Here is a 54,812-nt window from a genome sequence, read left to right as displayed (position 1 = left end):
GTGTGCGGCGGCAGCTGGCCGAGCCGTATCGCACGATGCTCGGGCACTTCCGCCACGAAGTCGGCCACTACTACGAGTGGCAGCTCGTGGAGCGCTCGGAAGATCCGGACCTGATCCGGCGGTGCCGCGAGCTTTTCGGCGACGAGACCGCGGACTACCAGACGTCCGTCGACCGGTACTACGCCCAAGGGCCGCCCCCCGACTGGAACCTCGCCTACATCTCGTCGTACGCCACGATGCACCCCTACGAGGACTTCGCCGAGACGTGGGCGCACTACCTCCACATCTGCGACACGATCGAGACCGCGGTGTCGTATGGACTGGTGACCCCCGCCGATCTCGTGGGCCGTGCGCGATTCCGCGACCTCGTCACCGCCGTCTGGGTGCCGCTGTCCACCGCGCTGAACCTCGTCAACCGCGCGATGGGCAAGGACGACCTGTACCCGTTCGTGCTCGCCGACATCGTGCTCGACAAGCTCGACTTCGTCGCCGGGCTCCGGCCGGCGACCGCCTGAAACGGGCAGGGAACGACGAAGAGCGGATGCCGGGGCATCCGCTCTTCGTTCGGTCGGGTCTCGGTGACCCGGGGACTCAGTCCGAGGTGATCGCGAGGTCGGGCGTCACCGTGATCTCGCCGTTGTGCACGACGCCCACCGCGACCTTCTCGCCGCGCGGACCGTGCTCGAAGACGAGCTCGCCGTTCTCCGCGTCGACCTTCACGTGGTCGCCGGCACTCAGCTCGCCGTGCAGGATCTTCTCGCTGAGCTGGTCCTCGATCTCGCGCTGCATCGCACGACGCAGCGGCCGGGCGCCGAGCGCCGGGTCGAAGCCGATCTCGATGAGGCGGTCCTTCGCGGCATCCGACAGCTCGATCGTCATGTCGCGGTCGAGCAGGCGCTCGCCCAGACGCTTGGTGAACAGGCCCACGATCTGTCGCAGCTCGTCCTTGCTCAGCTGCGGGAAGACGATGATGTCGTCGACGCGGTTGAGGAACTCGGGCTTGAAGTGACGCTTGAGCTCTTCGTTGACCTTGCCCTTCATCCGCTCGTAGGTCGTGGTCGTGTCGCCTTCGACCTGGAACCCCACCGGACCGCCGGCGATCGCCGACGAACCGAGGTTGGTCGTCATGATGATGACCGTGTTCTTGAAGTCGATGACGCGTCCCTGACCGTCGGTCAGACGACCCTCTTCGAGGATCTGCAGGAGCGAGTTGAAGATGTCGGGGTGGGCCTTCTCGATCTCGTCGAACAGCACGACCGAGAACGGCTTGCGGCGCACCTTCTCGGTGAGCTGGCCGCCCTCTTCGAATCCGACGAATCCCGGAGGGGCACCGAACAGACGCGAGACGGTGTGCTTCTCACCGAACTCCGACATGTCGAGCGAGATCAGCGCGGACTCGTCGTCGAAGAGGAACTCGGCGAGCGCCTTGGCGAGCTCGGTCTTTCCGACACCGGTGGGGCCGGCGAAGATGAACGAACCCGACGGACGCTTCGGGTCCTTCAGACCCGCACGCTGACGGCGGATCGTCTTGGACAGCGCGGCGATCGCCTCTTCCTGGCCGATGACGCGCTGGTGCAGCGCCCTCTCCATGAAGACCAGACGGCTCGACTCCTCTTCGGTCAGCTTGAAGACCGGGATGCCGGTGGCCTGTGCGAGCACCTCGGCGATCAGGCCCTCGTCGACCACGGCGTGCGTCGCGACGTCGCCCGAGCGCCACTGCTTCTCGAGGCGCAGGCGCTCTGCGAGCAGGGACTTCTCCTCGTCGCGCAGCGATGCGGCCTTCTCGAAGTCCTGCTCCTCGGAGGCGACTTCCTTCTGCTCGCGGACCTTCGCGATCTTCTCGTCGAACTCCCGCAGCTCGGGCGGGCTCGACAGGATGCTGAGGCGCAGGCGTGCGCCGGCCTCGTCGATCAGGTCGATCGCCTTGTCGGGGAGGAACCGGTCCGAGATGTACCGGTCGGCGAGGTTCGCCGCGGCGACGATCGCGCCGTCGGTGATCTGCACCTTGTGGTGCGCCTCGTAGCGGTCGCGCAGCCCCTTCAGGATGTTGATCGCGTGGGGCAGGCTCGGCTCGGCGACCTGGATCGGCTGGAAGCGACGCTCGAGCGCGGCATCCTTCTCGAAGTGCTTGCGGTACTCGTCGAGCGTGGTCGCACCGATCGTCTGCAGCTCACCGCGTGCGAGGAGCGGCTTCAGGATCGAAGCGGCGTCGATCGCACCCTCGGCGGCACCGGCACCCACGAGGGTGTGGATCTCGTCGATGAACACGATGATGTCGCCGCGCGTGCGGATCTCTTTCGTGACCTTCTTCAGGCGCTCCTCGAAGTCACCGCGGTAGCGGGACCCGGCGATGAGCGAGCCGAGGTCGAGCGAGTAGAGCTGCTTGTCCTTGAGGGTCTCGGGCACATCGCCCTTGACGATGGCCTGCGCGAGGCCCTCGACGACGGCGGTCTTTCCGACACCGGGCTCGCCGATGAGGACGGGGTTGTTCTTGGAGCGGCGCGAGAGGATCTGCATCACGCGCTCGATCTCCTTCTCGCGCCCGATCACGGGATCGAGCTTGTTGTCGCGCGCGGCCTGCGTGAGGTTGCGACCGAACTGGTCGAGAACCTGCGATCCGCCCTGCGTGGTGCCCTGGGCCTGCTCACCCGCGCCGGTCGCGACGCCCGCGGGCTCTTTGCCCTGGTACCCGCTCAACAGCTGGATGACCTGCTGGCGCACCTTGTTCAGGTCGGCGCCGAGCTTGACCAGCACCTGGGCGGCGACTCCCTCGCCCTCGCGGATGAGGCCGAGCAGGATGTGCTCGGTGCCGATGTAGTTGTGGCCGAGCTGCAGCGCTTCGCGCAGCGACAGCTCGAGCACCTTCTTGGCGCGCGGCGTGAACGGGATGTGCCCGGTCGGCTGCTGCTGGCCCTGGCCGATGATGTCCTGGACCTGCTCGCGCACGGCGTCGAGCGAGATGCCGAGGGACTCGAGCGCCTTCGCGGCGACTCCCTCGCCCTCGTGGATCAGCCCGAGCAGGATGTGCTCGGTGCCGATGTAGTTGTGGTTGAGCATCTTCGCCTCTTCCTGGGCGAGGACGACCACACGACGGGCACGGTCGGTGAATCTCTCGAACATCGTTCACTCCTCCAGGGTGCTGCGGGTCTGCTGAGCCCACGGCGCCTTACAACGAGGGTAACGAGCGGCCGGGGGCGGCATGCCCGTGTTCGCCGTGGGCATACCGCGGGTGCCGCCGTAGTCGCGGCATCCGTCGGCTCGAGTGCTGCAGTTTCCTGCGAGGGCTGCGTCGCGCGACGGCGCACTCGCAGGAAACTGCAGCACCGGGCATCAGGGCAGACGAACCATCCGGATGCCGCGGGCCGCGGCATCCGGATGGCATATCGTTTGTCGATAACGACGTTTATCGATATGGAGGCTCCGTGGATCCTTTGACCGCGAATCTCGTCCTCGTGGCGGCTCCGGCGGCACTCCTGCTGCTGGCGGTGACGATCATCCTCTTCCGGCGCGGTCGTCGGGCCTCGACCGGGGAGCTGACCACCGCCGAGTCGATCGTGATCTCGATCGTCGGCGGGGGCGCGATGCTGAATGCGCTGGGCTGCCTGCTCCGCCTGTGGAGCGAAGCCACCTGGGTCTTCAGCATCGAACCGTTCCACGTGACCGACCTCCACTACCAGGGAGCGACGCCCCCGGAGCTGCTGGACGGGGTCGACCACATCGCCGCGAGCGGCTACGAATCCGTGTGGATGGATGTGATGGGCCTTCCAGCGGAATCCCGCTGGCTGTTCTACGCCGAGCTCGTCCTGCCGGTCCTGGGCGCCCTCGCTATCAGCGTGGCTGTGGCGTGGCTGTCCTTCACGCTCGTGCGAGAACGTCCATTCGTCCGTGCCTTCCCGATCAGCATCGGGATCGCGGCGATCGCGGTCATGGTCGGGGGGATCGGGTCGCAATTCGCCGGGGCCCTCGCGAGGTCGACCGTGATCGAGTACCTCGGCGAATCGCACCTCGTGGGCGACAACACCACGGCCCCCGCATACGACGTCCTGACGTTCTTCTGGCTACCGCTCGACCTCGCCCCGGTCGGCTGGGCGTTCGGTCTCGCCTTGGTCGCCGCGGCGTTCCAGATCGGCACGCGGCTGCAGCGCGAGTCGGACCTCCTCGTATGACCCCCGCCGAAGACGACGGTCCGTCCGGAGTCCACTGCCGGCTCGACGAACTGCTCGAAGAGCGCGGGATGACGCTCACCCGCTTGTCGGAGCTGGTCGGCGTCTCGGTCGTCAACCTGTCGATCCTCAAGAACGATCGCGCCCGCGCGATCCGCTATTCGACCCTGTCGGCGATCTGCCGGGCTCTGGACTGCCAGATCGGCGACCTGCTGGTCCGCGCCGACGCGTAGCCGCGGCATCCGTCGGCGCGAGTGCTGCAGTTTCCTGCGAGCGCTGCGTCGCGCGATGGCGCACTCGCAGGAAACTGCAGCACCGGGCACCGGGCACCGGCCACCGGGCACCGGGCACGGGCACCGCGCACCGGGCACGGGCACCGGGCACCGGGCACCGGGCACCGGGCAGGGGCAGGGGCACCGCGGCAGACGAGCCATCCGGATGCCGCGGGCCGCGGCATCCGGAACCGCACAGCGGTCAGTCGGTGCCGATGATGGGGATGCGGACGTTGTCGAACTCGGCGCCGGTGAGCACGGCGAAGACGTCGGAGTCGTCATCGAGGCCATCGACCCACGCGACGGTGCCGCGTGACGCCATGTCCATCGTGCAGACCTGGTCGGCGGGCGGAGTGACGAAGGTCACGGTGACCTCGGTTCCGGCGCCGGCGACGTTCTCGACCACGGGCACACAGGACGACGAGCCCCACGTGAGGATCACGAACTGGCCGTCCTCGTCGGTCCAGCCGGCGCTCGGCAGGTAGTCGACCTCGCCGCTCGGGTCCAGACCCGCCACACCATCGAGATCGGTGTCACCGTGGTAGCCGTCGCCCGTCACCCGGATCTCGAGCTCCTGCGTGGGATCCACGCCCTCCGGCAGTCCGACGAGCGTCACGCGCGGCGCCATGTCGCGGGTGCACGCGGTGTCGGCCGCGGGCTCGACGAACTCCACGTCGAGAACCCCGTTCGCGTATGCCACATCGCCCGCGGTGGGCACGCACGTCGACGAGCCCTGGGTCACGAGGCCCACCACGCGCCCGTTGTCGAGCCACGCGGCGTCCACCTCGACCTCGGTGCTCGCGCCGCCCGACCCGTCGGTCGTCGCAGAGGGCGTCGAGCCTCCTGATCCCGCGGGCGTCGCACAGGCGGTGAGGGCTCCGGCGAGGAGCAGCGCCAGACCGAGTCCGGCGGCGAGGGAGTGGGAACGAACCGGCATGGCGGACCTCCTGGAGAATCGCGGATGCCGCACCCCGGGGCATCCGTCACCCCTATGGTGTCGCAACCCGCGCCGGAATCTCAGCACCTCGATAACGCGCCGGTCACGATCACCCGGGAGAACGCCGGACGCGAGTGCTACTGCAGAGCCGAGGTGAGGCGCGCGAGGTTGTCGAGAACGGTCGAGCGAAGGGGCTGCTGCTCCCATTCCTCGAGCGTCAGCTCGCGGCTGAGCGAGCGGTACATGTCTTCGACGGCGCGCATCTCGACGACGAACTCCTCGCCACGCACCAGCATCGAGATCTCCATGTTGAGACCGAACGAGCGCATATCCATGTTGCTCGACCCGATGATCGCGACCTCGTCGTCGATCGTCAGGCTCTTGGTGTGGAGAATGAGGGGCTTCCGGTACATCCAGATCTTCACCCCGGCGCGCAGCAGTGCCTCGTAGTAGCTGCGCTGGGCGTGGTAGACCATCGCCTGGTCGCCCTCCTCCGACACGAACAGCTCGACGTGGATGCCGCGCTGGCACGCCGTCGTGATGGCGAGCAGCAGCGCCTCGTCGGGAACGAAATAGGGGCTGACCACGATGATCTTCCGCTGAGCTGCGTACAGCAGTCCCGCGAACAGCTTGAGGTTGTTCTGGAACTCGAACCCCGGGCCCGAGGGGATGATCTGGCAGTCGAGGTCGCCGGGGCCCGACTTGACGTCGAACAGGTCGATCTCGTCGGTGAGCACCTCGTCGGTCTCGCTGTACCAGTCCGAGAGGAACACCGCATTGACGGACGCCACGACCGGGCCCTCGATGCGTGCCATGAGATCGACCCAGTGCAGGCCGCGCTTGATGTTCTTCTTCAGGTTGTAGGTCGAGGCGGTGACGTTCTGCGATCCGGTGAAGGCCACGCGGCCGTCGACGACCAGCAGCTTGCGGTGATTGCGCAGGTCGGGGCGCTGGTACTTCCCCTTGAGCGGCTGCACGGGGAGCATCAGCTGCCACTGCGCGCCCATGGTGTCGAGACGCTTGAGGGTGCGCTTGTAGAACGGCTTTCCGCGGTTCGCCCAGTGATCGAGCAGCACCCGCACCACCACGCCGCGCGCGGAGACCTCTTCGAGGGCGCGGAAGAAGTTGTCGGTCGCGGCATCCGCCTGGAGTATGTAGAACTCGACGTGCACGTAGCGCTCGGCGGCGCGGATCGCGTCGGCCATCGCGTCGAGGCTCTGCTGGTACTCCGGGATGATGTGCGCGGAGTTGTCTCCGGCGAGCGGCATCGCTCCGAGGTTGCGGTTGAGCGTCACCAGCGACGTGAACCACGGCGGTGCGTGCGGGCGCAGCGTGCCGAAGTCCAGCGCCTCGCTCGTGTCGTGGATGTAGTCGTTGATCAGCTCCTGCTTGCGGCGGCGTTTGCGCGGCAGGCGCGGATTGCCGATCAGAAGGAAGAGGAAGACGCCGATGATCGGGATGAAGTAGATCGCGAGCAGCCAGGCCATCGCCGCCGTCGGGCGCCGGTTGCGGGGAACGACGATGATCGCGGTGACGCGGATGACGAGATCCACGACGAGGATGAGCACCGCCCACCACGTTGCGTCGAACGTGATGGTGAGCACCGTGCCTCCTCTGCGCCCCGAGGACGACGTGTGCCCAGCGTACTGGGCGGCGCGGTCAGAGCTCGGCGGCGGTGGTGGAGTCGGATGCCGCAGCCCCTGCGGACGGCGCGCCTGCGGTCGTCGAGACCGGGGGCAGACCGCGCCGTGCGCGCTCCTTCGCCTCGAGGCGCGCGTACTCGCTGCGCTCGTTGCGGTCGGCGCGGATCACGCTGCGCATCACGAAGTAGAAGATCGCACTGACGACGACCGTCGGAAGCAGCGTCCAGAGCACCGCGACCCAGTAATCGTCCATGCCTCCAGGATACGCGGCGCGGCGGGAGGTTGCCTCCGAGTGAGATCCTCCCCATCCGCGGCGTCTCGCTGCTTCCTCCACAGCCCGGGGTCGACGAGGCCTGTTCCACCGGTCCCGTCGGTACGCTCCTGCGCCCACCGCGGGCCCGCCAGAGTCGGTCGACATGACCCCCACCACTGTGAAGGCCGCCGGCCCCGCGGAGTTCCTGTCGCTCATCCCTCGCATGCTCGGCTATCGGCCCGCGCAGAGCCTCGTCCTGATCCCGTTCCACGGTTCGAGCAGCCTCGGCGCGATGCGCTTCGACCTGCCCGACAGCGGCAGCGACGAGATCGACAGCGTCGCCTCGACCGTCATCGGCATGACCTGCCGACTCCCCGAGGCCGATGGCGTTGCCGTTATCGTCTACTCCGGCATCGGCTTCGCAGAGACGGGCGGGATGCCGCATCGCGCCCTGTGCGACGCACTCGAGCGCCGCGCGGACGCCTGCGGCCTGCGTCTGACCGACGCGCTGTGCGTCGCGGCGGATGGCTGGGGCTCGTACCTCGACCCGACCTGCCCCGCTGCGGGTCGGGCACTCGCAGAGCTGGGTGCGGCGGGTTCCGCACTCGCGGATCTGGCGGGTCTTCCCGAACCCGACGGCGATCAGGTGTCGGGCGCCGCGCTGCCCGACACCGACCTCGCCGCGCGTGAGCGCGTGGCGAGGTCGCTGGCCGCCATCGGCCGCGCCGTGACGGTGCTGTGCGGGGAGGACTTCGGCGGGCGAGGCTCCGGCGCAGGTGGCATCGGCGGGGCGAGTCGCGACGTCATCGGTGAGGACGGTGTCAGTGAGGACGGTGATCGTGGCGATGCGGCAGCGGCAGCCGCGAAGGAGTCTGCGCGCCGCGACCTCGCGCCTGTTCCCGGCCCGGTGACAGGCGAGGGCGAGGAGGCGGCATCCGTCCCCGAAGAGAAGGAGCGGGTCGACCCTCAGGCGCTCGCCACCGTCTGCCGGCTCGATGACCTGCCGGGACTCTTCGAGGACGCCCTCGAGTGGGATCCCGACGCGCTCGAGCCTTTCGAAGCCGCCGCGCTGGTGTGGTGCCTCTCGCGACCCTCGCTGCGCGATGTCGCGCTCGTGCAGTGGAGCGGCAATCTCTCACAGGGCGACGAGGCGCTGGACGCGCAGCTCCGCTGGGAGTCGGGCGAGGAGTATCCCGCCCATCTGGCGATGCGGATGTGGGGCGAGGGGGAGCGTCCGTCCCCCGATCGCCTCGAAGCCGCGCTGAGGCTCGCGCGCCAGGTGGCCGCCGTCGCACCGCGCGCCTCGCGGCCTGGCCCACTCGCGATGTGCGCGTGGCTGTCGTGGAGCCTCGGCCGCTCCACGCATGCCGAGGCGTACGCGTCGAAGGCGTGCGTCATCGAGCCCGAGCACGGCCTGTCGGAGATCGTGCGGTCGTTCGTGCGCGCCGGTCACCTTCCCGACTGGGCGTTTCACCGCGCCGGCGGCCGGTGACCCCGCGGCGGCATCCACGCACAGACGACAACGGCGAGGATGATGACAGACGCGAGGACGAGCACCCACGGGACCCACTCGTGCACGATGAGGACGACTCCGACCACCGCTCCGACGAACATGGAGGTGATGGAGAGGACACGAGGCCCGATGCGGCGCTCGCGCCCTTGGTCGGCCGCGAGCCCGACGACCGTGAGCGTGAGCACCGTCGTCGTGAGATCGGGCACGCGCAGAGCACGAGCCGCCGCATTCTGAATCCCCATCCCCGCACCGAGAAGGACGATGAGCACCGCCATGGCCGGCTCGTCGTACCCCGCGCGGAGATCGCCGGCGGAGACGAATGCCACGACTGCGGCCGCGACGAACAACGCCAGCTGGATCACGGAGGCGATGAGCAGGTCGCGGTGAGGCGGGCGACTCCCGCGACGGAAGACGGCTCCACCGGCGGACGCGCCCAGCATGAAGACCGCAATCGCAAGCACCGATGCCCACCAGACGAATCCGGGAGCGCCGCCGACCGCGAAGGCCAGGAAGACGATGTTTCCGGTCATATTCGCCACGAACACATGACCGAGCATCAGGTAGCTGAAGGCGTCGACGAGTCCTGTCACGACGGTGAGAAGAATCAGCATCGCGCGAAGCGAACGCTGGCCGTCGCCGCCGACTCCGGCGGTCGCGGGTGCGGTGCGCATCCCGCTCATGCGGCAGGGTTCTCAGGATTCTCGAGGGACCAGGCGCTCCATCGACGGCGGCGCTCCTCCTGGTACACGAGCCTGCCGTTCGAGATGACAGCCCTCCGGGCGGGCTGGTCGAGGATCACCTGGTCCGGGTCGTGGGCGTCGAAGACGATGAGATCTGCACGCGCGCCCGGAGTGACGCCGGCGGCGCCCCGCTCGATCACCTCTCGGGCACCGATGGTCACCATTCTCATGATCTCCTCGAAATCGGCTCGAGTCGCCGCGTACGAGACGCGAGCGGCGAGGAGCGCGATGTCCAGCGGGTCGGCACGCCCTGACGGAGTGAAGGCATTGCGGACGTTGTTGGACGACAGCGCAACGCGCACGCCGGCCCGACGCAGAGCGCCGATCGGCGCGAGACCCCGACGGATGTCGCGATCGTCGTTTCGCCCCATCAGGAAGAGGTCGGTCGCCGGAAGCACCACGACGGCGACATCGGCAGCGGCGAGCCGGTCGGCGACGAGGGCGAGCGCGGCCGGCGTGAGAGAGCCGAGCGACGTCGCGTGTCCGATGGTGACTCTCCCCTGCAGTCCTCGAGACATGACAGCAGAGGCGAGATAGCTCGCCAGCGCGAACCTCGCATCGGCCGCATCGTCGGCGAAATCGAGATGGAGATCCGCGGGCCTTCCGAACTCGACAGCCAGATCGAGGACGGTATCGATGTGCCGTCGGGCATCGTCGACATCGGCCTCGACGTACGGGCAGCCTCCGACGACCGTGCCTTCGTTGCGCAACGCGGTGCGCAGCAGGTCGAGGGTGCCGGGCCGAACGAAGATGCCCTCTTGAGGAAGGATCGCGAGCTCCACGCGCATGTAGGGAGCCACGATCTCGCTCAGCTGGAGCAGCGCCTCCACACCCACGAGTCCGACGCCGGGATCGACTTCGGTGTGTGCTCGCACGAGAGTCGTCCCTGCCGCCAGGGCCATACGCAGGACCCTTCCCGCCCGATCCATCACGTCCGCGTGCGTGAAGGTCGCCTTCCGCAGCGCGGTCTGGGCAATCGCCCCCTGAAGGCTCGACGCCGTTCCCCCCAGCAGCGCCTTGTCGAGGTGGAGGTGAGGTTCTGCGAATGCGGGGGCGAGCACACACCCTGCGGCGTCGATGACTTCGGCATCCGCGCGTCGGACCGTCCCCGCCGGACCCACGGATTCGATGAGACCGTCCCGTACGGTGACGGCCACGCGGCCCGGCACAGCGGCGACGATCGCATCGTCGATGACGAGCACCGACATCAGCGGGGAGCGGCGTCCGAGAGTCGCGCCGCGATATCGAGCAGTCGTTCATCGTCGCCCGGGCGCGCGAGGAGACAGACACCGACCGGAAGGCCGTCCACCTCGGCCAGAGGCAGTGACACCGCAGGAAGCCCACCGAGTCCCGCCAGACACGTCAGAGCCAGTGTGCCCATGCGCAGTGCGCCCTTCTGTTCGGCCGTCTGCTCGATCGGCGGCGCCACGGTGGATGCCGACGGGAGAGCCAGCACAGCGCCGACCGGAAGCACGCGGTCGAGGGCGGCCAGCACCTCGGCACGTCCGAGTTCAGCGAGCGTGCCGCGTGCACTGGCCGCTCCACGCGCGAGCCCCATCCGCTCTGCGATGCCCGGACCGAAGCTCGGCTGCTCACGGTCGACCCAGTCGCCGTGCGTCTGCCATACGTCCGCGAGCTGGCGTGCCATGAAGAAGCCCCGCCAGCTCTGCGCGCGCCCCTGGCTGACGTCCCCGTGCGACAGCGGCAGGTCGAGGCGAAGAGCCAGCTGCTCGACGGCGGAGATCACTGCGTCGCTCACGTCGGGATCAGCGAGGCGCATGAGATCGTCTGCGATGACGATGCGACCCGGTGCCTGGTCCCGGGTGACGGACAACTCGCCCGACGCGGCCTGGAGAAGCGCGATGCCCGCATCCCGCAGCACGGCACCGTCCGAGGCCAGCAGGCCGACGGTGTCGAATCGGGGTACGAGCGGAACGAGCCCGGTGACGGGGATCCGGCCGTGCGAGGGCCGGAAGCCGAAGACTCCGCAGTAGGACGCCGGGACCCGGATCGAGCCTCCGGTGTCGGTGCCCAGCGCAAGCGGAACCAGACCAGCGGAGACGGCGACCGCAGATCCACTCGAGGATCCACCCGGGATACGTCCCGGTGCGCGCGGATTCGTCGGCGTGCCGTAGTGCACGTTCGTCCCCGACAAGCTGAATGCGAGCTCGTCGGTGTGCGACTTTCCGATGATGCTCGCCCCGGCGTCGACCAGTCCCTGCACCGCCCACGCGCTCGACGCCGCGACCTCAGCCCCGGCGAGGTAGTCGGGGTTGCCGGCACCGGTGCGATGCCCGGCCACGTCGAACAGATCCTTGACCACGGCTGTCAAGCCGGTCAGCGGACCATCGTGAGACCCCTGGACGAGCAGCTCCGGCCCGACTCGGAGGGCACCGAAGTCATCGGTGGCCGACGCGACGGGAGGCAGCGCGCCGATACTCAAGATTCGACCACGTTCAGCACGAGCGGCAGGGAATTGAGCTCCTCGGCAGCGGAATCGGTCGTGATGACCGCTCCGCCGATGCTGACTCGCCGTCCACCCAGGAGCGCGTTCGGCTGCACCGCGAAGACGATGCCCTTCTCGAGTACGAAGTCCCCGTCTTGAGGAACGGTCGGCGGCATCGAGGGGAGGTCGCGCAGACGCGGGTCGACATCTGTGTTCTGGTGGGTCGCGCTGTTGTACATCACCGGTGACACCGTCTGAATCTGGGGTCCGGTGTTCCAGAACCCCGCGTCGATGATCGGTCGCTCCATCGCGGCGGCGATCTCGCCGAACATCACTCCGGGCCGGATCATCGAGACTCCGATGTCGTACGACTCGATGCATACCGCCTCGAGGTCTTTCAGCAGTGCGTTCGGGGCGCCGATGGCCACGTCGATCTGCTGCTGAGTCTGGTAGCCGGCGTAGTACGCGAAGATCTCAGCCGAGATCGTGTCACCGTGTTGCAGAACCCGCGACCCGCCTCCCATCGTGAGCCATTCCGGTGGAGCCCAGCCGAACCGGTCGGAGCCGGAGCGTTGGATGATCCCTGGCCCGAAGACCTCGCCGCCGCCGGCGACCATCGCAGCGAACGCAGCCGCCACGGCCTCCGACTCCCTTCCACCGTCGCGACTGGCGCCGATGAAGGCCGCGCAGGCTGCTTCGCCCAACGCCGCGGATGCACGCATGAGGGTCAGCTCCTCATCGCTCTTGACCAGCACGATGTGCTCCACAGCGACCGACACGTCGACGAAGGCCACCTCGGGAGCAGCCGCCTGCACGCCCGCCCACAGCGAGAAGGGTATGTAGCCGGCGCCCGCGCCGACCGATCGACTGGAGAGCCCGACGACTCCGACACGCGCCCGGTCGCCACCGATCTCTGCGAGCACATCAGCGATTCCTGCGGGGCCCGGGTTCAGCCGGATGTCGTCGATCCATCGTTCGAAGTCCGCGCCGACGACGTCATAACGAGGGAGCGGATGACGACCGATCAGGTAGATGGGGTCCGCATCCGCCGGCAGGACCACGACTCCGTTGAGCACCTCGTTGCTGACGTATCGCTCGAGTCGCTCGGGCCCGCCTGGGAAGAAGACGATCGCGCGCAGATCCGACGACTCCATCAGAGCCCTCAGCGCGGCGTAGCGGCGGTCTCGTTCGGCCGTGGTCAGGACGGGATGGTTGGTCGGAATCGAGATCAGCGACATCAGGCCACCTCCGCCGAGGTCGTCTTGGGCAGCAGATCGATCAGACCGCTGTTGAACATGTTGTCCAGGTCGTATTCACGCTTGATGGCGACCAGACGATCGAACTTGTCACCGTAGAGCCAGCGTCCGGCCTCGGGTTTGCCGGCGTCGCTCATGAAGTTCACGTACGCGCCGTCCTTGTACGGCGACATCGCATCGTCGAACCGGCGCGTCCACTCGATGATCGGCTCGCGTTCGTCGGCGAACTCCCACTCTCCGCCCAGGGTCGACACCCACTTCGACGAGTTGCGCTCGCCGACCGAGGTGGCTTCCGGGGCCACTCGACCCGTCGCGCCCCCGCGTGGGAAGAACTGGAAGGGGCACGTGAAATGCGGCGCGATCGTCGAGGATGCCTGCAGCGGCCGTCCGGGGTACTCGTCGGAGAAGGAGAGGACCGTGTCGATCGCCTCGTCGGGGAACCGCACGAGGTTGCCGGCACGCCAGTAGTGCTTGAGCCCCTGACGGAAGTCGTCGTCGCACGCATGCTGCAGTTCGAGGTGCGGCGTGCGGTAGCGGCGCTCCCAGATCGGATCCGCCTGCGCGAACATCGGCGACACCGCGGAGTCCTCGTGATCCGGTTCGCCCCAGTGGATCGTTGCGACGCTGATCACATTCGTGCCGCGGAACTCCGGGGCGAACGACGTCCAGTACGGCGGCACCTCGACGAGGCGTGCGTAGGTGGTCACGTCGTCGGGCGCCCCGTCGTAGGACCAGTCCCGGAAGAATCGGAGCACGTCGGCACGAGAATCCGCCGCATAGAAGGCGTGACGGACGTTCGCCGTGAACGTGCGCGGCAGATAGCGGAATGTGAATGAGGTGGCGACGCCGTAGTTGTGCCCCGCCCCCCGGAGAGCCCAGAACAGGTCGGGATTCTCGTCCTGCGATGCCTCGACGATCCGGCCGTCCGCGGTGACCAGCTCGATCGAGACCAGGTGGTCCACCGTCATGCCGTGAAGGCGGCTGAGGTAGCCGTTGCCACCGCCCAGCGTCAGACCGCCGACGCCGGTATGCGACACCGTGCCTGCGGGAACCGTCACGCCCTGCGCGGCGTTCGCGCGGTCGAGCTGGCCGAGCGCCGCGCCACCACCGATCGTCACGGTTCCGGCTTCGTGATCGTACGAGGCGGCGGAGAGTGCACGGAGGTCGATCATCATGGCGCCGTCGCGCACACACGAGCCGGCGAGGTTGTGCCCGCCACCGCGCACCGTCACCTCGACGCCGTTGTCCGCCGCCCACCGCACGGCGCCGGCGACCTGAGCCGCGCTGGCCGGCTGAACGATCACGAGCGGGCGGCGGTCGATGTCGACGTTCCAGATGGTGCGCGCGCGGTCGTACCCCGGCTGCCCCGATTCGATGACAGGGCAGTCCAGTGCGAGCCGGAGGGACGCTATCCGAGCCTGAATGCTCATGGGACCTCGATTCTGGTGATTTGGTATACATTCTGCCAAGATCGTCTTTTCGTTCGTGTTACGTCGAGGTAAATTCAAGAAGGACCTGCCACCACGAACGATTGTGGTATACCAGACCAGTGATCACTCTCCAGCGTCGTGCCGTGCAGGTGCGCACCTTCCCCCTTTTCCGCGCCGACGACGTGTCGGGGCTGCGCGATGCCCTCCGACGTGGAGACCTGATCGGGGCGGACATCGTCGCCGTCACCGGAAAGACCGAAGGCGAGGGTGGGCCCGATGACCGATCACGGGCCGCGATCGACAACGCCATCCGTGCTCTGGTCTCCGAACTCACCTCGCTCTCCACCCAAGCCATCGCGGAGATCCCCATGAACTTCTCCGGCGGCAGCGGCGGTGTCATCTCGCCGCACTTCACGGTGTTCACCGCGTCGGCGGTCGAGCCGACCCTGCCTTCCGGGTCCGGCGGTGTCGGGCGGCTCGTCATCGGTCGCGGCGTCAGCGCACCGATCCCCGCGGAACAGCTCGGACGGCTCGGCCTGGTCGACGCGGTCGCCGCGGCGGTCGATACCGGCCTCGGCGACGCCGGCATCACGCCTGACCGTGCGGCATACGCGATGGTCAAGAATCCCATGCTCACACCTGCCCTCATCGCGGATGCCGAACGCCGTGGAGCGAGCGTGATCGATCCTCCCCACGGGCTGTCCGCGCTGTTCCGGCAGAGCGGAGGCACCGCGCTCGGCGCCGCGCTCGCGCTCGGAGATGTACAGCGTCCTGCCGAGGAGCAGATCGGGGTCGACACGTCGCTGTACTCATCTCGAGTGAGTGCCTCCTCGGGCACGGAGAGCGACCGGGCGCAGGCGCTCGTCTTCGGCAATGCCGTGGACGCGCCCGGCTCGCTGTCGGTCGGCCATGCGGAGATGACCGACGCTCTGGATGTCGCTGCGCTGCATCGCGCGTGCCGAGCAGCGGGATTGGATGTGCCCGACTTCGCCGACCCCGCCACGTTCGCCCATCGCGTCGCGGCCATCTTCGTCAAATGCAATCCCACGGACGACGGCACGCTTCGGGGCTACCCGCAGTCCCAGGAGGGGGGAGCGTGGGACCGCAAGTACACGACGCAGCTGAAAGCATCCGTCGGCGGGATGTTCGCGGCAGCCCTCGGGAACCCGGCGTTCTACATCTCGGGAGCCGGGATCCACCAGGGCCCTCCCGGCGGCGGCTCCGTGGTGGTGATCGCGGACCATTCCGCCTGAGGTCCGGCTCAGCCGCGCCACGGCGCGGCTGGATCCGGGATCGGGCTCGCATCGATGAGGGCGCGCGTGTAGTCGGCGCGTGGTGCATCGAACACGTCGCGGGTCCGACCCTGTTCGACCATCTTTCCGTGCTCGAGAACGCTGACCGTCTCACAGAGATGACGGACCACAGCCAGGTCGTGAGCGACGAAGAGCATCGTCAGCTCGAGTGTGTCGCGCATGCTCTGGAGCAGGTTGATGACCTGAGCCTGCACGGAGACGTCCAGCGCCGAGACCGGCTCGTCGCAGATCAGCAGGTCGGGCTTCATCACGATCGCACGGGCGATCGCGATCCGCTGGCGCTGCCCTCCCGAGAACGACGAGGGGTAGCGAAGCATGTCTGCGGCCGCCAGCCCCACGCGCTCCAGCGCTTCTGCGACCAGGGTCCGCCGATGCATGCGCCGGGGCGCCTTGCTGTGGATGACAAGCCCCTCGCCGACGATCCTCTCCACGGTCATCCGCGGGTCGAGACTCGAGTACGGGTCCTGGAACACGGTCTGCACGCTCTGGCGGAATTCGCGCCAGGTACCGCGATCAGCGGTCGTCATGTCGACCCCACGGAACCGGACTGCGCCGTGATCCGGCCTCTCCAAGCCGATGATCGTTCGGATGAGGGTCGATTTGCCGGAGCCGGATTCGCCGACGAGACCTGCGATCTCCCCCTGCTCGACCGAGAGACTCACGTCGTCCAGTGCGACGACGGGTGCGCGCCCGCTCTTCACGAAGGTCTTGGTGATGCCGGTGAGTTCGAGCAACGCGGTCATGAGGCCATCTCCAGTGTGACGACGTCGCACGCGACCGTGTGGCCGGGCGTGAGGTGGGGCCGCGATGCGGGGCGCACCTCGGCGCAGCGCTCCGTTGCCAGCGGGCAGCGCGCTCGGAAGGCGCAGCCCTCGGGACGCGCCCCGGGGCGCACCGGCGCACCGGGCATCGCGCGGAGCTCGATGACATCACGATCGATCCTCGGCACTGCCGCGAGCAGACCCTGGGAGTACGGATGCCCCGGGTTCTCGTAGAACTCCCGGACCGGCGCCTCCTCGACGTTTCGCCCGGAGTACATCACGGACACCCGGTCCGCGAAGCTCGCGACGACGCCGAGATCGTGCGTGATCAGCAGAACCGCGAGCCCCCTGTCCTTGGCGATGTCGTCGAGCAGAGTGAGTACGCGCTTCTGGACGAGGGTGTCGAGGGCTGTCGTCGGCTCGTCGGCGATGAGCAGATCGGGCTCGGCGACCAGAGCGATCGCCAGCGCGACACGCTGCCGCATCCCGCCCGAGAACTCGAACGGGTACGCCCGCATCCGTTCGGCGGCGTTGACCACCCCGAGGCTGTCGAGCGTCTCGCGTGCGCGCGCCCACGCCTCCGACTGCGACACTCCGCGCAGGCGCAGCGGTTCGGAGACCTGCGCACCGATGGTCTTGAGCGGGTTCAGGCTGCGCAGCGGGTCCTGGAAGACGAGTCCGATCTGGCTGCCTCGTACGCCGCGCATCTGCTTGTCGGTCAATGACATGAGATCGCGCCCTCGGAAGGCGACGGTGCCTCCGAGCGTCATGTCCGGGTCCAGCCGCATGATGGCGCGGGCAGTGACGCTCTTGCCGGAGCCGGACTCGCCCACGAGCGCGACGCGCTCGCCACGATGGATGGTGAGGTCGAAGCCGTCCACCAGGCGAACCGGCCGAGCTTCGACGCGGACATCGACGGTGAGCCCGCTGACCTGGAGCAGCGCTTCTGAATCGACGGTCATTTCACTTCCTTCGCAGCAGGGGGTTCAGACGGGCCTGCAGGATCTCGCCCATCAGACCGAAGGTCACGACGGCGAACGTGATCGCGAGCCCGGGCCAGAGGGCGACCCACCAGGACGTGAGCGCGTAGGCGCCGCCGGCGGAGGCCATGGCACCCCACTCCGCGCTGGGGGGCTGTGCGCCGACGCCGATGTACGACAGGCCCGCGAGCAGGAGCGTGAGCCCGCCGATGTCGAAAGCTGTCTGCACGATGACCACGTCGAGAGAGTTCGGAATGACGTGCTGGAGCATGACCCGTGTCTTGGATGCGCCCATCGCTCGCGCGGACTCGACATAGCTCTGACTCATCGTGGTACGGAAGACCCCGCGCACGACGCGGGTCGTCCCGGGCCAGGAGGCGATGATCATCGCGATCGCCGCCGACTCCAGGCTCGGTCCCAGTGCGATCGCGATCCCGAGCGCGAGCACCAGGGAAGGAACGGCGAGGAGGATGTCGCACAGCCGCATGATCGACTCATCCACCCAGCGGCCCAGCGACGCGGCGAGCGCGGCTGCGGCGACACCGATGAACGCCGCCACGACCGCGATCAGGAATGCCGACCACAACGTGCCGGCGGCGCCGGTGAGGATCCGGCTCCAGATATCGCGACCGTTCTCGTCGGTGCCCATGAGGTGTTCCGGGCTGGGAGGCAGCAATGCGCTCGGGAGGTCGACTTGATAGGGGTCGTACGGGGCGAGGACTCCCCCGAAGGCGACAGCAACCACCAGCGCGAGGAGCATGAGGTAGACGATGCCGTCGAACCAGTGCGGCAGTCTCGCCCAGCGAAGCGGAGCGACGATGCCGCGACCCAGCACCGCCGTCGCCGTCATCGCTCGGCTCCGATCGTGGAGGCGCGGACGCGCGGATCGATCGCCAGCTGAGCGCAGTCGACGAGGAAGCTCATGATGATCACGACCGTTCCGATGAAGATGACGGATCCGAGCACGGCGAAGGTGTCCTTCTGAGTCACGGCCGAGGCGAGGTAGGAGCCGATGCCGGGCCGCGCGAAGACGGACTCGACGATCACCGACCCCGCGAGGAGGTAGCCGACCTGGAGCCCCAGCGTCGAGATCGTCGCCACTGAGGAATTGCGCAGGGCATGCCTGACCAGGATGTACGACGGGCTGGCACCCTTGGCTCGCGCGAGCGCCACGTAGTCCTCGTGCAACTCGCCCAGCAGGGATGCCCGAAGGGTGCGGATGATGACGGCCGTGCCGGTCACCGCCAGCACGATGGCCGGGAGGACCAGGTGGGCGAGCGCATCGCCGAACGCGGCCGTGTCCCCCGCCAGGAGCGAGTCGATGAGGATGAAGCCGGTCTGGCGAGGAACCGTGTACTGAATGGAGATGACTCCTGAGATCGGCAGGACGCGGCTCTGGGCGACGAGGTACTGCACGACGAAGCCGACCCAGAAGATGGGCATCCCCGCGACGATGACCGTTGCCACTCTGCCGATCATGTCGGCCGACTTCCCGTGGTTCGCGGCCATCACCAGGGCTGCGGGAACGGCGACGACGACGGTGAAGAGGATGGCCGCGCCCACGAGCTCCAGCGTGTAGGGCAGCACCTTCTCGAGGCTCTCCGCGACCGGCTGGTGCGAGGTGATCGAGGTACCCAGGTCACCCCGCACCAGCCGCGAGAGGAATGCGACGTACTGCACGGCCAGCGGCTGATCGAGACCGAGCCGGACTCGTGTGGCTTCGACCATCTCGGCCGTCGCGCTCTCACCGGCAGCGACGGCGGCTTCGTCACCGGGGATGACCTTGATCATGAGGAACACCGCGGTGGCGAGGCCCCACACGCTCACGATCATGAAGAGAACACGACGACCGAGAAATCTCCACATGGTGCGGGCCTATCCGATCCGGATGAGGCTCGGGTCGAACCAGATGCGCACCGGGCTGAATACGATGTCTTGAACGTCAGGCGTGGACACGAACGTCGTCTCGGGGTTCGCCAGAGGCATGGCCGCCACGTCGTCGGCCAGGATCTGCTCGACGTCCTGGAGGATGTCGCATCGGGCTGCGGCATCCGGGGTGGTCTTCGCCTCCGCCAGGAGCGCGTCGACCTCGGGGTTGGAGTACTGGCCCTTGTTCACGCCGGTGCCCACGAAGCTCGAGTTGAACTGACGGTTCAGCATGACGAAAGCATCGGGGTAGCGCGGTCGGTCGTTGGCGATGGCGAGGTCCGGCGTCGTGTCGATGCTGTTGAGCAGCTCGGTGTATGCCGGGAACGTCGTCGTCTGGAGAACGAGGTTGATCCCGATGTCGCGGAGATTGGACTGGAGGAGGGTCGCCGCTCCGGCATGCTCGGGCAGGTTCGGCTGGTAGAGGAGCGTCAGTTCCGTTCCCTCGGCTCCGATCTCGGCGACGAGCGCCTTCGCCTTCTCGATGTCCTGCTCTTTCTCGGGCTGATCGACCACGCAGCCCGATGTCGCCGGGAGCATTCCCTTGGCGATCGTGCCCGCGCCGCCCAGGATCGTGTCGACGTGGCCCTGATAGTCGTAGGCCAGAGCGATCGCCTCGCGCAGCTTCGGATCGGCGGTCGGCCCGGCCGCGGTGTTGAAGTAGACGAACGAACCGCTGCCGGAGGGGAGAGTGGTCACCGCGTAGCCGGGGTCACCGTCGAAGGTCACCGCGTCGCGCGTCGGCAATGCCCCGAGATTGAGCGCGCCGCCGCGAAGTGCGGTGCTGATCGCCGCGGACTCCTCGAAGTTCTGGAGCACGTACGTATCGGGACGCGTGTCGTCGAAGTCCCAGTAGTCGGGATTCAGCGTCATCTTCACCGACGTCGCCTGGGTGTAGTCGACCACGGTGTACGCACCGCTGCCGGCGGTGTTCGCCGCGAGCCACGCCTGCGCGAAGTCGGTGCCGGCGTTCTCTTCGACCACGGCCGAGTCCACGACGTAGATCTTGCTGAGCGCGCCGAGGAAGGTGGCATTCGGAGCCTTCAGGGTGATCGTGACGTGCGTGTCGTCGGTCGCGACCGACGACTCGTAGTCGCCGAGAAACGAAGCAGCGCCGATTCCGGCGGCCTTGACGCGGTCCAGGCTGTAGACCACGTCGGCCGCGGTGAGCGGATTTCCGCTCGTGAAGAGGATGTCGTCGCGGATCACCAGGTCGACCTGGGTGAAGTCGTCCGAGATCGCCCATTCCGTCGCGACCCGCGGCACGATCTCGGAATCACTGTCGTAGTCGATGATCGAGTCGTACAGAAGATCGCCCACGACGTCGTTCTGGATCGTGTCGCTGAGCAGCGGATCGAGGGTGTTCAGCGAGGAGTATGCCGAGAAGGTGGTCGGCGTGTCCGGCGAGGCATCGGGCGCGCTGCCCGAGCTCGCACACGCCGAGAGCGCGAGCGCGCCGGCGAAGAGTCCGGCCAGGATGATGTGGCGTCTGGCAAGGGTCATGGTGCGACTCCCATCGGGTTGGTGGAGCTGGTTGTGGTCGGGTGGTGCACAACCGGCTGTGAGCGCCGGAGGTCGGGGGCGGCCGTGACGGTACGGCCTGCTTTCAGCACGAGAAGCCGGGCAGGCGGTGCGGCGACGACCTCTGCAACCGTCTCCGCGTCGAAGAGCACGAGGTCTGCCGACCCCCCGACGCGGATGTCCCGCCTGCCGAGACCCAGGGCATCCGCCGCAGCGGCGGTCACCAGATCGAAGGCGACCGCAAGCTCTTCATCGGTGCGGAAGTCGCTCTGATAGGCGACGTTGCGCGCGGTGTCGACGATGTCAGCGGTCCCGTAGGGCCACCATGCGTCGCGGATGTTGTCGCTGCCCGCGAACACCGTCACTCCGTGTTCTCGCAGGATGAGCACCGGGGGTGTCATGCCCACAGGCCCGTTCGTCATGATGGCGACACCGGCGGTCGCGAGCGTGTCTGCGACCCGCCGCACATCATCGATGGCGGCGGTGCCGAGCGTGTACGCGTGGCTGACCACGACTCTGCCGCTCATTCCCCCGGCCGTCGCCCTCGCGGAGATGTCGCGCAGCTGAGCCAGCCCCAGTTCGCCGAGATCGTGGAGGTGGATGTCGACCCCGCTGCCGAAGCGCTCGGCCAGTCCGAACACGACGTCCAGGTGCTCGCCCGCATCGCCATCGAAACCCGCGGGATCGAGTCCTCCTACGAGGTCCGCCCCCGCGCTCAGCGCATCGCCGAGCAGCTCAGCTGCGCCGGGTTCGTGGAGGATCCCGCTCTGCGGGAAGGCCACGATCTGAACATCGATCACGTCGCGAAGGCTCTCTCGCAGGGCGAGGATGTCCTGAACCGCCGATGTGCGCAGCGTCGCGTCGATGTCGACGTGTGTCCGCACCACTCCCACGCCCATGGCCGCCATATCCGTGGCGAGGCGTCGAGCGCGGACGTGTATCGGCGCGTCGACAGTCGAGCGAAGGAGACGCTCCGCCGCCACTCGCTCCTTCACGGTGCGTCCGGGCAGGTGCGGCTGCCAGGATGCGCCCATCAGCGTCTTGTCGAGATGCGCGTGCCCGTTGACGAGGCTTTCGGTCAGCAGCCGACCCCCGGCGTGCACGTACTCCCCGTACCCCGGCTCGTGCGAACGAGTCGGGGAGATCTGCGCGATCATCCCGTCGCTGATCGACACATCGACGAGCGCGCCGTCCGCGAGTCGTGCGCCGGAGATTACGAGTGAGGCTGACATACCAATCCTTCGGAGATTTGGTATACAGCATCCCAAACGCGCGTGGCGAGGAATCGACCGTCACGTAACAGTCATGTTTCACATCGCCCGGCTTGCCGCTCAGGCGACATTCGCCTACTCCGGCGGGAGCCGTTCGGCCAGCAGCGGCAGCGACTCGTGCCTGCTGCGCTCGACGTGCGAGAACGCAAGCGACGCGGCCAGTTCGACGCTTCCCTCGACGACCGCGTCGACGATCGAGTGGTGCTCGGACTTCAGGGAATGCTGGTCTCGCTCGGTCGTCACACCGAAGAACCACAGCTGGAGACCACCGATCGGCTTGAGCGCACTCGCCAGAAGCCTGTTGCCCGCGAGTTCTACAAGCGCATCGTGAATCGCCGAGTTCGCCTGGGCGATGGTCTGGTCGTCCCCGGTGAGCATCGCCTCGTCCGCGAGGCGCACCGATTCCAGGACTCCGGCGGTCGACGCCCCGTCACGCACTCGCTGGGCAGCGAGCCGTGCGACGAGAACTTCGAGGCTCGATCGAAGATCGAAGTACTCCACCGCATCACGGAGGGTGAGCTGGCGCACCACGGCGCCGCGGCGCGGGTGCGTGATGATGAATCCGTCGGCTTCGAGCTGCGGCAGCGCTTCTCTCAGCGGGATCCGCGACACGCTGAACTCCTCGGCGAGCTCGCGTTCACGAAGCCAGGTTCCGGCAGGCAGCTGCCCCTCGATGATGCGCTGGCGGAGGGCGAAATAGATCTGGTGTGCGAGCGAGCGATCTGCCATGCCGATCGACGGGGCGCTAGAACGGGTGTCCATCTCGCCATCCCTTCCGAGTTTGGTCGATTGTAGACCGAACGGGACGAGTGTCGCCTCTCCGACCTGAGAAGGCCGAGCGCGACGCGGCTACTTGACGAGCGGGAACAGAATCGTCTCGCGGATCCCGAGACCCGTGATCGCCATGAGAAGGCGGTCGATGCCCATGCCCATGCCCCCGGTGGGCGGCATGCCGTGCTCGAGCGCGCGCAGGAACTCCTCGTCGATGCGCATCGCTTCGAGATCGCCGCGCGCGGCGAGCTTCGCCTGCTCGACGAAGCGCTCGCGCTGGATGACGGGATCGACGAGCTCGGAGTATCCGGTCGCGAGTTCGAAGCCGCGGGTGTAGAGATCCCACTTCTCGACGACACCCGGAATCGAGCGGTGCTCGCGCACGAGGGGGCTCGTGTCGACGGGGAAGTCCATCACGAAGGTCGGCCGGGTGAGGCCCGGCTTGACGAAGTGCTCCCACAACTCTTCGACGAGCTTGCCGTGCGTGGCGTGCGGGGGCGCCTCGACGCCCGCGTCGGCCGCGAAGGCGAGGAGCTCGGTGAGCGGCGTCTCGGGCGTGACCTCGCGATCGGATGCCTCGGACAGCGATCCGTACATCGGCAGGCGGTCCCACTGGCCGCCCAAGTCGTACGCGGTCCCGTCGGCCCACGTCACGGTCGTCGAGCCCGCGACCGCGATGGCCGCCTTCTGGATGAGCTCCTGCGTGAGGTCGGCGATGCCGTTGTAGTCGCTGTACGCCTGGTACGCCTCGAGCATGGCGAACTCGGGGCTGTGCGTGGAGTCGGCGCCCTCGTTGCGGAAGTTGCGGTTGATCTCGAAGACCCGGTCGATGCCGCCGACGACGGCGCGCTTGAGGAAGAGCTCCGGCGCGATGCGCAGGTACAGGTCGGCGTCGAACGCGTTCGAGTTCGTGATGAAGGGACGAGCGGATGCCCCGCCGTGCTGCACCTGGAGCATCGGCGTCTCGACTTCGAGGAAGCCGTGCGCTGCGAACGTCTCGCGCAGGCTCGCGTTCACCTTCGCGCGCGCAACGACGGTCTCTCGGGCACGGTCGCGCACGATCAGGTCGAGGAAGCGGCTGCGGACGCGGTTCTCCTCGCTGAGATCGTTGTGGAGGTTCGGCAGCGGCAGGATCGCCTTGGCGGCGATGGCCCACTCCGACACCATGATCGACAGCTCGCCACGACGGCTCGAGATGACCTCGCCGGTCACGAAGACGTGATCGCCGAGATCGACGAGCTCCTTCCACGCCTGCAGTGACTCGTCGCCCACGGCGGCGAGCGACACCATCGCCTGGATGCGGCTGCCGTCGCCGGCCTGGAGGGTGGCGAAGCACAGCTTGCCCGTGTTGCGGCTGGAGATCACGCGGCCGGCGACCGCGGCCGTGACGCCGGTCTCGGCGCCCGCCTCGAGGTCTGCGAAACGTTCGCGCAGGGCCGGGATGGTGTCGGTGATCGGCAGGCTCACCGGGTAGGCGCCCCCCGAGGCATCCGCACGCTCGGCGATCAGCCGCTCGCGCTTGGCGAGCCGCACGGCCTTCTGCTCGAAGATCTCTTCTTCGGTCGGCTCGGCGGGCGCGTCGGCGGGCGCTGTCGTGTTGGTCATGGGGTGGGCTCCTCGGAAAGCGGACCCCCAAGTCTATCGACGGCGCTGCGTGCACTTCCCGAACCAGAAGTGGCGGGCACGCACTGCCGCGGTCACCCCACCTCGATGGGCTCGCCGAGCGGCGCCCAGCGCACGCTCTCGCGCACCGTGAGCTCTGCGGATTCGAACACCTTCGCCGCGGCGGCCTCCTGCTCGGAGAAGTGGCTCCACCCCTCCACGTGCACGGGCACCGCCGTTCCCGGCTCTGCCAGCGCGATCAGCTCGACGGCCGCTGCGGCATCCATCGTGTACGCCAGCGGACCCGTCAGCGGGAACTTCACCGCGCCGATGTGCACGATGGCGACGTCGGGCCGCATCGCGGCGGCCGCACGGCGGAGCCCGTCGTAGAGCACGGTGTCGCCGGTGACCCACAGCCCCGGCCGCGCCGCGTCGCCGAGCGTCAGCGCGAAGCCGACGACCGGGCCCACCAGCGGGCGGGTGAACGGCGCGCCGTGGCGGCAGGGGGTGGCGACCACCGTGAGCGCGGGCTTGTCCTGCGCGGTGAGCGTCACGCTGTCACCCGCGGCGAGCCCCCGCACATCGGGATGGCCCACCGGACCTGAGGGGGCGGAGAGCGCCTTGGCGCCGGCACGGGTGGTGAGCACCGTCGCCGCACGAGCGAGTCCGACCCGGCCGCTGTCGTCGAGATTGTCGGCGTGATGGTGGTGGCTGAGCAGGACGACGTCGACATCGCCGATGTCGTCGAGGGAGCGCGCGGGTCCGGTCGTCTTACGCGACGACGTGCCCAGAGCGAAGGAATAGGTGCGCCCGGGTGGGTCGAAGGTGGGGTCCGTGAGGATCCGCCACCCCTCCCATTCCACGAGGGCCGTCGGTCCGCCGATCCGGGTCACGCGCATCTGGTGGTCTCCCCTGCTTCGGTCAGCGACTCAGCCGACGGTGATCAGCTCACGGCGATCATTCTTGGAGCGTAGCGGTGGGATCGAGCCCCGGCCCGGATCCCGCCTCGGCCAGCGCCTGGTCGATGGTCGTATGAGCGAGCGCAGAGAGGTACGAGCCCGGATGGGCGACCCCCGCTTCGGCCAGCAGGCGCGTGGCCTGCTGCACGATCGAGCGCGAGAAGTCGCGCGCGGTGGAGATCGCCTCGGCATAGGCGGGGCGCGCGGATTCGGCGACGACGACGGGCTCGCAGCCGATCTCGACCGCGAGCGCCTGCGCGATCGGCAGGACCGCAGCCGGCGCCGTGACGGCCGCGTACCCCGTGGCGAGGGTGCGCAGATCCATCGAGGTGCCCGTGAACGCGATCGCCGGGTGCACCGCGAGCGGGATCACGCCCATCGCGACGGCCGGGGTCAGGATGCCGGTGCCATACGCGGGATCGGTGTGCAGGACGAGCTGCCCGGGCTGCCACGCACCCACCTCGGCGAGGCCCGCCACGAGCGACTCGAGCTCGGCGTGCGGCACCGCGACGATGACGAGCTCGCTGCGCCGCGCGACCTCGGGCGCATCGAGCACGGGCACGCCCGGCAGGATCGCCTCGACCCGCTCGGGATCGGAACCGGCCGTCACGCCGATGATCGCGTGCCCGGCGCCGCCCAGCGCGGCACCCAGCACCGGGCCGACGCGACCGGCGCCGATGATCCCGACTCCGAGTCGTCCGTCGCGCGTCATATCTTCGGCTCCCCGGGTGTCCGGCCATCGGCTGCGTCGTGCTGAGGTGCGAGCGCCGTCGGTTGCGGCACGCCCTCATCCGCCGTGACGGGGTCGGGTCGCGGATCCGACGAGGCGTGCGCCTGCGCCACAGCCTCCGCTTCGGCTTCGGCGTCCTCGGCCCAGCGGTGGGTGCGGTCGGTGCGTGCGGCGCGGACCGCGCCGCGGGCGACGGCGTCGAACAGGGTGAGCGCGGTGTCGCGGTCGATCGCCGCGAGGTGGGCGTAGACGGGACCTGCGACGAGATGGCCGCGCGCGCTGGCGACGCGGGTCAGCCTGTCGAGCGGCCCCTGATGCAGTCCGAGGCTCTGCAGCCGCGCGAGCGGGAGGATCGCGAGCTTGCGCCACACGATGCCGCGACGCAGGAGCAGCAGGTCGTCCATGAGACGGAAGCCGTTGCGGCGAAACGACAGCGGCCGGATCCACCATGCGCGCCGGGGTGAGTTCTCGAACGAGTCGATCTCGCCGGGCCCGAACATGCCCTCGCGCACGATGAGGGCCCATTCGTCGTCGGGCACCGAGGGCTGCAGCAGCCGCAGCACGCGCTCGACGTCGGTGGCGGTGCCCACCGGCAGCACGGTCGTGAACTGATCGGTGCTGCCGTCGCTGGCGCTGCGGCCGGTCAGCCGGTTGATGCGGATCGTCCACCAGCCGGCGGGACGCCACAGAATCGGCTGGGTGACCTCGATCGCGTGGATCCGCCCGGGCGGCACGATCTCGGTGATCGTCGTGAGCAGACCGAAAGTGATCCGCACGCCGTCGGGAGTCGGGGCGATCGAGTACCGCAGCGACCGCACGATCGAGCGCACCCAGTACGCGCCGAGACCGATGAGGGCGGGCACGAAGGCGAACAGCAGCCACGTCACGCCCTGCGAGACGCCGACCATGATGGCGACCACCGCGAACAGCAGCGCGACGGTCGACATGCTGACGACATGGGATGCCACCAGCCGGCCGACCGGGATGTGCACGACCGAGTCGGGCACATCGACGGGAGCCTCGGGGCCGTCGATCATGCCGTTGAGCTCGCGGCCCACGGTGTGTCCGAGCGCCGCCACACGACCACCCGAACGCGGCGCCGCCCCCGCGGCGGGAGCATCCGCCAATCGTCTTCCGGAGGCCAGGCGCAGGATGTCGGCGCGCACCGCCTCGGCGTTCGCCGTCGACAGGTATTCGAGCTTGACGTTGGCGTCGGCGCCCGCGCCGACGACCTCGAGCTTGGCCATGCCGAGCAGGCGCGCGACCATCGGCCGGGTGAGGTTGACGCCCTGCACGCGGTCGAGCGGCGCGCGGCGCTGCGTGCGGAACAGGATGCCGCTGCGCACCTCCACATCGTCGCCGGTGATGCGGAAGAGATGGAAGCGCCACGAGAGGTAGAAGACCGCGACGAGCACGATGAGCACGGCCAGCACAGCGAGCGCCGCGGCCACATAGAGGTTGTTGACGATGATGAAGTCGATCGGGTCGCCGCCCGAGCCCTCCCACTCGCCGACCTCGTCCTCGATGTCGGGGGCGAGCCACGGCAGGAAGATGAAGACCAGGCGGTCGCGCAGGTTCGCCACGACGATGCCGATCACCACGATGAGGAACAGCCCGCCGCGCATGAGCGGGGTGAGCGGGTGCAGCCGATGCCACTCGCCGTCGCTGAGGGGCGAGCGCACCAGCTGCGGCGGCGGCGCCGTGTGGTGCTCCGGCTGCACGTACGGCGGAGGTCCGTTCTGCGGCGGCGCAGACGGGTTCGGCCCCTCGACAGGCTCGGGGGCCGGGATGCGGGGATCCGTCATAGGCCCGTGCGCCGGCTCTCGGCCACGGCGACCAGGTGGTCGCGGAGCGTCTCGGCCGTCCCCTGGTCGAGGCCCGGGATCACCACCCCGGTCGCCGCGGCGGCGGTCACGAACTTGAGCTGGGCGATGCCGAACCCGCGGTCGAGCGGCCCGTGCGTGATGTCGACCAGTTGCATGCGGCCGTAGGGAACGGCCACGAATCGCTGCCACAGGATGCCGCGGCGGAACACCAGGTCGTCCTCGCGCAGCTGGTATCCGATGGCGCGCGCCTGGCGCGGGAGGATCGCGAGCGTCCACACCAGGATCACGGTGAGGATGCCGCCGGGGATCCACGCCCACATCTGGTGGAACGCGAGAGTCAGCACGAGGGTCGCCGCCATCACCAGGATCAGGAACGATCCGGTCGAGATCAGCTGCACCCAGACATACTTGGGTGAGATCTGATGCCACACCCCGCCGGCGAGGACGAGACGGTTCTCCGAGCGCGGCTCGGCGAGTCGCGGGAAGGTCGTGCCATCGGCGGGAGCAGGGGCCGGCGCGGCGGACGGTGCCGAGTCGTGCTCCGCCCCCGGCGCCGGGCCGGGCTCGGACGCTGCATCGACGGCCGACTCCGGCATCGCCGGAGCGGTCACGCCGTCGGGATCGGCCGCGTCAGTGGTTGTGAAGGCGGGGCTCGAGTCCGGGGTCGTCGCCTCCGGGCTGTTCGTCATCGTCGTCCTTCCGGATGGTGCACAGGTGCTCCGCGACCAGCCCTGCGGCCACCAGGAGGGCGCCGCAGACGGCCGTCGCGATGACCGTTCCCAATGAGCCTACCGAGGGCGTGACGGGCCGGGTCGTGAGGAACACGAGCAGACCGACGCCCAGCCCCCCGATCGCCGCGCCGACCAGGCTCGAGGCCTTCGCGAGCATCGCGACACGCAGCGCGCGGAAGGGATTCACGGCGCCCTTCGTCGTACCGTGCGTCGCGCGCCGGATGGGCACGGCGAGCGCGATCACGACGGCGCCGAGCAGCGCGAGCAGGATCGGCAGCGTGATGGCGGGCGTGAACGTGGGCCGCCCGGCCGACGTCAGCAGCTGATCGATGAGGAAGCCCGCCGCGATGCCGAGCACCCCGGCGACGATGAGAACCCCGGGGCTCGTGCGCCTCATCGTGCCTCGCCGCGCAATCTCTGGAGCGCGGCGTCGACGCGACCGACGCCGGGCAGCACGGCGTCCGGATCGACGGTGAGCCAGGGCCCGAGCACGAAGTCGCGCTCGACGGCGCGCGGGTGCGGCAGCAGCAGCCGGGGATCGTCGCTCTCGATGTCGCCGTACGCGATCAGGTCGAGGTCGAGCGTGCGGTCCTCCCAGCCCGGATCCATGGCCGAGCGCACCTCCTGACGCAGGCGCCCGTGGTTGCGCTCGATCGCGTGTAGATAGGCGAGCAGCACCGACGGCGCCAGCCGGGTGGTGAGGATCGCCACGGCGTTCAGATATGGCGGGGCCTCGGCATCCGGGCCCTCCGGCTTCAGAGCGACCGACTCGATCGGCTCGGAGACGCGCACCGCGAGCACGAGCGGCAGGCGTGCGAGCGCTTCGATCGCCGCGGTCATGGTCTCGGCGCGGTGCCCGAGGTTCGCACCCAGCGCCACCACCGCCTCGACGGCGGGATGCGCCCGGCGCTCGACATCACCGTCGAAGCCCTCGGCGAGACGGCGGCTCATGCGGCCACCGCCGATCCGGGCTCGGGCTTGGCGCGGCGGATCGTCACCGTCACGTCGCCGAACGGGACGGTGATGGGCGCCTGAGGCTTGTGCACGGTGACCGCGACCATGCGCACGATGTCGTGCTCGAGCAGGTCGTCCGCGATGCGGGCGGCCAGCGCCTCGATCAGGTTCAGCGGCTCGCCGCCGACGATCTCGACGATGCGCTCCGCGACCTCGCCGTAGTGGACCGTGTCGGCGACGTCGTCGGACGCGGCCGCGCGGGCGGTGCTGACGTACAGCGTCACGTCGACGACGAACTCCTGGCCGTCGCGGCGCTCGTGGTCGAACACCCCGTGGCGTCCGAACGCACGGACTCCGGTCAGGGTGATCTCGTCGATGAAGTCCATCGTCCTGTTCCTTCCCAGCTGCGCGCCACAGCGAGAGCATCGCGCGTGCCGGCGACATCGTGCACGCGCACCGCCCACACTCCGGCCTCGGCGGCGAGCACGCTCGTCACGGCGGTCGCGAGGTCACGCCGCTCTTCAGAGGCTTGAGCGGGATCTTCGGCGAGCAGTTCGGCGAGGAAGCGCTTGCGGCTCGTGCCGATGAGCACGCGGGGCCCCATCGCCACGAAACGCGGGAGGCCGCGCAGCGTCTCCCAGTTCTGCTCGCCCCGCTTGCCGAAGCCGATGCCCGGATCGAGCACCACACGCGACGGGGCGATTCCGGCCGATGCCGCCGCCTCGACGCGTGCGGCGAGCTCTGCCACGACCTCGCTCACGACGTCGTCGTACACGGCCCGCGCGTACATCTCGGCCGAGTGGCCGCGCCAGTGCTGCAGCACGACATCCGCCTCGGTGTCGGCGACCGCCGGCAGCATGTCGGGGTCGGCCATTCCGCCCGACACGTCGTTCACGATGCGCGCCCCCGCAGCCACCGCGGCGACCGCGGTCGCGGCGTTCATCGTGTCGATGCTCACGAGCGCGCCCGCCCCGGCGAGCGCGGCGATCACCGGCAGCACACGCTCCTGCTCGAGCGCGGGCCCGACACGTTCGGCGCCCGGTCGGGTCGATTCGCCCCCGATGTCGAGAATGTCGGCGCCCTGGTCGCGCATCCGCAGCCCGTGGGCGACCGCGGCATCGGCATCCGCGTATCGGCCGCCGTCGCTGAACGAATCGGGCGTGACGTTCACGACGCCCATCACCAGGGTCATTCCGGGCCCCTGCCGCGACCGCCGGCCAGCAGCGCGATCAGCTCGGCGCGTGCGGCGGGGTCGGCGAGTTCGCCGCGCGCCGCGATCGTGACGGTCGAGGCATCCGTCTGCTTCCCGCCGCGCATCGTCACGCACTCATGGGTCGCGTCGAGCACGACGAGGACGCCGCGGGCGTCGAGCGACGCCGCGATCACGTCGGCGATCTGCTCGCCCAGGCGCTCCTGCACCTGCGGGCGCGACGCGAGGATCTCGACGACCTTGGGCAGCGCGCCGAGGCCGACGACCTGCTCGCCCGGAAGATACGCGATGTGCGCGTGCCCCCGGAACGGCAGCAGGTGATGCTCGCACATGGAGCGGAAGCGGATGTCGCGGAGCATCACCGCGCCCGACGGCAGCGTGTCGGGGGCGGGACCGCGCGTCACCGAGATGGTGTGCGCGAGCGGCGCCGAGGCATCTTCGCCGACCCCGGCGAAGAACTCGGCGTACGCCTCGCCCACCCGCGTCGGCGTCTGCCGGAGCCCGGGGCGCTCGGGATCCTCCCCGATCGCCTCGAGCAGTTCGCGGACGAGCGCGGCGACGCGCTCACGATCGACGGCCACGGGCCGAGCCTACGCGGTCGCGGGACGCGCCTGCCCGCTGGGACGGCGCACCGGCGCCTTCTCGGCGACCGCCTGCTCCGCCTCGACGCTGGCCGCGAGGCCCGCGTCGCCACGGCGAGCGGGAACGTCGACCGGGGGCCGCTGCGAGACAGGGCGCTGCTCGCTCGAGAGCCACTGCGGACGCGGCGGCAGGCGCTTGACGTCCGTGAAGATCTCGGCGAGCTCGAGGTGGTCGAGCGTCTCCTTCTCGAGAAGCTCGAGCGCGAGCTTGTCGAGGACGTCGCGGTTGGCGTTGATCACTTCGTACGCCTCGTTGTGCGCCTGCTCGATGAGGGCGCGCACCTGTCCGTCGACGCGCTCTGCGACCCGCTCCGAGAACTCCCGGCCGTGCCCCATGTCGCGGCCCATGAAGACCTCGCCCGACGACGAGCCGAGCTTGACGGGCCCGATGTCACCGGTCATGCCGTACTCGGTCACCATCTTGCGGGCAATGCTCGTCGCCTTCTCGATGTCGTTGCTCGCGCCCGTGGTCGGATCGTGGAACACGATCTCTTCCGCGACGCGGCCGCCCATCGCATAGGCGAGCTGATCCTGCAGCTCGTTGCGGGTCACTGAGTACTTGTCTTCCAGAGGCAGCACCATCGTGTAGCCGAGCGCCTTGCCGCGCGGCAGGATGGTGACCTTGGTGACAGGGTCGGTGTGGTTCATCGCCGCAGCCGCGAGCGCGTGTCCGCCCTCGTGGTACGCGGTGATGAGCTTCTCCTTGTCCTTCATCACGCGGGTGCGGCGCTGCGGGCCGGCGATCACGCGGTCGATGGCCTCGTCGAGGGCGCGGTTGTCGATCAGCTGAGCGTTCGAGCGCGCCGTGAGGAGGGCTGCCTCGTTGAGCACGTTCGCGAGATCGGCACCGGTGAAGCCCGGCGTCTTGCGCGCCACGACCTCGAGGTCGACGCCGTCTGCGAGCGGCTTGCCGCGGCCGTGCACCTCGAGGATCTTGGTGCGGCCCTTGAAGTCGGGGGCGTCCACGCCGATCTGACGGTCGAAGCGGCCCGGACGCAGCAGCGCCGGGTCGAGGATGTCGGGACGGTTGGTCGCCGCGATGACGATGACGTTGACCTTGGGGTCGAAGCCGTCCATCTCGACGAGCATCTGGTTGAGCGTCTGCTCGCGCTCGTCGTGGCCGCCGCCCATGCCGGCACCGCGGTGGCGGCCGACGGCGTCGATCTCATCGATGAAGATGATCGCGGGCGACGTCTCCTTCGCCTGGTTGAAGAGGTCGCGCACCCGGCTCGCGCCGACACCCACGAACATCTCGACGAAGTCCGAGCCCGAGATCGCGTAGAACGGCACGCCCGCCTCGCCGGCCACGGCGCGTGCGAGGAGCGTCTTTCCGGTTCCGGGAGGGCCGTACAGCAGCACGCCCTTCGGGATGCGGGCGCCGACCGCCTGGAACTTGGAAGGGTCCTTCAGGAAGTCCTTGATCTCTTCGAGCTCTTCGATCGCCTCGTCGGAGCCGGCGACATCTTCGAACGTGACCTGCGGCATCTCCTTGGTCACGAGCTTGGCACGCGACTTGCCGAACTGCATGACCTTGCTGCCGCCGCCCTGGGCGCTGGACAGCAGGAACCAGAAGAGCAGGCCGAGCAGCAGGATCGGAAGCAGCAGCGAGAGGAACCCGTCGAACCACGATGCCCGCGGGACCGCGTCGTTGAAGCCGTCCTTCGGGTCAGCGGCGTTGATCGCATCGACCACTTCGCCCGCCCGCGCCGTGACGTAGTAGAACTGCACGTCGGATGCGCCCTCGTACTCCTTGGAGAGCGTCATGTCGACGCGCTGGTCGCCGTCGGTGTTGACCACCTCGGTGACCGTCTCTCCGGCGAGGAGTTCGAGACCCTCCTGGGTCGAGATCTGCTTCGCACCGTTCAGGCTCGAGATGAGCGAGAACCCCACGATGAGGAAGACCCCGATCAGCAGGACGTAGAAGAGCGGGTTGCGGGTGATCTTCTTGAAGTCCATGGTGCGGGCGTAGACCCGACCCCTTTCGTCGACGTGCCGTCGCGCAGGGCCGTTTCACGGCCGCCGGCGGTTGGACCAGGGTATCGCGGGCTTCCTAGGCGCTGACTGTGCATTCGCCCACGGCGTAAGCCGGGGATCCGGGCACGGAGGGCCGCGTCAACTGTAGACGTGGGGGGCCAGGACGGCCACGTCGCGCAGGTTGCGGTACTTCTCCGCATAGTCCAGGCCGTACCCGACGACGAACTCGGTCGGGATGTCGAAGCCGACGTACTTGCAGTGCACCTCGACCTTCGCGGCCTCGGGCTTGCGCAGCAGTGCGAAGACCTCGACGGATGCCGCGCCGCGGGCGGCGAAGTTCTCCAGCAGCCAGCTGAGGGTCAGGCCCGAGTCGATGATGTCCTCGACGATGAGCACGTGCTTGCCGAGGATGTCGGTGTCGAGGTCCTTGCGGATCTGCACGACACCGCTCGAGCGGGTTCCGGCGCCGTACGACGACACCGCCATCCAGTCCATCGGCACGAGTGCCGGCAGTGCGCGTGAGAAGTCCGCCATGACCATGACGGCGCCCTTCAGCACTCCGACCAGCAGCAGGTCTTTGCCGTCGTAGTCCGCGGCGACCTGCGCCGCGATCTCGTCGAGCTTGGCCTTGATCTGCTCCTCGGTGACGAGGACTTCGGTGATGTCGCTGGAAACGTCGGCCGCGCGCATGCTCCGAGTCTACGGGGATCGTCGTTCCGGCAGAGCGGTCGGTGCGGATCAGCTCGGGGCGTCGTTGTCGCCGCGGACCGTCGTCGGACTCACGACCAGCAGCTGGACCACCTCGGCCTTGTCGGGCCGGGTGGTGACGCTCGTCACCTCGATGTACCACTGCTCGCCGTCGATGTCGCGGCGGAATCCGTCGGCGATGCGGGCACCCTGCTCCGTCTCGCGGACGCGGGACTGCTCCCACCCGTCCGCAGCGAGCCCTTCGGAGATCTCCGCTGCCGCGTCGGCCGAGGCATCCGTCTCATCCACCAGCTGGAGGATCTCCGACACCTGCCACCACGCCGGCTGGTCGGGCGACGCCGCACCTTCGATCGGACCGAACCGGGGCTCGGACTCGGAGACGACGACGTCGGTGCGCAGGTCCTCCGGGATCAGTGCGACGGCATCGGCCATGATGCGCTCCGCCTCGACCTGGTATTCGTCGAGCCTGCTATCGGGTTGCATCGTGCATCCTCCCAGTGCGAGGGCGAGCACCGCGATGACCGCGGCGATGAGTGTGGGGCGCATTCGTTACCTGACCTGCGTGTAGGACGGCGCGTCGTCGTCGCGGTCGATCCCGTCGATCGTGATGGGCCGGCCTCCGGCGATGATCGTTCTCGGCGTGGATCAGCGTCCGCGGGAATCGGGGGCGGCGGAGAACTCGATGCGTCCGCCGACGCGGCGGGCGCGGCATCCCGGCAGATCGATGGGGCCCTGGCCCGACCAGTCCGTGACAAGGCGGGCGACCTCGAGGGTCTGCGAGCGCGTGAGGCTCTCGTGGAACTCGCTCGCCACGATGTGCCGGATGATTCGGTGACGAAGAGCGGCGGGGTTGGCGGCGAGCGCCGCGGCCGATACCGAGATGCCCGCCTCGGCATGCTCGACGATGTCTTCGATCGTCTCCTCGATCATCTCGTCGAACGCCTCGGCGTCTTCGCGCAGCTGCGCGGCGGTGCGAGCGAGCGCCTCGGCGATCCCCGGCCCGAGTTCGGCCTCGAGTACGGGCAGCACCCGTTCGCGCACGCGCACGCGGGCGAAGCGCGGGTCGACGTTGTGCGGGTCGTCCCACGGCTCGAGCCCCTCGGCGACGCAGGCCGCGCGGGTCGTCGCGCGTCGCACGCCGAGAAGCGGGCGGAGCACAGCGACGCCATCGAGATCAGTCGCCTCGGCCATTCCTTGCAGGCTGGTCGCGCCCGCTCCGCGGGCGAGGCCCAGCAGCACCGTCTCGGCCTGGTCGTCGAGCGTGTGCGCGACGAGCACGGCTTCGGCGGCGGCCTCCCGCGCGGCATCCCGGAGCGCGGCGTACCGGGCGTCGCGCGCCGCGGCCTCGGGACCGCCCTCGGCGCCGACCTCGACTCGCACCACGCGGGCGTCGAGTCCGAGCGCCCGGGCGTGGGTGACTGCGGCGGCCGCGGCATCCGCGGAGTTCTCCTGGAGTCCGTGGTCCACGGTGACCGACATCGCCGTCAGGCCGAGCTTGGGCGCCTCGAAGGCCACCCCGGCGGCGAGTGCGAGCGAGTCCGCGCCACCCGACAATCCCACGATCACGGTCGATCCGGTCGGCAGCGCCGTCAGCGCGCGGCGCACCGCCAGGCGCACCTCGGCGACGGCGGGGTCCAGGCCGGGTCTGCGCTCTTCCACGGCACCACGGTATCCCGCCAGCCACGTGAAAGCGTCAGGCCCGATCGGCGATAGGCACCCCGGAAACGGCGTTCCACGCCGATTTGTCCTGGTGCTTTCACCGGAACGCCCGACAAGTCACCGGCCGAAGGCCGACGCACGACGCGAAGAGTCCCGCGACTAGGCTGGTCGCCGCATCCCACTGTCTTTCCGAAGGAGTTCCCTATGGGCGCGTACGACGCCGTCATCGAGATCCCGCGCGGCAGCCGCGTGAAGTACGAGGTCGACCACGGCACGGGCCGTGTCTTCCTCGACCGCATCCTCTACACCGCGTTCGGGTACCCCACCAACTACGGGTTCTTCGAGAACACCCTCGGCGAGGACGGCGACCCGCTCGACGTGCTCGTGCTGCTCGACGTCGACCTCGCGCCGGGCGTGCTCGCGAGCGTGCGTCCCGTCGGCGTGCTCAAGATGAGCGACGAGGCCGGCGGCGACGACAAGGTCGTGGCCGTGCTCGCCAAGGACCCGCGCTGGGCGCACATCCAGGACGTCAACGACATCCCGGAGTTCCTGCAGCGCGAGATCACGCACTTCTTCGAGCACTACAAGGACCTCGAGCCGAACAAGTGGGTCAAGGTCGACGAGTGGGCGGGTGCGGCCGAGGCCGAGCGCCTCGTCGGCGAGGCCTTCGACCGCTTCAAGGAGCACGAGGGCCAGACCAAGACCCAGGGTGAGGGCGTCGCGCCGAGCACGCTCTGACCACTGCTTTGACGAAGAGCGGATGCCGTGGGTCACGGCATCCGCTCTTCGTCGTTTCAGGGTGTGCCGGTCAGACCGAGATGCCCCGGTCCGCCATGAAGTAGATGGGGTTGACCGTGCCGCCGTTGACGTAGGTCTCGAAGTGCACGTGGCAGCCGAACGAGTTGCCGGTGTTGCCCTCGCTCGCGATGAGCTGGCCCGCTTCGACCCATTGGCCGTTCGAGACGAAGATGCCGCCGTTGCGGATGTGGCCGTAGCCGGTGCCGATACCGCCGCCGTGGTCGATCTTGATGTAGTTGCCGTACCCGCCGTTCCAGGCGGCGTATACGACCCGGCCGGCCGATGCCGCGTAGATGCCGGCTCCGCAGCCGGCAGCGAGGTCGACGCCGTAGTGGAATCCGCTGGAGCAGTAGCTGTTGCCGCACTGCACGGTGCGCGCGCCGTAGCCGGAGCTGCGCCAACCCGACGAGGGCCTGGCCCACCCCGCACCGCCGACGGATCCGCCGCCGCCGCTGCTGCTTCCGCCGCCACCGCCGCCGCCTCCGCCGCCACCCTGGTTCAGGCGGTCGGCTTCGGCCTTCGCCGCAGCCGCGGCGGCCGCGGCCGCTGCGGCCTCCGCCTCTTTGCGGATGCGCTCGCCCTCCTGGTACTCGGCGACGGTTTTGGCGGTCGTGTCCTGCAGCGCTGCGAGCTGGGCGTCCAGCTCGCTCTTGCGCGCCGTCTGCTCATCGAGAGCGGCCTGGGCGGCATCGGCGGCCGCTTGGGCTGCGACCATCTTGTCTTCGGCGACCTTCTGCAGGCGGTCGCGCTCGACACGCTGCACCTCTGCCTGGTCGCTCAGCCCCTGCGCGCTGTCGCGGGCCGTGATGGCCTGGGCGTAGACGGCCTGGTTGCGCTCGACGAGTTTGTCCATCGTGCCCAGGCGGGCGAGCAGATCGTCGGCGCTGGCAGCGGAGCCCGCGAAGAACAGCTCGAGCGACGTGTCATCGCCGCCGTTGCGATAGAGCTGGGCGGCGACGCGTCCGGCCTTGTTGGCGGCTTCCAGCGCCGCCGATGCCTGTTCGTCGGCCTGCTGCTGCAGCTGGTCGGCGCGCAGCGCCGCGGCGAAGTAGTCCTGCTGCGCGACGTAGAACTCGTCGGCCAGCTGCTGGGCGACCGCGCGCTTGGACGCGACGTCGGCTTCGAGGCCCGCGATGAGGCCCTGGATCCTGGTGACCTCGGCAGCCTTCGTCGCCTCGTTCGCCTTCGCACGCTCGACGTCGTCCCACGAGGGATAGCCGGCCGCGAACGCCGGGGAGACGAGGCCGCCGCCGATCGCACTGATCGCGGCCAATCCGAGGATGCCGAACCCGAGGGCCCCGCGACGGCTCATCTGCGGCCAGAGCGCGCGGCGCTCGCGAGGAGACGGGGCGCAGCCGCACTCGTCAGAGGTGTTCTCGGCGTCCACCGGGTCCTCCCTCGCCGCATCGACTTCGTTCACACTAGCAACATCAGTCACACACGCAACCGGTCTGGGCGCACACGACTGCCGCCTCTGGTCGACGGTCACCACGCCAGTCTCACCCCGGAAACGGGCGCACACAAGCACGCCACGCCCTCGATTGGTGCAATCCGGGACTATTGCGTATGCTTAGTCCTCGGTGATTGAGCGCGACATCCGCACGGATGAAGGGTTCGCCCGGCCCCATCGTTTAGTGGCCTAGGACGCCGCCCTTTCACGGCGGTAGCACGGGTTCGAATCCCGTTGGGGTCACACTCACCACCTATAACTGAACAGCATGGCCCTGTAGCGCAGTTGGTTAGCGTGCCGCCCTGTCACGGCGGAGGTCGCGGGTTCAAGTCCCGTCAGGGTCGCTCTAGGCGACGAGCCCTCTCTCTTGCGGGAGGGGGCTCTCGTACTTAGATCGAGGACTCTTCGGATGCCTCGAGGCTCTGTAGCTCAGTTGGTAGAGCGCACGACTGAAAATCGTGAGGTCACGGGATCGACGCCCGTCGGAGCCACTGCCCCTGATTCCAGGCTTCTACTGGGATCGGGGGCTTTTTCGTTCCCGGCCGCCATGTCGCCACAGATGCATGTGTAGCCGAAGGTGTAGCCGACCGTGCGCACGATTATTCCGAGTTGCGCGGACGCTCTCGGCTAGGCGTGGGACCAGGAGTGCCGGTACTGCCGCGCGCCCATCCGCGGACGGATGTACGTCACCCCGCGCAGGCGCGTGATGGACCGCTGGAAGACCCGCACCAAATCCGGCTCGACACACAGTTCCTCAGCGATGAAATCGACGGACGGGTGGATCGCTTCGGCGCGCGCATACTCCACCGGATCGATCAGCAGGTGCGCCGCGTAGACGTCGGCCGCATCCTCCATAGCCTTGTCGCCGCGGCATCGGTGGTCATGGAACGCATGCCCGAGCTCGTGCGCGAGGACACAGCGCCGCTCCGCGAGCGTGAGAGTGAAGTCGTAGACGACCATTCTCTTCTCACCGTCGTAGAAGCCGCGGAACGGTGCCGGAAGGTGCGCGACGTGAACGGCGATGCCGAGCGAAGCGGCGTGCGCCAGTAGCTCGCGCAAGAGGCATCTAATCCTTCGGGTCTACGCGCGGCTTCTCATCCGCAGCTGCACTGTACGGCGGCGTAACGTGCCCCAGATAGGTCACATTGTCGTCGGGAGTGACGTTAGATGCGTCCTCAGACACTGCAGTCGCGAGCAGCTTCTCGATGCCGCCGTAGTCCTCGAGCGCTGCCTCGACGATCGTGTGCGCCTTGACAGTGAGCACCGACGCGATGATCTCGATTTCACCGACCGTGAACGGAATCTTGCCCGCGAGCCGCCGGCCAAGGCTGGTGAGCCGAACGCCCGTCTTCACGGCGAGTTCGTCTTGCGTCATCCGCCGCTTCTCCCTCTGCGCGTCGACGGCTGCCCCCACGTGCTCGTCGAACGTCTCGGGCGCTTTCCGCTTCTTCGGCATGCCGTCAGTTTAGCCAGCTATTCGGTCGGTATTGGCGGCTATTGTTCCGAATGTGCTTGCATCCGTCTCATGTGGGGTGTTATCTTCCATATGTGACGGAACAGAGAAGACTTCAGACCAGCCTCCCGGCTGAGTCGATCGCGAAGGCCACCGGCCTCACCACCGAACGCGTGCGCGCTGCCCTTGACGGGGACAGCAGCGCACGCGTCTCGGACCTGGTGATGGTCGGTGGCCTTCTTGGCGTCACCCCGAAGGAGCTGATGCCATGACCGACCCCGTGCTCGACAAGCTCGCGTACTCGCTCGACGAGTTCGCAGCCGTCGTGTCCCTGTCGAAGGAGTACATCCGTCAGCAGATCGCGGCGTCGAAGCTCACGCCTTCATATGCAGGGGCGAAGCCGCTGATTCTGCGCGAAGAGGGTGAGCGCTGGCTCAGATCCCTCCCGGCTGAGCGCGTGTCCTAGTCGCCCACCAAACAGACACGCCCCCGCGGGAACGGGGGCGCATCAAGAAAGGAAGGGCGACCAATGCCCAACACACAGATCGTACCCGCTTCGGTCAACACGACCGCTGTCGACATGCTGTCCTCCGCACACGGCAAGGGCGAGGTGGCCCACTGGTTCCTCACCGCGAACCCGGATGACCGTGACCAGCAGAAAGCAATCGAGTGGATCGAGAAGTCGATCCAGGACCTCCTCAAAGCGAAGGACGCGATCGTGACCGGCCAGGCCCGGGAGCTTCGCCGTGCGGTCGAGGTCACCGAGCAGATCACGGCGGTGGAACTGTGACCGCGGTGCTGGTGAAGCTGCCGAAGCAGGGCCGCGGTGGCGATGTCCGCAACGCACCGTTCTCGCCGGTGCCGGCTACCGCGCACCTCGCGAACGCTCACCCGCTGGTGCGGACGGATGGTCCCGATTGGGACTCGATGGACGCACAGGATCAGGCCGACCACCGTGCGATCTGTGATGGCGGGTGCGGGGACTGTGACGAGTTCCGGGCGTGGGGTGAGTGCTCGAAATGCGGTGGCGTGACGGAAGCGCTCGGGTCGGACGAACTGTCGATGTGCTGCGGGTCCCGCGTGATCCTCGGGAGAGCCGCCTGATGCCGCTCATCCTCATCGCCGCAGCAGTGTTCCTCCCGCTCGCTCTCGTCAAGGGCGGCCACAACGGCGCCACCATCGCCGGGGTCCTCCTCATCATCGTCGCGATCACCGTGACCATCCACAACGCACCCTCCCGGAAGTGACCCCGTGACCCTCATCCTCCTCACCGACCAGCCCCTCCCCGACCAGACCCCGACCACTGTCGCTGACCTCACCGACACCGAACTGACGAAGCTGGGCGACACGTACCGCGAGCACCGGTACCACTACGCCGCGGTCACCGCTTACCTCCTCGTCGAGGGCGACCGGATGCTGCCCGAGGCACGCGAGTTCGCTGCGGAATCGGTCCGTCTCGCCGCGTCCTGGGATGTGCTCCACACGGAGCGTCACGCCAGACACTCGATCCCGCAGATCATCGCCGAAGTCCGAGAGGTGATGAACCGGTGACCGGATACACGCTCGTCAACGTCAAGCCCGACACCCCGGAATGGGAGCGGGAGCGCCGCAAATCGGTCGGGGCATCCGAGGCCGCCGCAGTCATGGGCCTCTCGTCGTACGGCAACACACCCCTCGACGTGTACAAGCACAAGCTCGGCGTGGACCGCCCGTTCGACCCGCTGCTGGGATGGATCGGGCACCAGTCGGAACCAATCATCGAAGCGTGGGTGCACGAGTTCTCCGGCGTTGACGTGGAACTGAACCCGGGGTTCATGGCCCGCTCGAACGCCCACCCGTACCTGCACGCATCGTTCGACCGTGTCTCCGCACAGCCGTTCTGCACCTGGCAGTTCAAGACCGCACACCACTACTCCGGTCACCACTGGGACGAGGGCGTCCCGACTGACATCCGCGTGCAGGTGCAGGCAGAGATGGCCGTCGCGGGAACCCCGCGCGCTGCGGTGGTCGTGTGGATCGGTGGCCGCGAGTTCCGGCTGTTCTGGGAGCCCCGCGATGACCGGTTCATCAACGAGCACCTCTTGCCGACGGTGCAGCAGTTCTGGGACGGCAACGTGCGTGCCCATGTTCCTCCGGAGCCGTCGACCCTGTCGGAGCTCAACGAGGTGTACATCACCCAGTCCGTCCCGATCGAGGCGTCCGAAGCGGCTCTCGAAGCGGTGGAGCGTCGCGCGATCCTGCTGTCCGACATTGAGGCGCAGCAGGAGGAAGCCGACGCGCTCAAGCTCGCGATCGGCACGTACATGGGCCCCGCGGACACCCTCACCCACAAGGGCCGCAAGGTCCTCACGTTCAAGACCCAGAAGGGCCGTGCGTCGTTCGATGCGGCCGCGCTCAAGCAGGACCACCCCGACCTCGCCGCGGCGTACACGTCGCAAGGCAGCCCGTTCAGAGTCATGCGGACCATCAAGCCCAAGGAGCAGAGCAAGTGAACACCTACCAGCAGTACCTCGCGGCCGACATGGTCACGAAGCGGATGGCGAGCGTTGGCGTCACCGCGATGCACGTCATGTTCGCCCGCGACTACAGCAACCGCGGCTCGTCTGGCCACGAGGTCACCGTGGGAATCGACTACGACGACACCGATGGTCACTTCATGGGAGACGAGGACCGCGAGGCCAAGGTCAACGAGTTCCTGACGCTCTACCCGGACTCGACGGTCACGAGAGAGAACGACTACGGCAAGCCGAACATGCTGGTCCGTGGCGTGACGAACCTCGGCGTCGCGTGGGAGATCAACTTCCGCTCGGGCGTGTGCGAGCGCGTGCAGGTCGGCACAAAGCGCGTCGAGCGATTCGATCCTGCGGTGATCGCGAGCATCCCGAAGGTCACCGTGGACGAACCCGTGTACGAGTACATGTGCCCGGATCCGATCGTCGCGGCGGGGCTGGTGGCGTGATGACCGACCTCAGCATGGCCGCCGTCCAGGCCAAGAAGAACCCGACGATGAAGGATCTCGTCGAAGCACAACTGCCCGCGATCGAACGTCAGCTGGGCGGGGCGATGAACTCCGAAGCGTTCGTGCGTGCCGTGCTGTCGGAGATCGGGAAGTCCCCCGACCTGATGGCCGCGGACCCGAAGACGCTCCTCGGCGGGGTGATGCTCGCCGCGCAGCTGCGCCTCGAGATCGGTTCCGGTCTGGGCGAGTTCTACCTCACCCCCCGGAAGGACCACGGCCGCCAGATATGTCTCCCGATCATCGGCTACCAGGGGTTCATCAAGCTCGCCCTTCGTTCCGAGTTCGTGATGAATGTGCAGGCGTTCCTCGTCCGTGAGGGCGACCAGTTCTCGTACGGTGCGAACGCGGAACGCGGCATGTTCTACGACTGGACCCCGCAGGACTTCGAAGAGAAGCGCCCGTGGATCGGTGTCGTCGCGACCGCGAAGATGCGTGCCGGCGGGACGACCTGGGTGTACCTCACCCGCACGCAGGTGATGGACCGTCGTCCGTCGTACTGGAACTCCACCCCGTGGAAGACCAACGAGGACGAGATGGTCAAGAAGACCGCCGTCCGCGCCCTGGCGAAGTACCTGCCGAAGTCCACCGACCTCGGGCGGGCACTCGAAGCCGACGAGCAGAAGGTCCAGCAGCTGCGTGGACTCGACGAAGTCGAAGTCACCCGCCTGGACGACAACCCGGAAACCCTCGTCGTCCAGGAAGACAGCGGGAACCCGCTCGGCCGCACACCCGAGGAGATCGCCGAAGACGAGGCCCGACGATGACCACCACCACGAAAGGAACCGCCATGCCTCAGCACTACTGCCTCACCGCCACCTCGGGCGGCAACATCCCCGGCGAACAGTTCACCGTCCATTCCGGGGGGGGTATCGCTGATGCGATCCGGCAGGTCGAGAAGGTCGCACGGAAGCGCGTCTCGCACGGCCGCGGATGCAAGTGCGGCAACCCCGAATCGAAGCATCCCGGCAACACCGTGATCCGCGACGGCGAACTCGTCGACGCCTGACCAAAACCACCACCGAAGGAGCATGATGACCATCCCTACCCTGGACCTCGAGTCCCTCACCCTGAAAGCCGGCGGACACGCCTCGTTCGAGGCTGGCGCCTGCCTCCTCGAAGCCGCGTCGTACGTGGCCGGCGAACCGTGGTCCGACCACCCGAAGTGCGTCTCCCGCGTTCTCGCGTCGTACGGCCGCCGCCTCAACGACCGCCTCTCCGACGCGGACCGGCAGAAGCTGAAGCCGTTCATCCCCCGCCTCATCGGCACAGCCGGGGACGGCCGCGACGAAGCCCGCGGGTACATGGCTCTCGACTGGTCCATCCGCACGTCGACAGCACGATGGCTCGACGCGGCCGGGCTCAAGAAGGAAGCGAAGGCACTCCGCGACCTGGACCCGATCACCGACGAGGCCACCGCGGCCGCCGCACGTCAGGCAGTGCGCGGCGCGCGTGATGCCGCCTGGGAGGCGCGAGCGAAAGCCCGCAACCGCCTACGGGACCTGATCGCGGAGAAGCTCAAGGACAAGCCTGCCGCTGCCGCTGACGCTGCCGCTGTCGCTGACGCTGTCGCTGCCGCTGACGCTGCCGCTGCCGCTGTCGCTGACGCTGTCGCTGTCGCTGCCGCTGACGCTGTCGCTGCCGCTGACGCTGCCGCTGCCGCTGACGCTGACGCTGTCGCTGACGCTGCCGCTGCCGCTGACGCTGCCGCTGTCGCTGACGCTGTCGCTGCCGCTGACGCTGCCGCTGCCGCTGTCGCTGACGCTGTCGCTGTCGCTGCCGCTGACGCTGCCGCTGCCGCTGTCGCTGTCGCTGACGCTGTCGCTGACGCTGCCGCTGCCGCTGTCGCTGTCGCTGTCGCTGCCGCTGACGCTGCCGCTGACGCTGCCGCTGTCGCTGACGCTGTCGCTGACGCTGCCGCTGCCGCTGACGCTGCCGCTGCCGCTGCCGCTGCCGCTGACGCTGACGCTGCCGCTGACGCTGCCGCTGCTTTCCCTCGATGGGGTGACCGGTGGACGCAGGTCTACAACGCGGTCCGCAAGGCGGTCGATCCGATCTACAAGGAGAAGCTCCGCGAGGGCGTGTTCGCCGAGGCCCGGGACGCGACGAACCGTGAGGCGATCGAACTGCTCGGGCGACTCATCGACGCCTGACGAAAGCGGGGAACGGTCCGGATTGCAGCCGGACCGTTCCCCTTCACACCACGCACCCCTCCTAGCCAGGAAGAACGAACGATGCTCACCTACTTTCGCGCAAAGGCGCGACCCGAACAACTCCCCGCCGCGCTGACTCTGGACGCGCACCTCGTGGTCGACGGCGACTGCTGGGTGTACGACGGCGCCCGCAACCACAACGGCTACGCGATCATGAGCCTCGGCCACAAGAAGGTCGCTCGTGCTCACCGGGTGGCGTACGCGATCGCGCACGGCCCGATCCCGTTCGGCTTCCACATCGACCATGTCTGGAAGGCGGGGTGCCGTTCGCGGGCGTGCTGCAATCCGAGACACCTGGAAGCGATCACGCAGGCGGAGAACAACCGCCGTGCCGCTGAGGTCCGCAAGCTCCGCACGCTCACCGTCCAGCCTGTTCTGGCGGTGGCAGCATGAGCACCTTCGACAAGGGCGACTATGTCGTCGCGGCCGCGGACGGGGCAGGTGACCGCGCGAGCTCGAGTGGGCGCGTCGCGTACCGGGCAGGCGATGAGTTCGAAGTCACGAGCGTCTACAGCGACCACCTCAACGTCCGCATGGTCGGCGGCGGTGCCGTGTTCCGTGTTCCGCGCGAGCGGGTCCACCAGCTCCCACGAAAGATCGGCGAGGTGCCCGAGGGGAGCATTCACCCTGAGCACCCCGGGCTCTCCTGGCTCTTCGACGATGCCGCACGCATGGCCGACCGGCTCGGCCTCTGCCACGACTACGACCGCCTCTGCGACGCCCTCGGCATCCCCGGCCGTGTCCGGACATTCACCGTCAAGGTCTTGTCCGCGGAAGGGATCGAGGTTACTGCGAAGGTCCAGGCGCGCAGTCAGAGCCTCGCTGAACAGAGGGTCCGTGCCCAGTTCGCTCCTGCCGCGCCTCTCGCGCTGGAGCAGATCCGATGAGCGCGCTCCTGTCCCCCACGTTCCTCGCGAAGCCGACAGCCCCGTACGAGGAGTTCATCCGCGAGAAGGTGTCGTTCGACCGTTCGTTCGGGTTCCCGGTCCATGACGACGACATCTCCGAGATCCTGAAACCGCACCAGCGTGCGATCGTGAAGTGGGCGGTAGCCGGCGGCCGTCGTGCGATCTTCGCCGCGTTCGGTCTCGGCAAGTCGATCATGCAGCTGGAGACGCTGCGGCTCTGCCTCACCCACCCGGCATCTGAGGTTGCGGGCGGTCGGGCCCTGATCATCGCGCCGCTCGGTGTGCGCGGCGAGTTCATCCGCGACGGCCGCGACCTGCTCGGGCTCGAGGTGCGGTTCATTCGTCGCACGTCGGAGATGGATCCGGAGTGGTCGGGGATCTACGTCACCAACTACGAGTCGGTGCGGGACGGGAAGCTCGACGTCGACGACTTCGACGCGGTCAGCCTTGACGAGGCATCGGTGCTGCGGTCGTTCGGTTCGAAGACGTACCAGTCGTTCCTGGACCTGTTCCAGCACCAGACCTACCGTTTCGTCGCGACCGCAACCCCTTCACCGAACCGGCACAAGGAGCTCATCCACTACGCCGGGTTCCTGGGAATCATGGACACAGGTCAGGCTCTCACCCGGTTCTTCGTCCGCGACTCCACGAAGGCGAACAACCTCCGCCTGTACCCGCACAAGGAGCACGAGTTCTGGCTGTGGCTGAACACGTGGGCGTGCTTCGTGCAGCGCCCGTCAGATCTCGGCTTCGAGGACACCGGCTACGACTTGCCACCGGTCGACGTGCAGTGGCATCAGGTCGAGGTGGGTGTGCAGTCCGATCAGATCGATCGTGACGGCCAGGGTGTTCTGGTGCGCGGCGGCGGCCGCTCACTCAAGGACACGGCGCGGGAGAAGCGGGAAACGATCGCTGAGCGTGTCGCCGAACTCATGTCCATTGTCGAAGCCCACAACATCGACGGTGAGGGGCGCGGGCAGATCATCCTGTGGTGCGACCTGAACGACGAGCAGGACGCGATCGAGAAGGCCCTGGGGGCTGCGCACCTCACGTTCTCGTCGGTCCACGGCTCACTGACCGACGAGGAGGCGGAACGACGCCTCGACGAATGGCGCGACGGCGAAACGTACGCGCTCATCGGGAAGCCCATGATGCTCGGCCAGGGCATGAACCTGCAGCAGTGCCACACGGCGATCTGGGTGGGCATCACCTACAAGTTCAACGACACCATCCAGTCCCTCCACCGCGTGCAGCGGTTCGGCCAGACACATCCCGTCGAGGCACACTTCATCTTCGCCGAGACCGAATCTGAGGTCCGCGACACCCTGCTGCAGAAGTGGGAGGAGCACGACCACCTCACCGAGACGATGTCGGACGTCATCCGCGAGTTCGGGCTGAACCCCGCCGCGGTGTCGGAAGCGTTGCAGCGCGCGATCGGGGTGCAACGAGTCGAGGAGGTCGGCGGAGAGTGGACGGTCGCGCTCAACGATTCCGTGTTCGAAACCCGCGACCACATCGCGACGGACTCGATCGACCTGATCGTCACGTCGATCCCGTTCGCGAATCACTACGAGTACACACCGAACTACAACGACTTCGGCCACACCGACAACAACGATCACTTCTGGGCCCAGATGGACTATCTGACCCCGGAATTGTGGAGGGTTCTGGCACCGGGTCGGATCTACGCCTGCCACGTGAAGGACCGGATCAACTTCGGCAACGTCACCGGGGCCGGCGTGCCCACCGTGTCACCGTTCCACGCGGAAGCGCTCGTGCACGGGCTCAAGCACGGATTCGACTACCTCGGGATGATCACCATCACCACGGATGTGGTGCGGGAGAACAACCAGACCTACCGGCTCGGGTACACCGAGATGCGGAAGGACGGCACGAAGATGGGCGTCGGCTCACCCGAGTACGTGCTGATCTTCCACAAGCCGCAGACCGACCGCTCAAAGGGTTACGCCGACGAGCGAGTGGTGAAGTCCATCCCGGACTACTCGCTCGCAAAATGGCAGATCGACGCCGCCGCAGACTGGCGATCATCGGGGGACCGGCTGCTGACACCTGCCGAGCTCGCCGTCATCGAACCGAAGCATCGTTCGCGGCTGTTCAAGAACCAGACACGCGCGAACGTGTACGACTTCGAAGCACACGTCGAGACCGGGGAAGCGTTGCAGGAGAAGAACGCGCTCCCGTCAACGTTCAAGTCACTCGATCCCGGCTCGTGGCGACACGACGTCTGGGATGACGTGAACCGGATGCTGACCCTCAACGGGGAGCAGTCCCGGCGGGCGCTGGAGTTCCACATCTGCCCGTTGCAGTTCGACATCGTCGACCGCCTCATCGAGCGGTACTCGAACCGTGGCGATCTGGTCTATGACCCGTTCGGCGGGCTCGGCACGGTCCCGCTGCGGGCCCGGAAGCTCGGCCGCCGCGGGCGGGCGTCGGAACTGAACCCGACGTCGTTCCGTGACGCCGTCATGTACCAGCAGGAGCTCGACGGGGCGCAGGCCACCCCGACGCTGTTCGACCTGCTCGCCATCGAAGAAGGAGACGCAGCGTGACCGCCGCAGTCGCCGACCGTATCGGCTACCAGCACCCCGCGGTCGACTGGAACGGCCTCACGGTCACGGATCTCTTCTGCGGTGCTGGCGGGTCCTCGTCCGGTCTCGTCGAGGCGGGATACCGCGTGGTGATCGCGGCGAATCACTGGGCGCTGGCGATCGAGTCGCACCAGGTGAACCATCCGGAGACGGATCACTCGCAGGCTGACATCTCGCAGGTGAATCCGGCGTACTTCCCGAAGACGCACGTGCTGTGGGGATCCCCGGAGTGCACGAACCACTCGATCGCGAAGGGCATCAAGCGGCAGCGTCAGCAGGATCAGGCTCTGTTCGAGATCGACGGCACCCGCCCGATGCCGGATGAGGCCGCGAACCGGTCCCGCGCGACGATGTGGGACATCCCGCGGTTCGCGGAGCACCACCGGTACATGGCGATCATCCTCGAGAACGTCGTGGACGCGTACCGGTGGGATCAGTTCGAGGCGTGGCAGATGGCGATGCGTTCGCTCGGGTACCGGATGCAGTTCGTGTGGCTGAACAGCATGCACGCACAGATCGGCGGCCTCCCGGCCCCGCAGTCGCGCGACCGGATGTACATCGTGATGTGGCGGGAGGACCTCGCGTCGAAGGACCGCCCGGGCCCGAACGTCGGGAAGTGGACGCGCCCGATGGCCGTCTGCCCCGAGCACGGCGAGGTCCAGGCGGTGCAGGCGTTCAAGAAGGCCGAGCAGTGGGGCCGATACCGGGCGCAGTACCTCTACCGGTGCCCCGAGTGCTGGCAGCCGATCGAACCGGGATGGCTGGCGGCGGAGTCGATCATCGACTGGTCGCTGCCCGCGCCGCGCATCGGCGACCGGGCGAAGCCGCTCGCCGAGAAGACCCGTGAGCGGATCCGTCGCGGCATCGAGCGCCATTGGCGTCCGTTCGTTGCGGCTGCAGCGGGCAACACCTACGACGGCGTCAACACGGGATCGCAGTACCTCCGTGCATGGCCGGTCGACCAGACCCTGCCGCTGCAGACCGGCACGGCCGAGCATGGCCTCGCACTACCGCCGCTGATCGTGAACAACGTCAGCGGCGCTGACGCATCACGCTCGGAACCGATCTCCCGCGAGCTCCCGTCGATCGTCGCCGGCGGCACGCATGCATCGCTGCTGATTCCGGTCGAAGGACGCGATGGGAAGAGCGCGGCATCCGCCGCCGACCCGCTGCGCACGCAGTCGACCCGGAACGAGACCGGGCTGCTGGTGCCGTACTACAGCAAGGGTGCGGCGCGCACGACGGACAGCCCGATGGGGACGGTGACAACCGTCGATAGCGCGGGCCTGGTGGTGCCGCTTCGGAACCACGGCGTGGCGAAGCCGACGTCGCATCCAATCGACACAGTGAGCGCCGAGGGCAACCATCACGCGCTCGTGATGCGGAACAACGAGGGCGGCGCGGAGATGTCCACGCCGGTTCACGAGCCGCTGCGCACGCTCACCACGGGCGGGCACCAGTCGATCCTTGAGCCGTCCGAGCCGATCAGCCTCGACGTTGACGACGCCGGATTCCGGATGCTCGAACCGCACGAGATCCAGGCGGGGATGGGCTTCGCCCGCGACTACCTGCTCCTCGGGTCGAAGCGGGACAAGGTCAAGCAGGCCGGGAACGCAGTCACGCCGCCCGCTGCTCGCGACCTCGGGCACGCGGTGGCTAAGTTCCTGCTGGCGGTGGCGGCATGAACCGTCAGGAGCGCATCGAGCGCCACGAACAGGCCGCCGACCAGTTGGAGCGGGAGTCCCGCAACTGGGGCCGGGTGCATGGTGTGCGGGGTGTCGCGAGGATGCTCACGGCCGCCACCCGACACCGTCGACGCGCGGCGCGCCTGCGAGTGAAGGATGCCCGCCGATGAGCGCGCTGACGCCTGCTGAGGCGGCGGAGGTGCGGCGCTTCGGGATGTTCGACTTCGACATCCTCGCGGAGATGGAAGAGCACGCCGATGACATCGTGCCGTGCGTCCGCTGCGACGAGGAAGCCACCCACGCGACCATCTGCCGAGGAACCGGCTGCACCGTCCGCCAGACGATCTGCACTGCGCACCTCGCCACAGTCCGCGCGGACTGCCGCAAGAAGCTCCTCACCTGCCACCACTGCGGCTTCGACGCACCCGGGACCGGCCTGGACTCTATGGCGAAGGTGGTCCTGCTGTGAGCGCCCCGACGGATCTGATCCGGCAGGCCGTATACCGCCGTGACCAGGGCCGGTGTGTGGCGTGCAACGCGTCCGATCTGACGTTCCAGCATCGCCGAGCGGTCGGGATGGGTGGGAGCAAGATCCGCCCCGGAGCGACGGATGGGCTGGCACTGTGCATGACCTGCAACCGCGAATGTGAGGCGTCGATGCAGCAGCTCGCGCTCTCGTACGGGTGGAAAGCGAAGCGGTGGACGGACCCCACGAAAGTCCCCGTGTACTACCCGCACGAGTTCCAGTGGTTCCGTCTCGAGGGCACCGACCGGTACCCGATCCCGGCTGCGGCCGCACTCGACATGATGCACGCCGTGTACGGCGACGAGTACTTCAACTGGAGGGACAACTGATGCCCCGCGATCAACGCCTGTTCATGACGTTCCCGATCGACATTCACCGGCATCCGAAGCTGCGGAACCAGCCGGCAGAGGTGAAGTGGGCGTTCGTCGAGATGAACGGTGAGGCGCGTCTGGCGGACAATGACGGGCGGTTCACGGCGGAGGATGCGGAGTTCCTGTGGCCGCGCGAGATCCTCGACGCGCTGGTGACAACGCATCCCACGCGGCCCCTCGTGATCCGTGAGGTCAACGGTGGCGACTATGTGATTCGTGACTACGCGGAGCACCAGGAGACGCGCGCAGCACGTGCAGCGAGAGTCGAGAAGAACCGCGCGAACGGCGCGAAGGGCGGCCGTCCGCGCAAGAACCCAGAGGTAACCGACCCGAAACCCACTGGGTTACCAGTGGGAACCGACTCGCTCGCAAACGAAACCCAACACAAAGCAGAGTCAGAGTCAGAGTCAGAGTTAGAGGACTTCTACTCACCTTCTAAGAGTCAGTCCAGTAGTAACCGCGCGAGCGTTTCGACGGACGCGATGGAAATCCCTGAGGTGACGAGGCGACTCGCGGCGCAGAAGGGCATCACGTCACTGCGGACGGTCGCTGATGCGATCACCCGGCACACCGGCCTAAGGGTCGACGCGAACGGTGCGTTTCAGGTCGCTGTGTCGTTGCTGGATCGTGCGAAGGACTTCCCGAAGGCGCCGGCTCGGTATGTCTCGTCGGCGATCGCGCAGTCGCCCCTCGAAGTGGAGCAGTTCATCCACGAGCGTCAGCTGGAGGTGGCGTGATGCTCGCCGAGGAGTGGTTCGCGGACTACATGCGCCGCGCGAACCGTGGGGCGAAGCAGCAGAAGGTCCTCAGTGAACGCCGACCACGCGAGGGTGACCGTCCGCTGTGGATGGCGCGTGCGTACGACGCCGAGACGGATGCGCTGCTGGCCGTGATCCGTGCGAACCGGGGTCGGGGTCGCGTCGACCGTGGTGTCATCCCTGCCGGGTCGGAGGGTGCCGCACAGCGGCTTCTCGCGGCTGTCGTGGGGGTGCCGCATGTGGGCTGACGGGTTCGCGGCCTACCTGGCTTCGTACGAGGTGCGTCTGCACCGCCGCACGAACACATTCAGCGGCCAGTTGTGGCCGGACATCAACCCGGGGCTGATCGGTCCCGGTCGACAGCTTCAGATCGCCCTCGCGGCGACAGGACGGAGGACAGCATGACTCTCGAGGGACTGGAAGAGCCCCTGGCGCCGCCGTCGAAGTTCACCGAGCGCGACATGCTCGACCTGCTCGCACGGCGGTACACGCAGCGGTCGCAGGGCACCAACGACCGGTGGGTGCGCGCCGAGCATGTTCGCAACGGGACTGGCTTCTACGGCTACAGCGAGGAGACCGGGCGGTGCAACGACTGGCGCGGCCTCCGCACTGCTGACTTCTTCGCGGTCGACACCTATGAGTCGAAGGGTCACGAGATCCACGGTCACGAGGTGAAGGTGTCCCGGTCTGACTGGCTCCACGAGCTCGCGGACCCCACGAAGGCTGAGGCGTTCAAGCGCTACTGCACCCGATGGTGGCTCGTCACTCCTGACGCATCGATCGTGCGGCCCGGCGAACTGCCCGCGGGGTGGGGTGTCCTCGCGCTCCGAGGTGGCCGTCTCCACGCCGTGCACCGTGCACCGAAGCTCGACCCGCTCCCGATGCCGAAGCCGCTCTGGATCTCGCTCATGCGAGCAGCGAGCAAGACCGCCTGGAAGGTGACCCAATGACGATCCTCTGTGCAACACGTCACCGTCTCCCCGGGATCCGCCCGTGCACTCACCGTGGCGAGCACACCATCCTCTGCCTCGACCGGCCCGTGAACCGGGCCCTGTTCGAACACGAGCACGGCTACACCCCGGCGGAAACCTGCACCGGCTGCCTGCCCCGCAAAGCCGACGTCGGCTTCCTGTGCCGGTGGTGCTGGGAACGTCTCGAGCAGGTGTGGGTGAAGTGGCCGAGGTTCGCTTCACTGCTGGTGGAGACGGGCAACCGGGCGGTGGTTCGTGACACCGGTGGGCGTGGGTCTACCCCGGAGGGCTTCGTCCCGTACCCGGGCACGTATCTCGCGTTCGATGAGTGCGTGTCGTTCCTCGACTCCCGCCGTGGCCGCCCGTTGCGGATCTGGGTGTCGAACGAGGAAGGCGCCCGGGATGCGATCCAGTTCGCGAGGGCTGCGGATTCTGCGTATCGGAATCACGAGGTGGAGGAACGAGCCCACAAGGTCCGCCGTGTCCGCTGCCCGGAGTGCAAGCAGCTGACCCTCGCGTGGCGGCCCCCGGCGTTGTTCGGCGGGCATGTGGCTGTGGTGTGCCAGAACGACGAGTGCAGTACCGAACTCGACCAGGGTTCGTTCGAACAGATCGCTGAGATCGAAGAGTCCAGGAGGACCGCATGACCACTCTCGAAGACCCCCGCGCTGTCCGAGAAGCAGGGAATCGGCTGGGCAATCCTCTTGCTCGCGAGTCGATGACCGCCGCCGATGTGGTGGCGGTGGCCGACATGCTCGACCGGTACGCGGAGCTCCTGGAGCGCCTGGCCGCCCCGCCCACAGACGACGAGCGGGAGGCCCTCGGCCGGCTCTTGCGGGAACTTCTCACAACCGATGACGAGGACCCCGAGAACGGAGAGCCGGGATGGAGCCTGGTCGCGATGCGGAACCAGATCCTCGCCGCTGGCTTCCGCCGACAGGGGCCGATCACCGACGAGATGGTCGACGCGGCAGCGCGGGCGATATTCGAGGTAGGCCACATCGACGGCGACTACACGTGGGCCGAGATGGTCCGCGAAGACCCGAGCCGCGCTGACATCTGGCGCGCCGATGCTCGCACCGCTCTCGAAGCCGCGAGGGACGCGTCATGACCGGCCCAGCAACCCTGTACATCGCGATCGCCTGCGACTCCGTCTCCGAAGCTCAAGCACAACTCCGCAACTTCATCCAAGCCGGACTCAACACCGACAGCCCACGCGTCACCGCCGGCATCGGTGACCCGACCCCGAAACCCGCAGACCCGGCACTCCTCGCCGCAGGAATCGCCGCACTCGAACAACCCACCACCAGCCAACCGAACAGGAGCGAGCGATGAAGGATGCGGAGAACTCGGCGCCCGAGATTTTCACGACGTACGAGCGCCTCGAGGTCTGCCATCGCGTCGAGGTCACAGACGAGAACATGCATGTCCTCGCTCGACACTTCGGCTGGCGGGTGGACTACGGCTTCGAAGCCGGCCCGCGACTCGTCAAGCCGACCGGCCACGACATGCTCAGGGTCGGGGACTGGATCGACCACCGCGGAAGCCGCTGGAACCCCGAGCCGCTAACGCAGGGGTGGAGCACCAGTGGCACCTATCTAGAGAACCGGAGTAACGATGCCTGAGAACGAAGTCCAGCTAGCCATGATCGACGGGCGCGACGCGCTGCTGATGGTCCTCGTGAAGCCAGGTTCGGGTGACGGCATGGTCGCCGTGGACGCGCACTGCAACGGCCTCGACAAGATGCAAGCCGCCAAGATTCTGATGCACATCGCCCGCTCGTGGAAAGCCGAAGCCGAGCGGTGCGTCAAGTGTGGCGGGCCGGGCGGCGTCCATGACCCCGCGTGCATCGTGCACCCGGACC

At 68.1% G+C, this 54,812-nt stretch carries 64 protein-coding genes and 3 tRNA genes (2 of these 67 cut by a window edge); 34 read left to right on the top strand and 33 right to left on the bottom strand.

Annotation, left to right across the window (positions count from 1 at the left end; translation table 11 throughout):
* On the top strand, positions 1-515 hold the 3' portion of the coding sequence (locus KEC57_RS13255; RefSeq protein ID WP_229385112.1) for a zinc-binding metallopeptidase family protein. The gene continues 487 nt to the left of window position 1, outside the view; only the last 515 of its 1,002 coding nucleotides appear in the window; its start codon lies off the left edge, out of view; it ends in the stop codon at positions 513-515.
* A gap of 76 nt (positions 516-591) precedes the next feature.
* Here KEC57_RS13255 and KEC57_RS13250 read toward each other — a convergent pair whose 3' ends face one another.
* Entirely contained in the window at positions 592-3,120 is a 2,529-nt protein-coding gene (locus KEC57_RS13250) for an ATP-dependent Clp protease ATP-binding subunit (protein WP_229385111.1), read from the bottom strand.
* Between the two features lie 302 nt (positions 3,121-3,422).
* On the opposite strand from KEC57_RS13250, the gene KEC57_RS13245 reads away from it, so the two are divergent.
* Complete coding sequence (locus KEC57_RS13245; protein WP_229385110.1) at positions 3,423-4,166, top strand: hypothetical protein; 744 nt, start codon at positions 3,423-3,425, stop codon at positions 4,164-4,166.
* Positions 4,163-4,396, top strand: coding sequence for a helix-turn-helix domain-containing protein (locus tag KEC57_RS13240; RefSeq protein WP_229385109.1), 234 nt, complete (start codon positions 4,163-4,165; stop codon positions 4,394-4,396). Before KEC57_RS13245 ends, KEC57_RS13240 begins: the two co-directional genes overlap by 4 nt.
* Before the next feature lie 241 nt (positions 4,397-4,637).
* Here the strand turns inward: KEC57_RS13240 and KEC57_RS13235 are convergent, their stop codons facing one another.
* The 3 genes from KEC57_RS13235 to KEC57_RS13225 all read right to left on the bottom strand — a co-directional run bounded on the left by KEC57_RS13235 (position 4,638) and on the right by KEC57_RS13225 (position 7,268).
* A complete protein-coding gene (locus KEC57_RS13235) occupies positions 4,638-5,372 on the bottom strand; it encodes a hypothetical protein (RefSeq protein ID WP_229385108.1) in 735 nt (244 codons plus the stop codon).
* Between the two features lie 137 nt (positions 5,373-5,509).
* Positions 5,510-6,976 carry a cardiolipin synthase gene (gene cls, locus KEC57_RS13230; protein WP_229385107.1) on the bottom strand — a complete coding sequence of 489 codons (1,467 nt, stop codon included), beginning with the start codon at positions 6,974-6,976 and terminating at the stop codon, positions 5,510-5,512.
* A 55-nt stretch (positions 6,977-7,031) separates the two neighbouring features.
* Entirely contained in the window at positions 7,032-7,268 is a 237-nt protein-coding gene (locus tag KEC57_RS13225) for a hypothetical protein (RefSeq protein WP_229385106.1), read from the bottom strand.
* Positions 7,269-7,431: 163 nt separating this feature from the next.
* Here KEC57_RS13225 and KEC57_RS13220 point away from each other — a divergent pair, with 163 nt between their 5' ends.
* On the top strand, positions 7,432-8,760 hold the full coding sequence (locus KEC57_RS13220; protein ID WP_229385105.1) for a DUF4192 family protein: 1,329 nt from the start codon (positions 7,432-7,434) through the stop codon (positions 8,758-8,760).
* On the opposite strand, the gene KEC57_RS13215 is transcribed toward KEC57_RS13220, so the two are convergent.
* Genes KEC57_RS13215 through KEC57_RS13195 form a run of 5 tightly spaced genes read right to left on the bottom strand, consistent with a single transcriptional unit; the run spans position 8,739 to position 14,653 of the window.
* Positions 8,739-9,452, bottom strand: a complete 714-nt coding sequence (locus tag KEC57_RS13215; protein WP_229385104.1) for a YoaK family protein — start codon at positions 9,450-9,452, stop codon at positions 8,739-8,741. The two genes, KEC57_RS13220 and KEC57_RS13215, sit on opposite strands and share 22 nt — an antisense overlap.
* A gap of 5 nt (positions 9,453-9,457) precedes the next feature.
* Positions 9,458-10,729, bottom strand: coding sequence for an amidohydrolase family protein (locus KEC57_RS13210; protein ID WP_229385103.1), 1,272 nt, complete (start codon positions 10,727-10,729; stop codon positions 9,458-9,460).
* Entirely contained in the window at positions 10,729-11,964 is a 1,236-nt protein-coding gene (locus KEC57_RS13205; RefSeq protein ID WP_229385102.1) for an amidase, read from the bottom strand. Before KEC57_RS13205 ends, KEC57_RS13210 begins: the two co-directional genes overlap by 1 nt.
* Positions 11,961-13,205 (bottom strand): M24 family metallopeptidase, encoded by a 1,245-nt coding sequence (locus KEC57_RS13200; RefSeq protein WP_229385101.1) that lies wholly within the window; start codon positions 13,203-13,205, stop codon positions 11,961-11,963. Before KEC57_RS13200 ends, KEC57_RS13205 begins: the two co-directional genes overlap by 4 nt.
* Positions 13,205-14,653 (bottom strand): FAD-binding oxidoreductase, encoded by a 1,449-nt coding sequence (locus KEC57_RS13195; RefSeq protein ID WP_229385100.1) that lies wholly within the window; start codon positions 14,651-14,653, stop codon positions 13,205-13,207. Before KEC57_RS13195 ends, KEC57_RS13200 begins: the two co-directional genes overlap by 1 nt.
* A gap of 119 nt (positions 14,654-14,772) precedes the next feature.
* Here KEC57_RS13195 and KEC57_RS13190 point away from each other — a divergent pair, with 119 nt between their 5' ends.
* Positions 14,773-15,906 (top strand): ring-opening amidohydrolase, encoded by a 1,134-nt coding sequence (locus tag KEC57_RS13190; RefSeq protein WP_229385099.1) that lies wholly within the window; start codon positions 14,773-14,775, stop codon positions 15,904-15,906.
* Between the two features lie 8 nt (positions 15,907-15,914).
* On the opposite strand, the gene KEC57_RS13185 is transcribed toward KEC57_RS13190, so the two are convergent.
* The 21 genes from KEC57_RS13185 to tilS all read right to left on the bottom strand — a co-directional run bounded on the left by KEC57_RS13185 (position 15,915) and on the right by tilS (position 36,190).
* On the bottom strand, positions 15,915-16,709 hold the full coding sequence (locus KEC57_RS13185; protein WP_229385098.1) for an ATP-binding cassette domain-containing protein: 795 nt from the start codon (positions 16,707-16,709) through the stop codon (positions 15,915-15,917).
* On the bottom strand, positions 16,706-17,689 hold the full coding sequence (locus tag KEC57_RS13180) for an ABC transporter ATP-binding protein (RefSeq protein WP_229385097.1): 984 nt from the start codon (positions 17,687-17,689) through the stop codon (positions 16,706-16,708). The genes KEC57_RS13185 and KEC57_RS13180 overlap by 4 nt, the downstream gene beginning before the upstream one ends.
* 1 nt (position 17,690) lies before the next feature.
* Complete coding sequence (locus KEC57_RS13175; RefSeq protein ID WP_229385096.1) at positions 17,691-18,557, bottom strand: ABC transporter permease; 867 nt, start codon at positions 18,555-18,557, stop codon at positions 17,691-17,693.
* Positions 18,554-19,573, bottom strand: coding sequence for an ABC transporter permease (locus KEC57_RS13170; RefSeq protein ID WP_229385095.1), 1,020 nt, complete (start codon positions 19,571-19,573; stop codon positions 18,554-18,556). Before KEC57_RS13170 ends, KEC57_RS13175 begins: the two co-directional genes overlap by 4 nt.
* Positions 19,574-19,582: 9 nt before the next feature.
* Positions 19,583-21,136 carry an ABC transporter substrate-binding protein gene (locus KEC57_RS13165; RefSeq protein ID WP_229385094.1) on the bottom strand — a complete coding sequence of 518 codons (1,554 nt, stop codon included), beginning with the start codon at positions 21,134-21,136 and terminating at the stop codon, positions 19,583-19,585.
* Positions 21,133-22,386 carry an amidohydrolase gene (locus KEC57_RS13160; protein WP_229385093.1) on the bottom strand — a complete coding sequence of 418 codons (1,254 nt, stop codon included), beginning with the start codon at positions 22,384-22,386 and terminating at the stop codon, positions 21,133-21,135. Before KEC57_RS13160 ends, KEC57_RS13165 begins: the two co-directional genes overlap by 4 nt.
* Positions 22,387-22,500: 114 nt before the next feature.
* Positions 22,501-23,187 carry a GntR family transcriptional regulator gene (locus KEC57_RS13155; protein ID WP_229385092.1) on the bottom strand — a complete coding sequence of 229 codons (687 nt, stop codon included), beginning with the start codon at positions 23,185-23,187 and terminating at the stop codon, positions 22,501-22,503.
* 87 nt (positions 23,188-23,274) lie between these two features.
* Positions 23,275-24,801, bottom strand: coding sequence for a lysine--tRNA ligase (gene lysS / locus KEC57_RS13150; protein WP_229385091.1), 1,527 nt, complete (start codon positions 24,799-24,801; stop codon positions 23,275-23,277).
* Between the two features lie 92 nt (positions 24,802-24,893).
* Entirely contained in the window at positions 24,894-25,697 is an 804-nt protein-coding gene (locus KEC57_RS13145) for an MBL fold metallo-hydrolase (RefSeq protein WP_229385090.1), read from the bottom strand.
* A gap of 58 nt (positions 25,698-25,755) precedes the next feature.
* Positions 25,756-26,469: a DUF2520 domain-containing protein gene (locus tag KEC57_RS13140; protein WP_229385089.1), complete on the bottom strand. Its 714-nt coding sequence runs from the start codon at positions 26,467-26,469 to the stop codon at positions 25,756-25,758.
* A complete protein-coding gene (locus tag KEC57_RS13135; RefSeq protein ID WP_229385088.1) occupies positions 26,466-28,292 on the bottom strand; it encodes a PH domain-containing protein in 1,827 nt (608 codons plus the stop codon). Before KEC57_RS13135 ends, KEC57_RS13140 begins: the two co-directional genes overlap by 4 nt.
* Positions 28,289-29,002: a PH domain-containing protein gene (locus KEC57_RS18970; protein ID WP_267492553.1), complete on the bottom strand. Its 714-nt coding sequence runs from the start codon at positions 29,000-29,002 to the stop codon at positions 28,289-28,291. The genes KEC57_RS13135 and KEC57_RS18970 overlap by 4 nt, the downstream gene beginning before the upstream one ends.
* On the bottom strand, positions 28,944-29,441 hold the full coding sequence (locus KEC57_RS13125) for a DUF3180 domain-containing protein (protein ID WP_229385087.1): 498 nt from the start codon (positions 29,439-29,441) through the stop codon (positions 28,944-28,946). Before KEC57_RS13125 ends, KEC57_RS18970 begins: the two co-directional genes overlap by 59 nt.
* Positions 29,438-29,995 (bottom strand): 2-amino-4-hydroxy-6-hydroxymethyldihydropteridine diphosphokinase, encoded by a 558-nt coding sequence (folK, locus tag KEC57_RS13120; protein WP_229385086.1) that lies wholly within the window; start codon positions 29,993-29,995, stop codon positions 29,438-29,440. Before folK ends, KEC57_RS13125 begins: the two co-directional genes overlap by 4 nt.
* Positions 29,992-30,384, bottom strand: coding sequence for a dihydroneopterin aldolase (gene folB, locus KEC57_RS13115; RefSeq protein WP_229385085.1), 393 nt, complete (start codon positions 30,382-30,384; stop codon positions 29,992-29,994). The genes folK and folB overlap by 4 nt, the downstream gene beginning before the upstream one ends.
* The gene (gene folP, locus KEC57_RS13110) at positions 30,357-31,190 is read right to left on the bottom strand and encodes a dihydropteroate synthase (protein WP_229385084.1); all 834 of its coding nucleotides are present in this window, start codon (positions 31,188-31,190) and stop codon (positions 30,357-30,359) included. The genes folB and folP overlap by 28 nt, the downstream gene beginning before the upstream one ends.
* A complete protein-coding gene (gene folE / locus KEC57_RS13105) occupies positions 31,187-31,789 on the bottom strand; it encodes a GTP cyclohydrolase I (protein ID WP_229385083.1) in 603 nt (200 codons plus the stop codon). Before folE ends, folP begins: the two co-directional genes overlap by 4 nt.
* Before the next feature lie 9 nt (positions 31,790-31,798).
* A complete protein-coding gene (gene ftsH / locus KEC57_RS13100) occupies positions 31,799-33,805 on the bottom strand; it encodes an ATP-dependent zinc metalloprotease FtsH (protein WP_229385082.1) in 2,007 nt (668 codons plus the stop codon).
* A 156-nt stretch (positions 33,806-33,961) separates the two neighbouring features.
* Positions 33,962-34,513 carry a hypoxanthine phosphoribosyltransferase gene (hpt, locus tag KEC57_RS13095; RefSeq protein WP_229385081.1) on the bottom strand — a complete coding sequence of 184 codons (552 nt, stop codon included), beginning with the start codon at positions 34,511-34,513 and terminating at the stop codon, positions 33,962-33,964.
* 48 nt (positions 34,514-34,561) lie between these two features.
* Positions 34,562-35,077, bottom strand: coding sequence for a hypothetical protein (locus tag KEC57_RS13090; protein ID WP_229385080.1), 516 nt, complete (start codon positions 35,075-35,077; stop codon positions 34,562-34,564).
* Positions 35,078-35,176: 99 nt separating this feature from the next.
* The gene (gene tilS, locus KEC57_RS13085; protein WP_229385079.1) at positions 35,177-36,190 is read right to left on the bottom strand and encodes a tRNA lysidine(34) synthetase TilS; all 1,014 of its coding nucleotides are present in this window, start codon (positions 36,188-36,190) and stop codon (positions 35,177-35,179) included.
* A gap of 204 nt (positions 36,191-36,394) precedes the next feature.
* On the opposite strand from tilS, the gene KEC57_RS13080 reads away from it, so the two are divergent.
* The gene (locus KEC57_RS13080; protein WP_229385078.1) at positions 36,395-36,928 is read left to right on the top strand and encodes an inorganic diphosphatase; all 534 of its coding nucleotides are present in this window, start codon (positions 36,395-36,397) and stop codon (positions 36,926-36,928) included.
* A 70-nt stretch (positions 36,929-36,998) separates the two neighbouring features.
* On the opposite strand, the gene KEC57_RS13075 is transcribed toward KEC57_RS13080, so the two are convergent.
* Positions 36,999-38,408, bottom strand: a complete 1,410-nt coding sequence (locus KEC57_RS13075; RefSeq protein ID WP_229385077.1) for a peptidoglycan DD-metalloendopeptidase family protein — start codon at positions 38,406-38,408, stop codon at positions 36,999-37,001.
* A gap of 200 nt (positions 38,409-38,608) precedes the next feature.
* Between KEC57_RS13075 and KEC57_RS13070 the strand changes: the two genes are divergently transcribed.
* The 3 genes from KEC57_RS13070 to KEC57_RS13060 all read left to right on the top strand — a co-directional run bounded on the left by KEC57_RS13070 (position 38,609) and on the right by KEC57_RS13060 (position 38,929).
* Positions 38,609-38,681: transfer RNA gene (locus KEC57_RS13070), tRNA-Glu, on the top strand.
* 27 nt (positions 38,682-38,708) lie between these two features.
* Positions 38,709-38,782: transfer RNA gene (locus KEC57_RS13065), tRNA-Asp, on the top strand.
* Positions 38,783-38,856: 74 nt separating this feature from the next.
* Positions 38,857-38,929, top strand: a tRNA-Phe gene (locus KEC57_RS13060).
* A gap of 136 nt (positions 38,930-39,065) precedes the next feature.
* On the opposite strand, the gene KEC57_RS13055 is transcribed toward KEC57_RS13060, so the two are convergent.
* Positions 39,066-39,497: an ImmA/IrrE family metallo-endopeptidase gene (locus KEC57_RS13055; RefSeq protein ID WP_267492547.1), complete on the bottom strand. Its 432-nt coding sequence runs from the start codon at positions 39,495-39,497 to the stop codon at positions 39,066-39,068.
* 7 nt (positions 39,498-39,504) lie between these two features.
* Positions 39,505-39,894 carry a helix-turn-helix domain-containing protein gene (locus tag KEC57_RS13050; protein ID WP_229385075.1) on the bottom strand — a complete coding sequence of 130 codons (390 nt, stop codon included), beginning with the start codon at positions 39,892-39,894 and terminating at the stop codon, positions 39,505-39,507.
* 92 nt (positions 39,895-39,986) lie between these two features.
* On the opposite strand from KEC57_RS13050, the gene KEC57_RS13045 reads away from it, so the two are divergent.
* The 25 genes from KEC57_RS13045 to KEC57_RS12925 form a co-directional block, all read left to right on the top strand.
* Positions 39,987-40,163 carry a hypothetical protein gene (locus KEC57_RS13045; protein ID WP_229385074.1) on the top strand — a complete coding sequence of 59 codons (177 nt, stop codon included), beginning with the start codon at positions 39,987-39,989 and terminating at the stop codon, positions 40,161-40,163.
* Positions 40,160-40,357, top strand: coding sequence for a hypothetical protein (locus KEC57_RS13040; protein WP_229385073.1), 198 nt, complete (start codon positions 40,160-40,162; stop codon positions 40,355-40,357). Before KEC57_RS13045 ends, KEC57_RS13040 begins: the two co-directional genes overlap by 4 nt.
* Positions 40,358-40,420: 63 nt before the next feature.
* On the top strand, positions 40,421-40,681 hold the full coding sequence (locus KEC57_RS13035; RefSeq protein WP_229385072.1) for a hypothetical protein: 261 nt from the start codon (positions 40,421-40,423) through the stop codon (positions 40,679-40,681).
* Entirely contained in the window at positions 40,678-40,995 is a 318-nt protein-coding gene (locus tag KEC57_RS13030) for a hypothetical protein (RefSeq protein WP_229385071.1), read from the top strand. The genes KEC57_RS13035 and KEC57_RS13030 overlap by 4 nt, the downstream gene beginning before the upstream one ends.
* Positions 40,995-41,138 (top strand): hypothetical protein, encoded by a 144-nt coding sequence (locus tag KEC57_RS13025; protein ID WP_229385070.1) that lies wholly within the window; start codon positions 40,995-40,997, stop codon positions 41,136-41,138. Before KEC57_RS13030 ends, KEC57_RS13025 begins: the two co-directional genes overlap by 1 nt.
* A gap of 4 nt (positions 41,139-41,142) precedes the next feature.
* Positions 41,143-41,442: a hypothetical protein gene (locus tag KEC57_RS13020; RefSeq protein ID WP_229385069.1), complete on the top strand. Its 300-nt coding sequence runs from the start codon at positions 41,143-41,145 to the stop codon at positions 41,440-41,442.
* Positions 41,439-42,383, top strand: a complete 945-nt coding sequence (locus KEC57_RS13015; protein WP_229385068.1) for a YqaJ viral recombinase family nuclease — start codon at positions 41,439-41,441, stop codon at positions 42,381-42,383. Before KEC57_RS13020 ends, KEC57_RS13015 begins: the two co-directional genes overlap by 4 nt.
* The gene (locus KEC57_RS13010; protein ID WP_229385067.1) at positions 42,380-42,850 is read left to right on the top strand and encodes a hypothetical protein; all 471 of its coding nucleotides are present in this window, start codon (positions 42,380-42,382) and stop codon (positions 42,848-42,850) included. The genes KEC57_RS13015 and KEC57_RS13010 overlap by 4 nt, the downstream gene beginning before the upstream one ends.
* Positions 42,850-43,674 (top strand): recombinase RecT, encoded by an 825-nt coding sequence (locus KEC57_RS13005; RefSeq protein WP_229385066.1) that lies wholly within the window; start codon positions 42,850-42,852, stop codon positions 43,672-43,674. Before KEC57_RS13010 ends, KEC57_RS13005 begins: the two co-directional genes overlap by 1 nt.
* Positions 43,671-43,916, top strand: a complete 246-nt coding sequence (locus KEC57_RS13000) for a hypothetical protein (RefSeq protein ID WP_229385065.1) — start codon at positions 43,671-43,673, stop codon at positions 43,914-43,916. The genes KEC57_RS13005 and KEC57_RS13000 overlap by 4 nt, the downstream gene beginning before the upstream one ends.
* A 25-nt stretch (positions 43,917-43,941) precedes the next feature.
* Positions 43,942-45,060: a hypothetical protein gene (locus KEC57_RS12995; RefSeq protein WP_229385064.1), complete on the top strand. Its 1,119-nt coding sequence runs from the start codon at positions 43,942-43,944 to the stop codon at positions 45,058-45,060.
* Between the two features lie 81 nt (positions 45,061-45,141).
* On the top strand, positions 45,142-45,513 hold the full coding sequence (locus KEC57_RS12990; protein WP_229385063.1) for an HNH endonuclease signature motif containing protein: 372 nt from the start codon (positions 45,142-45,144) through the stop codon (positions 45,511-45,513).
* A complete protein-coding gene (locus KEC57_RS12985) occupies positions 45,510-46,007 on the top strand; it encodes a hypothetical protein (RefSeq protein WP_229385062.1) in 498 nt (165 codons plus the stop codon). The genes KEC57_RS12990 and KEC57_RS12985 overlap by 4 nt, the downstream gene beginning before the upstream one ends.
* Positions 46,004-48,598 carry a DNA methyltransferase gene (locus KEC57_RS12980; RefSeq protein WP_229385061.1) on the top strand — a complete coding sequence of 865 codons (2,595 nt, stop codon included), beginning with the start codon at positions 46,004-46,006 and terminating at the stop codon, positions 48,596-48,598. The genes KEC57_RS12985 and KEC57_RS12980 overlap by 4 nt, the downstream gene beginning before the upstream one ends.
* Complete coding sequence (locus KEC57_RS12975; protein ID WP_229385060.1) at positions 48,595-50,322, top strand: DNA cytosine methyltransferase; 1,728 nt, start codon at positions 48,595-48,597, stop codon at positions 50,320-50,322. The genes KEC57_RS12980 and KEC57_RS12975 overlap by 4 nt, the downstream gene beginning before the upstream one ends.
* Positions 50,323-50,488: 166 nt before the next feature.
* Positions 50,489-50,791, top strand: coding sequence for a PH domain-containing protein (locus tag KEC57_RS12970; protein ID WP_229385059.1), 303 nt, complete (start codon positions 50,489-50,491; stop codon positions 50,789-50,791).
* Positions 50,788-51,177: a hypothetical protein gene (locus tag KEC57_RS12965; RefSeq protein WP_229385058.1), complete on the top strand. Its 390-nt coding sequence runs from the start codon at positions 50,788-50,790 to the stop codon at positions 51,175-51,177. Before KEC57_RS12970 ends, KEC57_RS12965 begins: the two co-directional genes overlap by 4 nt.
* Complete coding sequence (locus KEC57_RS12960; protein ID WP_229385057.1) at positions 51,177-51,956, top strand: hypothetical protein; 780 nt, start codon at positions 51,177-51,179, stop codon at positions 51,954-51,956. Before KEC57_RS12965 ends, KEC57_RS12960 begins: the two co-directional genes overlap by 1 nt.
* Positions 51,956-52,225, top strand: a complete 270-nt coding sequence (locus tag KEC57_RS12955; RefSeq protein ID WP_229385056.1) for a hypothetical protein — start codon at positions 51,956-51,958, stop codon at positions 52,223-52,225. The genes KEC57_RS12960 and KEC57_RS12955 overlap by 1 nt, the downstream gene beginning before the upstream one ends.
* 153 nt (positions 52,226-52,378) lie before the next feature.
* On the top strand, positions 52,379-52,927 hold the full coding sequence (locus KEC57_RS12950; RefSeq protein WP_229385055.1) for a hypothetical protein: 549 nt from the start codon (positions 52,379-52,381) through the stop codon (positions 52,925-52,927).
* A gap of 89 nt (positions 52,928-53,016) precedes the next feature.
* Complete coding sequence (locus KEC57_RS12945; protein ID WP_229385054.1) at positions 53,017-53,595, top strand: hypothetical protein; 579 nt, start codon at positions 53,017-53,019, stop codon at positions 53,593-53,595.
* Positions 53,592-54,059, top strand: coding sequence for a hypothetical protein (locus KEC57_RS12940; RefSeq protein WP_229385053.1), 468 nt, complete (start codon positions 53,592-53,594; stop codon positions 54,057-54,059). Before KEC57_RS12945 ends, KEC57_RS12940 begins: the two co-directional genes overlap by 4 nt.
* Entirely contained in the window at positions 54,056-54,283 is a 228-nt protein-coding gene (locus KEC57_RS12935; RefSeq protein ID WP_229385052.1) for a hypothetical protein, read from the top strand. Before KEC57_RS12940 ends, KEC57_RS12935 begins: the two co-directional genes overlap by 4 nt.
* Positions 54,280-54,573: a hypothetical protein gene (locus KEC57_RS12930; RefSeq protein ID WP_229385051.1), complete on the top strand. Its 294-nt coding sequence runs from the start codon at positions 54,280-54,282 to the stop codon at positions 54,571-54,573. The genes KEC57_RS12935 and KEC57_RS12930 overlap by 4 nt, the downstream gene beginning before the upstream one ends.
* A protein-coding gene (locus KEC57_RS12925; RefSeq protein ID WP_229385050.1) for a hypothetical protein crosses the window boundary here: on the top strand, positions 54,566-54,812 show its 5' portion. 23 nt of this gene lie beyond the right edge of the window; only the first 247 of its 270 coding nucleotides appear in the window; the start codon lies at positions 54,566-54,568; its stop codon lies off the right edge, out of view. The genes KEC57_RS12930 and KEC57_RS12925 overlap by 8 nt, the downstream gene beginning before the upstream one ends.

It is taken from the genome of Microbacterium allomyrinae, assembly GCF_020682705.1.
Taxonomy (GTDB): Bacteria; Actinomycetota; Actinomycetes; order Actinomycetales; family Microbacteriaceae; genus Microbacterium; species Microbacterium allomyrinae.
Note: the sequence above shows the minus strand (reverse complement) of the source record. Positions and strands in the feature narration are given on the sequence as shown.

Coding starts and splice junctions, on each gene's coding strand:
- KEC57_RS13250 (WP_229385111.1), bottom strand. CDS start 3,120: ATGTTCGAGAGATTCACCGACCGTGCCCGTCGTGTGGTCGTCCTCGCC.
- KEC57_RS13240 (WP_229385109.1), top strand. CDS start 4,163: ATGACCCCCGCCGAAGACGACGGTCCGTCCGGAGTCCACTGCCGGCTC.
- KEC57_RS13235 (WP_229385108.1), bottom strand. CDS start 5,372: ATGCCGGTTCGTTCCCACTCCCTCGCCGCCGGACTCGGTCTGGCGCTG.
- KEC57_RS13225 (WP_229385106.1), bottom strand. CDS start 7,268: ATGGACGATTACTGGGTCGCGGTGCTCTGGACGCTGCTTCCGACGGTC.
- KEC57_RS13220 (WP_229385105.1), top strand. CDS start 7,432: ATGACCCCCACCACTGTGAAGGCCGCCGGCCCCGCGGAGTTCCTGTCG.
- KEC57_RS13215 (WP_229385104.1), bottom strand. CDS start 9,452: ATGCGCACCGCACCCGCGACCGCCGGAGTCGGCGGCGACGGCCAGCGT.
- KEC57_RS13210 (WP_229385103.1), bottom strand. CDS start 10,729: ATGTCGGTGCTCGTCATCGACGATGCGATCGTCGCCGCTGTGCCGGGC.
- KEC57_RS13200 (WP_229385101.1), bottom strand. CDS start 13,205: ATGTCGCTGATCTCGATTCCGACCAACCATCCCGTCCTGACCACGGCC.
- KEC57_RS13195 (WP_229385100.1), bottom strand. CDS start 14,653: ATGAGCATTCAGGCTCGGATAGCGTCCCTCCGGCTCGCACTGGACTGC.
- KEC57_RS13185 (WP_229385098.1), bottom strand. CDS start 16,709: ATGACCGCGTTGCTCGAACTCACCGGCATCACCAAGACCTTCGTGAAG.
- KEC57_RS13180 (WP_229385097.1), bottom strand. CDS start 17,689: ATGACCGTCGATTCAGAAGCGCTGCTCCAGGTCAGCGGGCTCACCGTC.
- KEC57_RS13175 (WP_229385096.1), bottom strand. CDS start 18,557: ATGACGGCGACGGCGGTGCTGGGTCGCGGCATCGTCGCTCCGCTTCGC.
- KEC57_RS13170 (WP_229385095.1), bottom strand. CDS start 19,573: ATGTGGAGATTTCTCGGTCGTCGTGTTCTCTTCATGATCGTGAGCGTG.
- KEC57_RS13165 (WP_229385094.1), bottom strand. CDS start 21,136: ATGACCCTTGCCAGACGCCACATCATCCTGGCCGGACTCTTCGCCGGC.
- KEC57_RS13160 (WP_229385093.1), bottom strand. CDS start 22,386: ATGTCAGCCTCACTCGTAATCTCCGGCGCACGACTCGCGGACGGCGCG.
- KEC57_RS13155 (WP_229385092.1), bottom strand. CDS start 23,187: ATGGACACCCGTTCTAGCGCCCCGTCGATCGGCATGGCAGATCGCTCG.
- lysS (WP_229385091.1), bottom strand. CDS start 24,801: ATGACCAACACGACAGCGCCCGCCGACGCGCCCGCCGAGCCGACCGAA.
- KEC57_RS13145 (WP_229385090.1), bottom strand. CDS start 25,697: ATGCGCGTGACCCGGATCGGCGGACCGACGGCCCTCGTGGAATGGGAG.
- KEC57_RS13140 (WP_229385089.1), bottom strand. CDS start 26,469: ATGACGCGCGACGGACGACTCGGAGTCGGGATCATCGGCGCCGGTCGC.
- KEC57_RS13135 (WP_229385088.1), bottom strand. CDS start 28,292: ATGACGGATCCCCGCATCCCGGCCCCCGAGCCTGTCGAGGGGCCGAAC.
- KEC57_RS18970 (WP_267492553.1), bottom strand. CDS start 29,002: ATGACGAACAGCCCGGAGGCGACGACCCCGGACTCGAGCCCCGCCTTC.
- KEC57_RS13125 (WP_229385087.1), bottom strand. CDS start 29,441: ATGAGGCGCACGAGCCCCGGGGTTCTCATCGTCGCCGGGGTGCTCGGC.
- folK (WP_229385086.1), bottom strand. CDS start 29,995: ATGAGCCGCCGTCTCGCCGAGGGCTTCGACGGTGATGTCGAGCGCCGG.
- folB (WP_229385085.1), bottom strand. CDS start 30,384: ATGGACTTCATCGACGAGATCACCCTGACCGGAGTCCGTGCGTTCGGA.
- folP (WP_229385084.1), bottom strand. CDS start 31,190: ATGACCCTGGTGATGGGCGTCGTGAACGTCACGCCCGATTCGTTCAGC.
- ftsH (WP_229385082.1), bottom strand. CDS start 33,805: ATGGACTTCAAGAAGATCACCCGCAACCCGCTCTTCTACGTCCTGCTG.
- hpt (WP_229385081.1), bottom strand. CDS start 34,513: ATGCGCGCGGCCGACGTTTCCAGCGACATCACCGAAGTCCTCGTCACC.
- KEC57_RS13090 (WP_229385080.1), bottom strand. CDS start 35,077: ATGCGCCCCACACTCATCGCCGCGGTCATCGCGGTGCTCGCCCTCGCA.
- KEC57_RS13080 (WP_229385078.1), top strand. CDS start 36,395: ATGGGCGCGTACGACGCCGTCATCGAGATCCCGCGCGGCAGCCGCGTG.
- KEC57_RS13050 (WP_229385075.1), bottom strand. CDS start 39,894: ATGCCGAAGAAGCGGAAAGCGCCCGAGACGTTCGACGAGCACGTGGGG.
- KEC57_RS13040 (WP_229385073.1), top strand. CDS start 40,160: ATGACCGACCCCGTGCTCGACAAGCTCGCGTACTCGCTCGACGAGTTC.
- KEC57_RS13035 (WP_229385072.1), top strand. CDS start 40,421: ATGCCCAACACACAGATCGTACCCGCTTCGGTCAACACGACCGCTGTC.
- KEC57_RS13025 (WP_229385070.1), top strand. CDS start 40,995: ATGCCGCTCATCCTCATCGCCGCAGCAGTGTTCCTCCCGCTCGCTCTC.
- KEC57_RS13005 (WP_229385066.1), top strand. CDS start 42,850: ATGACCGACCTCAGCATGGCCGCCGTCCAGGCCAAGAAGAACCCGACG.
- KEC57_RS13000 (WP_229385065.1), top strand. CDS start 43,671: ATGACCACCACCACGAAAGGAACCGCCATGCCTCAGCACTACTGCCTC.
- KEC57_RS12995 (WP_229385064.1), top strand. CDS start 43,942: ATGACCATCCCTACCCTGGACCTCGAGTCCCTCACCCTGAAAGCCGGC.
- KEC57_RS12990 (WP_229385063.1), top strand. CDS start 45,142: ATGCTCACCTACTTTCGCGCAAAGGCGCGACCCGAACAACTCCCCGCC.
- KEC57_RS12985 (WP_229385062.1), top strand. CDS start 45,510: ATGAGCACCTTCGACAAGGGCGACTATGTCGTCGCGGCCGCGGACGGG.
- KEC57_RS12980 (WP_229385061.1), top strand. CDS start 46,004: ATGAGCGCGCTCCTGTCCCCCACGTTCCTCGCGAAGCCGACAGCCCCG.
- KEC57_RS12970 (WP_229385059.1), top strand. CDS start 50,489: ATGAGCGCGCTGACGCCTGCTGAGGCGGCGGAGGTGCGGCGCTTCGGG.
- KEC57_RS12960 (WP_229385057.1), top strand. CDS start 51,177: ATGCCCCGCGATCAACGCCTGTTCATGACGTTCCCGATCGACATTCAC.
- KEC57_RS12955 (WP_229385056.1), top strand. CDS start 51,956: ATGCTCGCCGAGGAGTGGTTCGCGGACTACATGCGCCGCGCGAACCGT.
- KEC57_RS12950 (WP_229385055.1), top strand. CDS start 52,379: ATGACTCTCGAGGGACTGGAAGAGCCCCTGGCGCCGCCGTCGAAGTTC.
- KEC57_RS12940 (WP_229385053.1), top strand. CDS start 53,592: ATGACCACTCTCGAAGACCCCCGCGCTGTCCGAGAAGCAGGGAATCGG.
- KEC57_RS12935 (WP_229385052.1), top strand. CDS start 54,056: ATGACCGGCCCAGCAACCCTGTACATCGCGATCGCCTGCGACTCCGTC.
- KEC57_RS12930 (WP_229385051.1), top strand. CDS start 54,280: ATGAAGGATGCGGAGAACTCGGCGCCCGAGATTTTCACGACGTACGAG.